Origin of the sequence: Gordonia sp. ALPHA1B1 (assembly GCF_005502615.1) — a bacterium.
In the GTDB taxonomy this organism is placed as follows: domain Bacteria; phylum Actinomycetota; class Actinomycetes; order Mycobacteriales; family Mycobacteriaceae; genus Gordonia; species Gordonia hongkongensis.
On the sequence record NZ_SCOC01000002.1, the window covers coordinates 171,406 to 228,489 of the forward strand.

Annotated in this window: 56 protein-coding genes, 1 tRNA gene and 3 pseudogenes (2 of these 60 cut by a window edge); 27 read left to right on the forward strand and 33 right to left on the reverse strand. The window is 68.5% G+C overall.

What is annotated here, in order from left to right:
* From FFS52_RS01975 to FFS52_RS02005, 7 genes and pseudogenes are all read right to left on the reverse strand, one after another.
* Positions 1-173, reverse strand: partial view of a flotillin family protein gene (locus FFS52_RS01975; RefSeq protein ID WP_058251087.1) — the beginning only. It extends 970 nt beyond the left edge of the window; only the first 173 of its 1,143 coding nucleotides appear in the window; the start codon lies at positions 171-173; the stop codon falls past the left edge of the window.
* A gap of 77 nt (positions 174-250) precedes the next feature.
* The gene (locus FFS52_RS01980; protein WP_058251086.1) at positions 251-487 is read right to left on the reverse strand and encodes a hypothetical protein; all 237 of its coding nucleotides are present in this window, start codon (positions 485-487) and stop codon (positions 251-253) included.
* A 40-nt stretch (positions 488-527) separates the two neighbouring features.
* Positions 528-1,762: pseudogene (locus FFS52_RS01985) on the reverse strand (MFS transporter).
* Complete coding sequence (locus FFS52_RS01990) at positions 1,759-3,258, reverse strand: MFS transporter (RefSeq protein WP_311199281.1); 1,500 nt, start codon at positions 3,256-3,258, stop codon at positions 1,759-1,761. The pseudogene FFS52_RS01985 and the gene FFS52_RS01990 overlap by 4 nt, the downstream one beginning before the upstream one ends.
* Positions 3,259-3,445: 187 nt before the next feature.
* Positions 3,446-4,207: a TSUP family transporter gene (locus FFS52_RS01995; protein ID WP_137808649.1), complete on the reverse strand. Its 762-nt coding sequence runs from the start codon at positions 4,205-4,207 to the stop codon at positions 3,446-3,448.
* A gap of 8 nt (positions 4,208-4,215) precedes the next feature.
* Positions 4,216-4,689: a RidA family protein gene (locus FFS52_RS02000; protein ID WP_058251083.1), complete on the reverse strand. Its 474-nt coding sequence runs from the start codon at positions 4,687-4,689 to the stop codon at positions 4,216-4,218.
* Between the two features lie 2 nt (positions 4,690-4,691).
* Positions 4,692-4,856 carry a DUF4177 domain-containing protein gene (locus FFS52_RS02005; protein WP_004022081.1) on the reverse strand — a complete coding sequence of 55 codons (165 nt, stop codon included), beginning with the start codon at positions 4,854-4,856 and terminating at the stop codon, positions 4,692-4,694.
* 43 nt (positions 4,857-4,899) lie between these two features.
* Between FFS52_RS02005 and FFS52_RS02010 the strand changes: the two genes are divergently transcribed.
* Together FFS52_RS02010 and FFS52_RS02015 are read left to right on the forward strand one after the other, a co-directional pair.
* The gene (locus FFS52_RS02010) at positions 4,900-5,970 is read left to right on the forward strand and encodes an ArsA-related P-loop ATPase (protein WP_137808650.1); all 1,071 of its coding nucleotides are present in this window, start codon (positions 4,900-4,902) and stop codon (positions 5,968-5,970) included.
* Complete coding sequence (locus tag FFS52_RS02015; RefSeq protein WP_058251081.1) at positions 5,970-7,064, forward strand: ArsA family ATPase; 1,095 nt, start codon at positions 5,970-5,972, stop codon at positions 7,062-7,064. Before FFS52_RS02010 ends, FFS52_RS02015 begins: the two co-directional genes overlap by 1 nt.
* 180 nt (positions 7,065-7,244) lie before the next feature.
* On the opposite strand, the gene FFS52_RS02020 is transcribed toward FFS52_RS02015, so the two are convergent.
* Complete coding sequence (locus FFS52_RS02020; protein ID WP_004022078.1) at positions 7,245-7,553, reverse strand: WhiB family transcriptional regulator; 309 nt, start codon at positions 7,551-7,553, stop codon at positions 7,245-7,247.
* A 322-nt stretch (positions 7,554-7,875) separates the two neighbouring features.
* On the opposite strand from FFS52_RS02020, the gene FFS52_RS02030 reads away from it, so the two are divergent.
* The 4 genes from FFS52_RS02030 (at position 7,876) to FFS52_RS02045 (ending at position 12,328) form a co-directional block, all read left to right on the forward strand.
* On the forward strand, positions 7,876-10,323 hold the full coding sequence (locus FFS52_RS02030) for a penicillin-binding protein (RefSeq protein WP_137808693.1): 2,448 nt from the start codon (positions 7,876-7,878) through the stop codon (positions 10,321-10,323).
* A gap of 84 nt (positions 10,324-10,407) precedes the next feature.
* The gene (locus FFS52_RS02035) at positions 10,408-11,415 is read left to right on the forward strand and encodes a metallophosphoesterase (RefSeq protein ID WP_058251079.1); all 1,008 of its coding nucleotides are present in this window, start codon (positions 10,408-10,410) and stop codon (positions 11,413-11,415) included.
* The gene (locus FFS52_RS02040; protein ID WP_065630671.1) at positions 11,412-12,137 is read left to right on the forward strand and encodes a haloacid dehalogenase type II; all 726 of its coding nucleotides are present in this window, start codon (positions 11,412-11,414) and stop codon (positions 12,135-12,137) included. The genes FFS52_RS02035 and FFS52_RS02040 overlap by 4 nt, the downstream gene beginning before the upstream one ends.
* Complete coding sequence (locus tag FFS52_RS02045; RefSeq protein WP_065630670.1) at positions 12,134-12,328, forward strand: hypothetical protein; 195 nt, start codon at positions 12,134-12,136, stop codon at positions 12,326-12,328. The genes FFS52_RS02040 and FFS52_RS02045 overlap by 4 nt, the downstream gene beginning before the upstream one ends.
* Positions 12,329-12,399: 71 nt before the next feature.
* Here the strand turns inward: FFS52_RS02045 and FFS52_RS02050 are convergent.
* Positions 12,400-12,473: transfer RNA gene (locus tag FFS52_RS02050), tRNA-Pro, on the reverse strand.
* A gap of 200 nt (positions 12,474-12,673) precedes the next feature.
* Between FFS52_RS02050 and FFS52_RS02055 the strand changes: the two genes are divergently transcribed.
* Together FFS52_RS02055 and FFS52_RS02060 are read left to right on the forward strand one after the other, a co-directional pair.
* On the forward strand, positions 12,674-13,099 hold the full coding sequence (locus FFS52_RS02055) for a hypothetical protein (protein WP_058251076.1): 426 nt from the start codon (positions 12,674-12,676) through the stop codon (positions 13,097-13,099).
* Between the two features lie 141 nt (positions 13,100-13,240).
* Complete coding sequence (locus tag FFS52_RS02060) at positions 13,241-13,855, forward strand: lipocalin family protein (protein WP_065630669.1); 615 nt, start codon at positions 13,241-13,243, stop codon at positions 13,853-13,855.
* Between the two features lie 65 nt (positions 13,856-13,920).
* Here the strand turns inward: FFS52_RS02060 and FFS52_RS02065 are convergent, their stop codons facing one another.
* Positions 13,921-14,364, reverse strand: a complete 444-nt coding sequence (locus tag FFS52_RS02065; RefSeq protein ID WP_065630695.1) for an AraC family transcriptional regulator — start codon at positions 14,362-14,364, stop codon at positions 13,921-13,923.
* A 212-nt stretch (positions 14,365-14,576) separates the two neighbouring features.
* Between FFS52_RS02065 and FFS52_RS02070 the strand changes: the two genes are divergently transcribed.
* Positions 14,577-15,644, forward strand: a complete 1,068-nt coding sequence (locus tag FFS52_RS02070) for an acyl-CoA dehydrogenase family protein (RefSeq protein WP_137808651.1) — start codon at positions 14,577-14,579, stop codon at positions 15,642-15,644.
* Here the strand turns inward: FFS52_RS02070 and FFS52_RS02075 are convergent.
* Both FFS52_RS02075 and FFS52_RS02080 read right to left on the reverse strand, forming a co-directional pair.
* Positions 15,631-16,939 (reverse strand): annotated as a pseudogene (locus FFS52_RS02075) (dipeptidase). The gene FFS52_RS02070 and the pseudogene FFS52_RS02075 sit on opposite strands and share 14 nt — an antisense overlap.
* Before the next feature lie 78 nt (positions 16,940-17,017).
* A complete protein-coding gene (locus FFS52_RS02080) occupies positions 17,018-18,394 on the reverse strand; it encodes a DUF2252 domain-containing protein (RefSeq protein ID WP_137808652.1) in 1,377 nt (458 codons plus the stop codon).
* Between the two features lie 265 nt (positions 18,395-18,659).
* Here FFS52_RS02080 and FFS52_RS02085 point away from each other — a divergent pair, with 265 nt between their 5' ends.
* The gene (locus FFS52_RS02085; protein WP_137808653.1) at positions 18,660-19,184 is read left to right on the forward strand and encodes a hypothetical protein; all 525 of its coding nucleotides are present in this window, start codon (positions 18,660-18,662) and stop codon (positions 19,182-19,184) included.
* 77 nt (positions 19,185-19,261) lie between these two features.
* Here the strand turns inward: FFS52_RS02085 and FFS52_RS02090 are convergent, their stop codons facing one another.
* Positions 19,262-19,735 carry a DNA starvation/stationary phase protection protein gene (locus FFS52_RS02090; protein WP_068969841.1) on the reverse strand — a complete coding sequence of 158 codons (474 nt, stop codon included), beginning with the start codon at positions 19,733-19,735 and terminating at the stop codon, positions 19,262-19,264.
* A 174-nt stretch (positions 19,736-19,909) separates the two neighbouring features.
* On the opposite strand from FFS52_RS02090, the gene FFS52_RS02095 reads away from it, so the two are divergent.
* Positions 19,910-20,995 carry an IS110 family transposase gene (locus tag FFS52_RS02095; RefSeq protein WP_137808695.1) on the forward strand — a complete coding sequence of 362 codons (1,086 nt, stop codon included), beginning with the start codon at positions 19,910-19,912 and terminating at the stop codon, positions 20,993-20,995.
* 361 nt (positions 20,996-21,356) lie between these two features.
* Here the strand turns inward: FFS52_RS02095 and FFS52_RS02100 are convergent, their stop codons facing one another.
* The 6 genes from FFS52_RS02100 to FFS52_RS02125 form a co-directional block, all read right to left on the reverse strand.
* Positions 21,357-21,788, reverse strand: coding sequence for an organic hydroperoxide resistance protein (locus tag FFS52_RS02100; RefSeq protein ID WP_058251071.1), 432 nt, complete (start codon positions 21,786-21,788; stop codon positions 21,357-21,359).
* A gap of 129 nt (positions 21,789-21,917) precedes the next feature.
* The gene (locus tag FFS52_RS02105; protein ID WP_058251070.1) at positions 21,918-22,607 is read right to left on the reverse strand and encodes a hypothetical protein; all 690 of its coding nucleotides are present in this window, start codon (positions 22,605-22,607) and stop codon (positions 21,918-21,920) included.
* Positions 22,608-22,670: 63 nt separating this feature from the next.
* Positions 22,671-23,933 (reverse strand): lipase family protein, encoded by a 1,263-nt coding sequence (locus FFS52_RS02110; protein WP_137808654.1) that lies wholly within the window; start codon positions 23,931-23,933, stop codon positions 22,671-22,673.
* 129 nt (positions 23,934-24,062) lie between these two features.
* Positions 24,063-25,484, reverse strand: coding sequence for a hypothetical protein (locus FFS52_RS02115; RefSeq protein WP_249356299.1), 1,422 nt, complete (start codon positions 25,482-25,484; stop codon positions 24,063-24,065).
* A gap of 31 nt (positions 25,485-25,515) precedes the next feature.
* Complete coding sequence (locus FFS52_RS02120; protein WP_068969847.1) at positions 25,516-26,910, reverse strand: gluconate:H+ symporter; 1,395 nt, start codon at positions 26,908-26,910, stop codon at positions 25,516-25,518.
* A complete protein-coding gene (locus tag FFS52_RS02125; protein ID WP_137808655.1) occupies positions 26,910-27,428 on the reverse strand; it encodes a gluconokinase in 519 nt (172 codons plus the stop codon). Before FFS52_RS02125 ends, FFS52_RS02120 begins: the two co-directional genes overlap by 1 nt.
* Positions 27,429-27,553: 125 nt before the next feature.
* Between FFS52_RS02125 and FFS52_RS02130 the strand changes: the two genes are divergently transcribed.
* Positions 27,554-28,273, forward strand: coding sequence for an FCD domain-containing protein (locus FFS52_RS02130; protein ID WP_137808656.1), 720 nt, complete (start codon positions 27,554-27,556; stop codon positions 28,271-28,273).
* Here FFS52_RS02130 and FFS52_RS02135 read toward each other — a convergent pair.
* Together FFS52_RS02135 and FFS52_RS02140 are read right to left on the reverse strand one after the other, a co-directional pair.
* Positions 28,270-29,292, reverse strand: coding sequence for an aspartate-semialdehyde dehydrogenase (locus FFS52_RS02135; RefSeq protein WP_137808657.1), 1,023 nt, complete (start codon positions 29,290-29,292; stop codon positions 28,270-28,272). The genes FFS52_RS02130 and FFS52_RS02135 overlap by 4 nt on opposite strands.
* Positions 29,293-29,326: 34 nt before the next feature.
* A complete protein-coding gene (locus FFS52_RS02140; RefSeq protein WP_065630659.1) occupies positions 29,327-30,592 on the reverse strand; it encodes an aspartate kinase in 1,266 nt (421 codons plus the stop codon).
* A gap of 226 nt (positions 30,593-30,818) precedes the next feature.
* Between FFS52_RS02140 and FFS52_RS02145 the strand changes: the two genes are divergently transcribed.
* Positions 30,819-32,042: a mannosyltransferase family protein gene (locus tag FFS52_RS02145; RefSeq protein ID WP_242697108.1), complete on the forward strand. Its 1,224-nt coding sequence runs from the start codon at positions 30,819-30,821 to the stop codon at positions 32,040-32,042.
* A 309-nt stretch (positions 32,043-32,351) separates the two neighbouring features.
* On the opposite strand, the gene FFS52_RS02150 is transcribed toward FFS52_RS02145, so the two are convergent.
* Entirely contained in the window at positions 32,352-33,014 is a 663-nt protein-coding gene (locus tag FFS52_RS02150; RefSeq protein ID WP_058251062.1) for a TetR/AcrR family transcriptional regulator, read from the reverse strand.
* Positions 33,015-33,135: 121 nt separating this feature from the next.
* On the opposite strand from FFS52_RS02150, the gene FFS52_RS02155 reads away from it, so the two are divergent.
* Genes FFS52_RS02155 through FFS52_RS02165 form a run of 3 tightly spaced genes read left to right on the forward strand, consistent with a single transcriptional unit; the run spans position 33,136 to position 36,336 of the window.
* Complete coding sequence (locus FFS52_RS02155) at positions 33,136-34,752, forward strand: MFS transporter (RefSeq protein ID WP_137808659.1); 1,617 nt, start codon at positions 33,136-33,138, stop codon at positions 34,750-34,752.
* Between the two features lie 40 nt (positions 34,753-34,792).
* Complete coding sequence (locus FFS52_RS02160; RefSeq protein WP_137808660.1) at positions 34,793-35,371, forward strand: nitroreductase family protein; 579 nt, start codon at positions 34,793-34,795, stop codon at positions 35,369-35,371.
* A gap of 59 nt (positions 35,372-35,430) precedes the next feature.
* Positions 35,431-36,336, forward strand: coding sequence for a glycoside hydrolase family 16 protein (locus tag FFS52_RS02165; RefSeq protein ID WP_137808661.1), 906 nt, complete (start codon positions 35,431-35,433; stop codon positions 36,334-36,336).
* Between the two features lie 98 nt (positions 36,337-36,434).
* Here the strand turns inward: FFS52_RS02165 and FFS52_RS02170 are convergent.
* A pseudogene (locus FFS52_RS02170) lies at positions 36,435-37,838 on the reverse strand (MFS transporter).
* A 357-nt stretch (positions 37,839-38,195) separates the two neighbouring features.
* Between FFS52_RS02170 and leuA the strand changes: the two are divergent.
* From leuA to FFS52_RS02200, 6 genes are all read left to right on the forward strand, one after another.
* Entirely contained in the window at positions 38,196-40,046 is a 1,851-nt protein-coding gene (gene leuA, locus FFS52_RS02175; RefSeq protein WP_137808662.1) for a 2-isopropylmalate synthase, read from the forward strand.
* Between the two features lie 104 nt (positions 40,047-40,150).
* Positions 40,151-41,170, forward strand: coding sequence for an LLM class flavin-dependent oxidoreductase (locus tag FFS52_RS02180; protein WP_058251059.1), 1,020 nt, complete (start codon positions 40,151-40,153; stop codon positions 41,168-41,170).
* A gap of 211 nt (positions 41,171-41,381) precedes the next feature.
* Positions 41,382-41,702 (forward strand): putative quinol monooxygenase, encoded by a 321-nt coding sequence (locus tag FFS52_RS02185; RefSeq protein WP_137808663.1) that lies wholly within the window; start codon positions 41,382-41,384, stop codon positions 41,700-41,702.
* A gap of 176 nt (positions 41,703-41,878) precedes the next feature.
* Positions 41,879-43,072, forward strand: coding sequence for an acetyl-CoA C-acyltransferase (locus tag FFS52_RS02190; RefSeq protein ID WP_068972280.1), 1,194 nt, complete (start codon positions 41,879-41,881; stop codon positions 43,070-43,072).
* Positions 43,065-43,736, forward strand: a complete 672-nt coding sequence (locus FFS52_RS02195) for a TetR/AcrR family transcriptional regulator (RefSeq protein ID WP_058251056.1) — start codon at positions 43,065-43,067, stop codon at positions 43,734-43,736. The genes FFS52_RS02190 and FFS52_RS02195 overlap by 8 nt, the downstream gene beginning before the upstream one ends.
* 51 nt (positions 43,737-43,787) lie before the next feature.
* Positions 43,788-44,939 (forward strand): acyl-CoA dehydrogenase family protein, encoded by a 1,152-nt coding sequence (locus tag FFS52_RS02200; RefSeq protein ID WP_058251055.1) that lies wholly within the window; start codon positions 43,788-43,790, stop codon positions 44,937-44,939.
* Positions 44,940-45,022: 83 nt separating this feature from the next.
* Here the strand turns inward: FFS52_RS02200 and FFS52_RS02205 are convergent, their stop codons facing one another.
* Positions 45,023-45,904, reverse strand: coding sequence for a LysR family transcriptional regulator (locus FFS52_RS02205; RefSeq protein WP_137808664.1), 882 nt, complete (start codon positions 45,902-45,904; stop codon positions 45,023-45,025).
* Positions 45,905-46,007: 103 nt separating this feature from the next.
* Between FFS52_RS02205 and trxA the strand changes: the two genes are divergently transcribed.
* Positions 46,008-46,370 carry a thioredoxin gene (gene trxA / locus FFS52_RS02210; protein WP_137808665.1) on the forward strand — a complete coding sequence of 121 codons (363 nt, stop codon included), beginning with the start codon at positions 46,008-46,010 and terminating at the stop codon, positions 46,368-46,370.
* A 75-nt stretch (positions 46,371-46,445) separates the two neighbouring features.
* Positions 46,446-47,438, forward strand: a complete 993-nt coding sequence (locus FFS52_RS02215; RefSeq protein WP_137808666.1) for an EamA family transporter — start codon at positions 46,446-46,448, stop codon at positions 47,436-47,438.
* On the opposite strand, the gene FFS52_RS02220 is transcribed toward FFS52_RS02215, so the two are convergent.
* Positions 47,427-48,509, reverse strand: coding sequence for an alpha/beta hydrolase (locus FFS52_RS02220; RefSeq protein ID WP_137808667.1), 1,083 nt, complete (start codon positions 48,507-48,509; stop codon positions 47,427-47,429). The two genes, FFS52_RS02215 and FFS52_RS02220, sit on opposite strands and share 12 nt — an antisense overlap.
* Before the next feature lie 75 nt (positions 48,510-48,584).
* On the opposite strand from FFS52_RS02220, the gene FFS52_RS02225 reads away from it, so the two are divergent.
* Positions 48,585-49,886, forward strand: coding sequence for a MurT ligase domain-containing protein (locus FFS52_RS02225; protein ID WP_137808668.1), 1,302 nt, complete (start codon positions 48,585-48,587; stop codon positions 49,884-49,886).
* A complete protein-coding gene (locus FFS52_RS02230; RefSeq protein ID WP_137808669.1) occupies positions 49,883-50,605 on the forward strand; it encodes a glutamine amidotransferase in 723 nt (240 codons plus the stop codon). The genes FFS52_RS02225 and FFS52_RS02230 overlap by 4 nt, the downstream gene beginning before the upstream one ends.
* An 80-nt stretch (positions 50,606-50,685) precedes the next feature.
* Here FFS52_RS02230 and FFS52_RS02235 read toward each other — a convergent pair whose 3' ends face one another.
* The 8 genes from FFS52_RS02235 to FFS52_RS02270 all read right to left on the reverse strand — a co-directional run bounded on the left by FFS52_RS02235 (position 50,686) and on the right by FFS52_RS02270 (position 56,598).
* Positions 50,686-51,408: a uracil-DNA glycosylase gene (locus FFS52_RS02235; protein ID WP_137808670.1), complete on the reverse strand. Its 723-nt coding sequence runs from the start codon at positions 51,406-51,408 to the stop codon at positions 50,686-50,688.
* 69 nt (positions 51,409-51,477) lie between these two features.
* The gene (locus tag FFS52_RS02240; protein WP_068972275.1) at positions 51,478-52,038 is read right to left on the reverse strand and encodes a (d)CMP kinase; all 561 of its coding nucleotides are present in this window, start codon (positions 52,036-52,038) and stop codon (positions 51,478-51,480) included.
* Positions 52,035-53,666: an alpha/beta hydrolase gene (locus FFS52_RS02245; protein WP_137808672.1), complete on the reverse strand. Its 1,632-nt coding sequence runs from the start codon at positions 53,664-53,666 to the stop codon at positions 52,035-52,037. Before FFS52_RS02245 ends, FFS52_RS02240 begins: the two co-directional genes overlap by 4 nt.
* Positions 53,667-53,710: 44 nt before the next feature.
* Positions 53,711-54,322, reverse strand: a complete 612-nt coding sequence (recR, locus tag FFS52_RS02250; RefSeq protein WP_058251045.1) for a recombination mediator RecR — start codon at positions 54,320-54,322, stop codon at positions 53,711-53,713.
* 68 nt (positions 54,323-54,390) lie between these two features.
* On the reverse strand, positions 54,391-54,762 hold the full coding sequence (locus FFS52_RS02255; RefSeq protein WP_033204544.1) for a YbaB/EbfC family nucleoid-associated protein: 372 nt from the start codon (positions 54,760-54,762) through the stop codon (positions 54,391-54,393).
* 22 nt (positions 54,763-54,784) lie between these two features.
* Positions 54,785-55,114, reverse strand: a complete 330-nt coding sequence (locus FFS52_RS02260; RefSeq protein WP_065631147.1) for a hypothetical protein — start codon at positions 55,112-55,114, stop codon at positions 54,785-54,787.
* A 22-nt stretch (positions 55,115-55,136) separates the two neighbouring features.
* Positions 55,137-56,042, reverse strand: coding sequence for a pseudouridine synthase (locus FFS52_RS02265; RefSeq protein WP_249356301.1), 906 nt, complete (start codon positions 56,040-56,042; stop codon positions 55,137-55,139).
* A 118-nt stretch (positions 56,043-56,160) separates the two neighbouring features.
* Positions 56,161-56,598 (reverse strand): SRPBCC family protein, encoded by a 438-nt coding sequence (locus FFS52_RS02270; protein ID WP_058251042.1) that lies wholly within the window; start codon positions 56,596-56,598, stop codon positions 56,161-56,163.
* 82 nt (positions 56,599-56,680) lie between these two features.
* Here FFS52_RS02270 and FFS52_RS02275 point away from each other — a divergent pair, with 82 nt between their 5' ends.
* A protein-coding gene (locus tag FFS52_RS02275) for an FAD-binding oxidoreductase (RefSeq protein WP_137808697.1) crosses the window boundary here: on the forward strand, positions 56,681-57,084 show its beginning. It continues 979 nt past the right edge of the window; only the first 404 of its 1,383 coding nucleotides appear in the window; it begins with the start codon at positions 56,681-56,683; its stop codon lies beyond the right edge, outside the window.

Genomic DNA, 57,084 nt, shown 5'->3' on the forward strand with positions numbered 1-57,084 from the left:
TCGCGGATCGTCGCCTCGTGCAACGCCATCGACAGGAAACGGACCTTCCGGAAAAAGGGCATGACCCACTTCCCGTGCCCGACGACGACCACGAACGGCGCATCGTCGAAGTCGGACTTGGCGCCGGAGATCAGCATCGCCTCATCGGGTTCGGGAACGTAGTAGCCGAGCATGGTCTCTCCTCGAGCGGCAGGCGATATGTGCCGACGTCAGATCCTGCCGCATCCGGGACCTTTCGACGATCGGTTGTTCACATGGTTCGGTTCGCCGTGCCCGGGACCGGTACCCATGGCTCGACGTCGACGACTCGGCCGGAACGTTCGGCGATGACCAGAACGGGCGCGTCGAGCCCGATCGGTGCGGCGGCGCGGGCGAGGAACCGCTCGGTTCCGCCGGCCAACGGCAGTTCGATCTCCCCGAGGAGTTCGCCGCCCGGTATCGACATCGTCACCGTCCCGGTACGCCCGACGAGTTGCGATGCTGCCATCCGACGGCCTCCCCAGTGTCCCCGATCCGTGTGTCGAACCCTAGGCCATGGCGGTCCGTCGTCGGTCGCGGACACCGTCGAGCACCACGTAGGCCGCCGTCAGCACCGCGATCACGGCGGCGCCGAGCACCAGCACCCCGTAGCCGAAGGCCCCGACGACGAGTCCGGAGAGCGCGCCCGCGCCGCGCCGGCCAGACTCATCGCGGTGTCCGAAACCCCCTGCGCCGGTGCGCGTCGCGCGGTGTCGACACTGTCGGTGAGGAGCGTGGAGGCCGCCACCGTCGACGCCGACCATCCCACGCCGAGCAGGACCAGCGCGACGACGAGACCCGTCTGCGATTCCGCGAAGACGAATCCGACGACGCAGCTGACGACGAGTGTCGCCTGACCGCCGAGGATCACCGGGATCCGGCCGGTCCGGTCGGCGAGCAGGCCCATCACCGGTGCGAGCGCGTACATCCCGGCGATGTGCGCGCTGATCGACAGGCCGACCAGCGTCACCGAGGCGCCCCCGTGATGCATGTGGACCGGCGTCAGCGCCATCACCCCGACCATGACCGCGTGCGCCGACACCACCGCGGCCATCGCGGCCCGCGCCGGCGGCGAGTGCGTGATCGCCGAGAGCCCTTCGGCCAGCGACACTTTGACACGACCCCCGTCCGTTTCGCCGGTCACCACGACCAGCGGGTCGGGGCGGAGGCCGACGAACAGCACGGCCGCCGCCCCGAAGCACCCGACCGCACCCACGAGGAACGGACCCGACAGATCGGCCATCGCGAACCACCCGGCGACGGTGGCGCCGATCGGGACCACCGCCGGCCCGATCACCGCGCCGACCATCGTCGTCCACACCACGAGCGAGAGGTCGCGGCCACGAGTGCCGGCCGACGACAGATCCGTTGCCGCGAAACGTGCCTGCAGGCTCACCGCGGTGCCCGACCCCACCCCGGCCATTCCGACGAGCATCAACGCGAACCAGCCGCGATCGACGGCGGCGGCCACGACCAGCGAACCGGCCCCGGCGATCACCAGGCCCGTGGTCAACGCGGGACGCCGCCCGCGTCCGGCGGCCAGTGACGCCAACGGGAGACCGGCGGCCGCGGCCCCCAGCGTGACCACGGTCGTCGGTATGCCGGCCAGGGACGCCGTTCCCGACAGTTCCTCACCGAGGATCGCCCCGAGCGCCAGCGCTCCGCCCATCGACAGGCCGGCCAGGATCTGGGCCGTGCACAGCAGGACGATGGTCCGCCGTTGCAGAGCGACGTTCTCACTCATGATCGCGGACGACCGGGTCTGCTCCGCATCCGCAGCGAATTGATCGTGCCGAGAACACCCGCAGCGAGTGGGACCACAAGCGCCACCTGTAGCGCGACCGGCCGGACTTCGGTGTTGATCCGGATGATCTCGTCGCTTACGTCCGTGGGCTGCCCGGCCAGCAACTCGGTCAGTTGTGTATTGCTCATGACCTGTGCGTCGTCGTCGAGCACCTGCGCCACCCGCTGCTGTTCCGCGGGCGCCAGGACCTCGCTGGACTCTGCCTCGCGCGCGAATCCGAAGGCGAGCGAGGCCAACAGGATCGCACCGGCACTCGCGAGTCCGAAGGACAGACCGAATGATCCGGCCGCAGAGTTGGTTCCGGCCGCCTCGCTCACACGCTCGTCGCTCATCGGCCCGAGCGTGTAGTCGTTCAGCTGCGAGACGAGCAGCCCCAGGCCGGCACCCGCCACGACGAGTGGCACGACGAGACCCCAGCCGAAGTCCGCCCGCGGCACGATCGGGAGCAGAACCGCGACCCCGAGCGTGAGCAAGCCGAAACCGATGAGCACCAACGTCGACGGGGGCCGGGTGTGTGTCCGCCGACCGGCGACCAGCGCGACCGCGAACATGCTGAGCGACAGGGGCGCCAGGGACAACCCGGCCTCCATGGCGTCGTACTCGAGGACCATCTGCAGATAGATCGGCAGCGAGATCATGATGCCGCCGAGAGCGATCTGCTGCAGCAACTGCTGGCTGACGCCCAGGCGGAACGGCTTGGAGCGAAACAGGTCCGGGTCCAATAGCGTGGGCCGCCCGGCGCGCCGCCGGCGGGTCAGCCACCAGGTCAGTCCGCCCAGACCCGCGGCACCCAGGACCAGCAGGATGCCGACGGCCTCACCGCCCTCCTGCCAGACGAGGATCCCCAGCACGATCCCACCCATTCCCAGCACCGAGAGCAGAGCACCGACGGGGTCGACTCCCCGTGGACCCGTGTACTCGACGTCGCGGACCAAACCGATGCCGCACAACACGATCGCGATGATGACGACCTCACCGACGAAGGCGATCCGCCAGGACAGGTATGTGGTGATGAAACCGCCCAGGAGCGGGCCGACGGCGGCCGCGATCGCGGCGGCGGCGCCCACGAGGGCGTAGACCCGCTTCTGGTCGCCGCCGTGAAAGTTGCCGTGTACCAGCGACTGCATCGCGGGCAGGAGCAGGGAAGCCCCTATCCCGCCGACGATCGCCCAGAAGACGATGATCGTCGTGAGACCTTGTGCGAGCGCCATGGCCGACGCGCCCACGGCATAGGCGAGCAAACCGATCACGTAGGCCCGCCGGCGACCGATCAGATCCCCGACTTTGCCCCCGATCAGGATGAACGCGGCGGACACCAACGCCTCGAGGGCAATCGCCGACTGCACACCGCTAACGGTCGTGTCCAGATCACGGACCACCGCCGAGATCGACACATTCATGAACGAGGTGTCCACGACGAGAACGAACATCGCCATCGCGAGGAGCAGCGCGAGGACCCGCTGCTTTCCCGACAGCGGCGTCGCGGCCTCGGAAGCCGTCGAATCGCTGATGATGCACCGCCTCTACGACGATCGGGTCGCGACCCGTCCGCTGCGGGGTCGACGAGGAGAGCATAGTTCGGCCGATGCCGTTCCACAGCGCTGTCCGCCGAGTCCGGCCACCTCAGCCGACGATCAGGTCGTACCCGAGCTTCCCCACCATCACGACGACGACGGCCAGCAGGACCCACCGCACGAACGAACTGCCGCGGCCGATCGCCATGTGCGAGCCGATCTGGGCGCCGACGACGTTGGCGATGGCCAGGCCGAGACCCAAGAGCCACAGCACATTTCCCTGCAGGCCGAAGACCGTGAGGGCGCCGAGGTTGGTACCGGTGTTGATGACCTTCGCCATCGCCGAGCTCTCCAGGAAACTCGTCCCGACCAGCGCGGTCAGGCTGATGATCAGAAAGGTACCGGTCCCAGGACCCATCACCCCGTCGTAGAAGGCCACGACGACACCGGCCAGCACCAGACCCGCGATCGTCGAGACGCGCGAGCGCGGTCCCGTCGACGCGTCAGTCCCGAAGCCGGGATTGAGCGCGACGAACAGTCCGACCCCGACCAGCATGACCAGCACGATCGGCGTGAAGATCTCGGTGGGCAGGACGACGGCCACCGTCGCGCCGAGGGCCGAGAAGACGAGCGCCGCAACGAACACCGGGATCAGGCGACGAAGATCGATCCGGACGTGCCGCACGTAACGCCACGTTGCCGACGCGGTCCCGAAGACCGCCGCCAGCTTGTTGGTCCCCAGGGCCGTCGCGATCGGCAACCCCGGCTGGGCGATCAGCATCGCCGGGATCAGCACGAGGCCACCGCCGCCGACCACGGCGTCGACCCACCCGGCCGCGGCGGCCGCCGCGATCAGCAGCGCGACGTCCAACGGAGACGTCAGGCCACTTCGACGATCAGTTCCACCTCGACCGGTGCACCGAGCGGGAGTTCGGCGACCCCGACAGCGGACCGGGCGTGCACGCCGGCGTCGCCGAAGATCTCACCGAGGACGTCCGACGCCCCGTTGATCACCGCCGGCTGCCCGGTGAAACCCGGTGCGGACGAGACGAACCCCACGACCTTGACCACCCGGACGACCGAGTCGATCCCGACCAGCGCGTGGATCGCGGCGAGGGCATTGAGCGCACAGACCCGAGCTGCCGCAGTCGCCTCATCCGGCCGAACGACGCCTTCGGCGCCCTCATGGACCTTGCCCCGCGCCGACAGTTCGCCGTCGACGATGGGCAGCTGTCCCGAGGTGTAGACGAGGTTGCCGGTGCGCACGGCCGGGGTGTAGCTCGCCACCGGTGGCACCACCGACGGGAGTTCGATGCCCAGTTCGGCCAGACGATCGGTCCACGTGGTCGCCATGGTCAGCCCTTCGGTCGCTTCAGGTAAGCGACGTGCTGCTCGCCGGTGGGACCGGGCAGAACCGAAACCAGTTCCCAACCGTCTGCGCCCCACTGATCGAGGATCTGCTTCGTGGCGTGCGTCAGCAGCGGCACGGTCACGTATTCCCACGCGGTCACTTCACTCATGGACTCACCCTATCTGGCGACGGTCAATGGATAAGGTGTTGCGGTGGCCAACGAACAGGGCTCACGATCCGGGTCGGGCGAGGCGCTCGATTCCGGCGTGACAGACAACTCCTCCGTCGCGCGCGAGAACGAGTGGCCGGCGGCCGCCGCGCGCGCTCGCCTGCACTTCGTGACGGGCAAGGGCGGCACCGGCAAGACCACGATCGCCGCGGCGCTCGCACTCGCGCTCGCCGCCGACGGCAAGAAGGTCCTCCTCGTCGAGACCGAGGGTCGCCAGGGCATCGCGCAGGTCTTCGACATCCCGCCGCTGCCACCCACCGACACCCGCATCGCGACCGCCGAGGGCGGCGGCGAGGTGTCCGCGCTGGCCATCGACATCGAGCACGCCCTTCTCGAGTACCTCGACATGTTCTACAACCTCGGCTTCGCCGGCCGCGCGATGAAGCGGATCGGCGCGATCGACTTCGTGACGACCGTCGCTCCCGGACTCCGCGACGTCCTGCTCACCGGCAAGATCAAAGAGCGCATCATCCACACCGACAAGCAGGGCAACCGCGTGTACGACGCGGTGGTCGTCGACGCGCCGCCGACCGGCCGGATCGGCAATTTCCTCGACGTCACCCAGGCCATGGCCGACCTCGCCAAGACCGGCCCGATCCGCAACCAGAGCGAAGGTGTCGTCCGCCTGCTCCACTCGGAGGAGACGATCATCCACCTGGTGACGCTCCTCGAGGCGATGCCGATCCAGGAGACGATCGAGGCGATCGACGAACTGCGGGGCAAGAACCTCAACCTCGGCAGTCTCGTCATCAACCGCGTCAGCGAACCCCACCTGCCGGCCGAGGTGATCGACGAGATCGCCGAAGGTCGGGTCGACGCAGGGCGTGTCGAGGACGGCCTCACCGCCGCCGGACTCAAGCTCGCCGACGGGGACCTGGCCGGCCTGCTCACCGAGACGATCGAGCACGCGACCCGCCTGCAGGCGCAGCAGATCGCAAAGGCGCAGCTCGACGAGGTGGAGATGCCGACACTCGAACTGCCGTCCCTCGGTGACGGCGTCGACCTGGGGTCGATCTATGAGCTGGCCAACCTCCTCCAGAAAGCGGGTGCGTGATGCCACTCGACCTCAAGATGGGCGCGGTGCTCACCGACCCCGCGACCCGCGTCGTGATCTGTTGCGGCGCAGGCGGAGTCGGCAAGACGACGACGGCTGCCGCGATGGCGATGTACGCCGCCGAACAGGGCCGGACCGTGGCCGTGCTGACGATCGACCCGGCCCGGCGCCTGGCGCAGTCGCTCGGGATGTCCGAACTCACCAACGACCCGCAGCCGGTCGCGATCGACGGCAAGGGCACGCTCGACGCGATGATGCTCGACATGCGGCGCACGTTCGACGAGATGGTGCTCGAGTACTCCACTCCCGAACGCGCCGAGGCGATCATGCAGAACGCCTTCTATCAGACGGTCGCCTCGTCGTTCTCCGGGACGCAGGAGTACATGGCGATGGAGAAGCTCGGCAAGCTTCTCGAGCAGGACCACTGGGACCTGATCGTCGTCGACACCCCGCCGTCGCGCAACGCACTGGACTTCCTCGACGCCCCGCAGCGGTTGGGGTCGTTCCTGTCCGGGCGTCTGATGAAGGTGCTGGTCGGCGGCGGTCGCGGCGTCGGCCGGATGGTGACCGGCGCGATGAGCCTGGCCATGCGGGGTGTCTCGACGATCATCGGCGGCGAGATGCTCCGCGACGTGGCGACCTTCGTGCAGTCACTGGACTCGATGTTCGGCGGCTTCCAGGACCGCGCCGCGAAGACCTATGCCCTGCTGAAACAGCCGGGCACCCAGTTCGCGGTGGTGGCTGCGGCCGAAGCCGATGCCCTGCGGGAGGCCGCGTTCTTCGTCGACCGCCTGTCCGAGGAGTCGATGCCGCTTGCCGGACTGATCCTCAACCGGACCCACCCGAACCTGACGTCGATCCACGAGGAGGCAGCGCTGGTCGCCCTCGAATCGGTCAACGACGAACTAGCTCGCGGTGTACTCCGGATTCACGCGGATCGGGCCGCCACCGGGAAGCGCGAACTCCATCTGCTGCAACGGTTCACGGCGTCGCACCCGCGGGTGCCGATCGTCGGGGTCCCGGCGCTGCCGTTCGAGGTGGCCGACGTGACCGCCCTGCGCGCGGTGGCCGAGCAGATCACCGGCCGCGGCTGATCACCGAGCGCGACCAGCAGTCACCCGCTGGTTGAGAAGGCGAGGAGCGTGCGACGAGCCTGTCCCCCGCTGGTTGAGCAGGCGAGGCGTGCGCCGAGACCGCACCCTGCTGGTTGAGCAGGCGAGGAGCGTGCGACGAGCCGTGTCGAAACCCCTCGACACGGCTCGGCGGAGAAGAGGTCAGACGGCGTCGCGATGACGCCGGCGCTGCGCGGCGAAGAACGCCGACCAGGACGTGACCTCGGGGTGCTGGCGGAGGAGTGCGCGACGCTGACGTTCGGTCAGTCCGCCCCAGACGCCGAACTCGACGCGGTTGTCGAGTGCATCGGCACCGCATTCGAGCTGCACCGGGCAGTGGCGGCAGATCGTGGCGGCTTTGCGCTGGGCCGCGCCCCGCACGAACAGATCATCAGGGTCTCCCCCTCGGCAACGCGCCTGAGCAACCCACGCCAAGCGATCCTCTTCGTTGGAAACTGCCGCTGTCGCCATCCGCCACCCCTACCTGTCGCATCTGCGTAGCTGCGAGAACGTCTCAACCTCGCTGCTCAAGCCACATTTGCAGCGAACTGTTAAGTGAGTCACATTCTGCACTCAATCTAGGGATCTGTGCTTGGGGGCGCAACCCCTGGAGCGAACAAAGTGGGACAACCGTGCAAACTCACCCGAACGGACGGCCCGCGGACGGCGGCCTCCGGCACCTCCGCCCGGCGACCCGCGGGCACCCCGACCGTCGGCTCGGGACCACGCTGCGCCGATGCCGCGGGCGAGGCAGGACGATGTTCGGAACCAACGCACGTATCCTGTCGGGGTGATGTCGAAGAAACTGTGGTCGCTGGCGTGGGCGATCCTGCTGGCCGGAGTTCTCGTCGCCGGCCTGCTCTACCCCGTGGCCAGCGGAATCGGCGTCGTCTCCAACCGGGCGGCGGCCGCTGTCGAGAACGTGTCCTCCGAACTGCTCAACGGCACGTTGCCGGAGGTCACCACGATGACCGACGTCGACGGGAAGCCGATCGCGGTGCTGTTCGACCAGTACCGGTATCAGGTCGGCTACAACGACATCTCGCCCGACATGATCCGGGCGATCATCTCCGTCGAGGACCGCCGGTTCCTGGAACACGACGGCGTCGACTGGAAGGGCACCATCCGTGCCGCGCTGAAGAACTCGTCGTCGGGCGAGGTCCAGCAGGGTGCGTCGACGCTCGACCAGCAGTACATCAAGAACTATCAGCTCCTGGTGCTCGCACGGACCGAGGCGGACCGCCAGGCCGCGATCGAGACCACGCCCGCGCGCAAGCTCCGCGAGGTGCGCATGGCGCTCACCCTCGAGCAGACCCTGATCGACCAGGCCAAACGCGACAAGGGACTCGACGACGCCGCCGCCAAGCAGGAGGCGAAGAAGCAGATCGTCACGCGGTACCTGAACGTCGTCCCGTTCGGCAACAACGCCTACGGCATCGAGGCCGCCGCGCAGACCTACTTCGGCATCCCCGCCAAGGACCTGCGGGTCGAGCAGGCCGCGTTGCTGGCCGGCATGGTGCAGTCCAGCTCCGCGCTGAATCCGTACTCGAACCCCGAAGCCTCCCTCGCGCGCCGGAACATCGTGCTGGACACGATGATCGACAACTTCCCGGAACGACGCGCCGAGCTCGTCGCGGCCAAGGAGGCACCCCTGGGCGTGCTCCCGAGTCCGCGGACCCCGACCCAGGGCTGCATCGCGGCCGACAACAACGGCTTCTTCTGCGACTACGCCCTGCAGTTCCTGGCCGAGAACGGCATGTCCCGCAATTCGGTCCTGCGCGGCGGCTACATCATCCAGACCACGCTCGACCCCGAGGTCCAGCGCTCCACGGTCCGCGCGGTGAAGAGTCAGGCCAGCCCGACCGCCGACGGCGTCGCCGACGTGATGAGCACCCTGCGTCCGGGCAAGAAATCGCACGACGTGCTCTCGATGGCGTCGAGCCGCGACTATGGTCTCAATCTCAACCGCGGCGAGACGATGCAGCCGCAACCCTTCTCGATGGTCGGCGACGGTGCCGGGTCGGTATTCAAGATCTTCACAGTCGCCGCCGCGATGGAGAAGGGTCTCGGCGCCGGCTCCAACATCCCCGTCCCCGGGTCCATCGCCGTCGAGGGCATGGGCAACAGCGGCGGGGCGAACGGGTGTCCCGCCAATGCGTACTGCGTCAAGAACGACGGCCGCTACCCGGCGTCGATGTCGGTGACGAACGCCCTGGCACAGTCGCCGAACACCGCTTTCGTGAAGCTGCTGCAGCAGGTCGGCGTCAAGCCGGCGGTCGACATGGCCGTTCGCCTGGGCCTGCGTTCGTACACCATCCCCGGGTCGTCGGGTTACGGCGAGAAGAGCATGGCCCAGTACGTCAAGGACGGGAACTTCGGCTCCTTCACCCTCGGCCCGCTACCGCTCAACGGCCTCGAGCTCGCCAACGTCGCCGCCACCATCGCGTCGGGCGGCACCTGGTGCCCGCCCAACCCGATCAAGTCGATCAGCCAGATCAAGCGGGACCAGTACGGCAACCCCGTCATCGGACCGGACGGCCGGCGCGCCCTGACCGCGGTGCCGTTCACGCCACCTCCGTGCGAGCAGGTCGTGGACGAAGGCCTGGCACACTCGCTGGCCAACGCCATGAGCAAGGACGACGTGGGCGCCGGCACCGCGGCCGGTGCCGCGGGCTCCGCGGGCTGGACGCTGCCGATGTCGGGTAAGACCGGCACGACGGAAGCGCACCGCTCCTCGGCATTCGTCGGGTTCACCAACCAGATCGCCGGCGCCGCGTACGTCTACAGCGACGGCCCGAACCCGCAGGGCGTCTGCAGCAGTCCGCTGCGCTCCTGCTACGACGGCGACCTCTACGGCGGCATGGAACCGGCGCGCACCTGGTTCCAGGCCGTCAAACCGGTGGCGACGAAGTTCGGCCCCGTCAACCTGCCCCCGATCGACCGCGAGTACTGGAACGGCAGCGACCGGGGCCGTATCCCGCAGGTCAGCGGCCTGCCCGCCAGCGAGGCCACATCGCGCCTGCAGGGTGCCGGGTTCAAGGTCAGCGAGCTCGACGTGGACAGCGGACGCCCGCAGGGCACCGTGGTCTTCACCGCACCGTCCGACTCGGCCATGCCCGGCAGCACCGTGACGATCTACGTCAGCAACGGCCGCCGCGCCGGCGGGGACGAGGGCGGCCCCACCGAGACCACCGTCGTGGTACCCGGTGTCGGCCCGGTGGTGATCCAGCTACCCGGCTGACCCGCGATCAGACAATCGACGCCCCGCCCGCGCTGCTCACGAAACCGGGGCGGGATCGTCGTGGGGGATGCGTATTCTGGGGTGATGCAGCACTCCGAACTCGACATCGCACGCCTCGGCATCTCTCGCCTCGGTCCGTCCGGTTCCGGGGTACCCGCGCGCGCTCTGGCCGGCGCGGCGGGGCTCGCCGCCGCCGGACTGCTCTACTCGACGGTGATCGAGCGCAACGCCTTTGCGTTGCGACACACGACGCTGTCCGTTCTCGAACCGGGCGCCTCGCCGTTACGTGTCCTGCACATCAGCGACCTGCACATGATGCCCAACCAACGCCTCAAGCAGGCGTGGATCGCCGAGCTCGAGGCGCTCGAACCCGACCTTGTCGTCAACACCGGGGACAACCTCGCGCACCCGCAGGCCGTGCCGTCGGTCATCCAGTCGCTCGGTGGGTTGTTGTCGCGGCCCGGCCTGTTCGTCTTCGGGTCCAACGACTATTTCGGCCCCAAGCCGAAGAATCCGTTCAAGTACTTCAAGAAGGACCATCAGCGCACGCACGGCGAGCCCCTGCCGTGGCAGGATCTGCGTGCGGCGTTCACCGAGCGTGGATGGCTCGACGCGACGCACACGGTCCGCGAGCTGGAGGTCAGCGGCGTGCGGGTCGTCGCGGCCGGCGTCGACGATCCCCACATCGAGCGAGACCGCTACGAGACGATCGCGGGCCGCCCGAACCCGCTGGCACACTTGCGGCTCGGACTCACCCACTCCCCCGAACCGCGGGTCCTCGACCGGTTCGCCGCGGACGGCTACGACCTCGTGATGGCCGGACACACGCACGGCGGCCAGCTCTGCCTGCCGTTCTTCGGCGCGTTGGTGACGAACTGCCAGTTGGATCGCTCCCGGGTCAAGGGTCCGTCGAGCTGGGGGTCGTCGATGAAGCTCCACGTGAGTGCGGGTCTGGGCACGTCCCCGTACGCCCCGGCACGCTTCTGCTGCCGCCCCGAGGCCAGCCTGCTCACCCTCACACCTGTGTCGCACGGTGATGCCGACTACGACGCCGACCAGTCGCTCCCGCAGCTGGCCCGGGAGACCATGTGAGCGTTGACCTTCATCCCCGTGTGAAGGTCCTGGCATTCGACACCTTCGGGACGGTCACCGACTGGTTCACCGGGATCTCCGGTGCCGTCGACGCGGTCGCGCCGGGGGTCGACGCCGCGGCGTTCGCCAAGGAGTGGCGACGCCGGTACTCGCCGATCCTGGCTCGCGTCGAATCCGGCGAACTGCCGTGGCGCCGCCTCGACGACCTGCAGACCGAGACGCTGCACGACGTCGCCTCGCTGTTTGCGCTGACACTCGACGACGAGCAGACCCGCACCCTCGTCCGAGCCTGGCGGACGATTCCCGCCTGGCCGGACGCGGTCGAGGGTCTGCAACTCCTCAGGCGCGATCACATCGTCTGCGCACTGAGCAACGGCACCGTCGCGCTGCTCACCGACATGGCCCGGCACAACGCGTTCCCCTGGGACGTGATCGGCGGGTCCGACCTCTGGCGGCACTACAAACCTGCGCGCGAGACCTACTGCGGGCTGGCGGATCTGCTCGAGGTCGAGCCCGCCGAGGTGATGATGGTGGCCACCCACCAGAGCGATCTCGACGCCGCGCGCTCCTTCGGCCTGCGGACGGCCTTCGTCGAGCGGCCAGACGAGTGGGGCGGGGACGAGAAGGACGATTCCGGCTCGCCGGACAACGACTTCCACGCGACGGATCTCCTCGACCTCGCGCAGCAGCTGAGCCCGTCGGTGACCGGCCCGTCCCGATGACCCTCGACGACCTGCTGCGCTGGGAGGATTCGGGGGCGTCGTGGCGGGTGGTCCATCACGGACCGGATGGAATCACCCTGGGTCTGCTGCGCTGCGACGGTGGCGAGGAGGTGGACCGCGTCGTCACCGACGATCCGATCATCCTGGCCCACATCGGGGGCCGGTCGTCGTCGGACGAGGACCCGGAGTGACCCCGCAGAGACGAGGAGACCCCGACCGGATTTCTCCAGGTCAGGGTCTCTTCTGCAATCTCAACCTTGCGTCGGGGTGGCGGGATTCGAACCCACGACCTCTTCGTCCCGAACGAAGCGCGCTACCAAGCTGCGCCACACCCCGTGTGTAGCCTGCGATAGCTTATACCCCGCCCCGGCCGACTACTAAATCGCCTGGTCAAAGATGCGTCCGGTCTGGCTGAAACCCGTGCGGAGGAGAGTCGCACACCCCATCCTTGATGTGGTCCATCCGTACCACTGCCGCCGCGCCGTCGGTCGGGACCAGGGAGTCGGCGTACAACCACTGAAAGGACACGCCAAACAATGAGCGCTTCCCCCGATCAGCAGGCCAACTCGTCGGCCAAACAGGGTTTCGCCTTCGGCATCGCGATCGTGGCCGCCGCGCTGCTCTTCGTGGCCGGCTTGGTCTCGATCTTCCAGGGCATCTCGGCCATCGCGAACGACGACCTGTTCGTCGCCGGCCAGAACTACATCTTCGAGTTCGACCTCACCACCTGGGGCTGGATCCACCTGATCCTCGGCATCGTCGGAGTCCTCGTCGCCGGCGGTCTCGCGGTGGGCGCCGACTGGGCGCGGATCTCTGCGATCATCATCGCCTCGCTGTCGATCATCGCCCAGTTCCTGTGGCTGCCCTACTACCCGGCCTGGGCCATCCTGATCATCGTGCTGGACCTGATCGTCATCTGGGCTGTCTCCACCTGGAACCCCAACAACGAATACAACCTGTGACCGACCGCTCTGACGCAGTGACGACAGTTCGCTGAGACGAGGGCTGCGGGGAACCAATCCACGACGCGCATCCGGTCCGAATCGTCTGGTGACGCTGCTCCACCTGGGCGGCGCGACGACGAACCGCCCGAAAGGAACACCATGCGCATCACCCGGTCCCTCGCAGCCCTTGTCGCCGGCGTCCTCCTCAGCGTCGGCTTCGCCGCCGGGACGGGTCCGGCGCAAGCCGCACCGCTGGCCCCCGTGGCGAAGGTCGAGGTGGATCGCTACCTCGGCAAGTGGTGGCAGCTCGCCACCGTGCCGTCTTTCTTCGGGGTCACCTGCGCCCGGGATACCAGCGCGACCTACACCTACATCGACGCCAAGACGATCGGCGTCGATAACCGGTGCACCGGCCCCACCGGCATGCGTGGTGGCGTCGTCGGCCGTGCGACAGTCGTCGACCCGCAGACCAATGCCCAACTGAGCGTCCGGTTCCCACAGACACCGGGCAGCATCAACCCGGGCGGCGCACCGAACTACATCGTCGCCTACCTCGAAGACGGGCCGGATCCCGCCGGGCCGTACCGGTACGCGATCGTCGGGGACCCCTCGCGCGGATCGGGATTCCTGCTGTCGCGCGACAAGGTGGTCCCCAACTCGGAGTTGCGTCGCCTGACCAAGGAGATCGAGAAGGTCGGGTACAACCCGTGCACGTTCCTCGTCTCGCCGACCACCGGTGGTCGCAGCGACTATTCACCGCTCTGCACGGTGTGACGGTCAACGCCAGACGGTGACGACGACTCCGGCGCAGACTTGAAAAGGTCTGCGCCGGAGGTGTTTCAGCCGGCTTCGGCGTCCGGTCCCGACGCCGGCGCCATCCGGCGGAACTCGTCGGGGGTGCAGCCGAACTTCGACCGGAAGCGGTTGCGCATCGTCGCTGTCGAGGCGAATCCCGACGCGTGGGCGATGGCCTCGAGTTTCAGGTTGCCCGGACCCAAGAGCAGCCCCTCCGCCCACTCCAGACGTCGATCGGCGATCATCTCGGCGAGCGACGTGGTGCCACCGGCGAGCACCCGGTACAGGTGCCGGCGGCTCACGTGCAGGTGCCGGGCGACGACCTCCACACTGAAGTCGGGATCACGAAAATTCTGTTCGATGAGGTCGGCGACCGCGGCACGCAGGTACCGCTCACTCGTCCGGACGTCCGACCGTACTACACTCGAAACCGATTCCGGCACAACACGTATCGACTGAACGTCACGACCATTGAGGACTGCGGTCACCTGGGTTCCTTCCACGCGAGAGAATGCTCCCACCCGATACACGAGTTTATCGACGGTCACACCTGCGGTCTTGGGCCTTTGGTCCCACTTTCAAGGATCCCGGTCCCGCGATTGTGCTGCGCGACGCGAACTTCCGTGAGCGGCCGCGATGGCGGAGTCGGTCAGTCGTCCAACTTCCTGCCGGCCCGGACACTCGTCGTACTGTGAGAGTCGTGACCACCCAGGACGCCGGAGCCGAGCGACGAGCGGAGTTGCGAACAGCAGCGCTCAGGGTGGCCGACGAGGTCCTGTTCCCGGCGGCCGGCGAGGTGGACCGCACCGGAGCGGTCCCCGAATCCCACTGGCGAGCGCTGGCCGACGCCGGCCTGTACGGCATCGCGGCGCCGGTCGAGGCCGGCGGGCCGGGACTCGAATTCGGTGAGGTCACCGAGATCCTCGAGGTGCTCACCAGTGGGTGCCTCGCCACCGCTTTCACCTGGATCCAGCACCACGGCGTCGTCCTGTCCCTCTCCCGGACCACCAACGACGAGCTACGTGGTGAACTCCTCGACGCGACCGTGAGCGGACGTCTACACGCGGGCGTCGCCTACGCCGGAGTCGTCCCCACGCCACCACGGATGGTCGCGACGCGCACCGACGACGGTTGGCTCCTGAACGGGCACGCACCGTTCGTCAGCGGCTGGGGTGTCGTCGACCTGCTCCAGATCTCGGCGCGCGACGCCGCGACCGATGACGTCATCTCCGCGATCCTGCGCATGCCCGACCTGGTCGGCGGCAGGTCGTCCGCAGCGGTCCGGGCAACGCCCGTGGATCTGTCCGCCGCCGCCGCGACGACCACGGTGTCCCTACGGGTCGACGGTCTGATGGTCCCGTTCGATCGCGAGGTCACGCGCGTGGGCCTCGCGGAATTCTTCGCGACCCAGAACGTCGGCGTCCGATTGAACGGCACCCTGCCCTTTGGTCTGGTGCGGCGCTGTGCGGGACTGCTCGATGTCGGCGGCCATCACCGGGAGGGGCGGGCGCTGCGCGAGCGCGCCGACGTCGTCCGAACCGCGCTCGACGCCGGGATGGCGGATGCCACCGCACTGCTGGCGGCCCGGGCCGACGCCGCGGCTCTGGCGCTCGATGCCGCGGCCGCGTTGGTGTCCGCGGACGGCGGCCGCGGCGTCGTGCGCGGGAGCGATTCCGAACGGTTGTTCCGCGAAGCCGCGTTCGTCCTGGTGGCCGCGAGCCGCCCGGAACTCAAAACAGCTCTGCTACACCGCTTCAGCGGTACCTGAAGTCGCGCAGGAAGAGTGCCTCGGCCAGGGCGATCCGCTCGATCTCGGAGGGGTCGACGCTCTCGTTGGGGTGCGTGGATCAGGCACCGCGGTTCCTCGACGCCGAACAGCATGATCTCGGCGTCGGGGTACAGCGATTGGAGAACGTTGCACAACGGGATCGATCCACCCTGCCCCTGGATCAGCACCTCGCTGTCGTAGGCGGTCGACAGGGCGCCGGTGAGCGTGTCGTACGCCGGACCGCTGGTGGATCCGACGAAGGGCGCGCCCACCGCCTCGCGCTCGAAGGAGACCCGTGAGTTCCAGGGCGCGACGCGACGGAGGTGCTCGACGAGCGCGTCCTGCGCAACCATCGGGTCCATCCCCGGTGGCACGCGGAGGTTGATGCGCGCCCGCGCCCGCGGCTGCACCGCCGCCGACGATCCGACCACCGGCGGGCAGTCGATGCCGAGCACTGTCGCGGCCGGGCGCGCCCACACCATGTCGGACACCGATCCCGATCCGACCAGGTCGACTCCGTCGAGAACCGTTGCATCGCTGCGGAATCGGTCGGGCGGGTAGGACACACCCGGCCACCGGGCGTCGGCGTCGAGTCCGGCGACGGTGGTGTTGCCGTGCTCGTCACGCAGGGTCGCGAGCATCGAGATGAGCGCCGCGAGTGCATCCGGGGCGGCCCCGCCGAACATTCCGGAGTGCATCGCCGACCCCAGCGTCTCCACGGACACGACGACGTTCGCGATGCCGCGCAGCGTCGTCGTCAGACTCGGTTTCCCGACCGCGAAGTTGCCGGAGTCCGCGATCAGGATCGCGTCGGCGGCAAGCAAGTCCGGATTGCGGACCGCGAAGTCCTCGAGGCCTCCCGTCCCCTGCTCCTCCGACCCCTCGCCGATGATCTTCACCGTCACCCCGGCCCGGCCGGCGAGTGCGCGCAGCGCGGTGAGGTGCACGGCGATGTTGCCCTTGCAGTCGGCAGCTCCGCGGCCGTACCACCGCCCGTCCCGCTCGGTCAGTTCCCAGACGGGAGAGTCCCATTCGTCGTCACCGAGCGGCGGTTGCACGTCGTGGTGGAAGTAGAGCAGGACGGTCGGAGCACCCTCCGGGCCGGGAATGGACCCGGTGATCGCCTTGCTGCCGTCGCTGGTGACATGCGCGGCGGCGTCGTCGACGCCGACGGCACCGAAGGCCGCCAGCAGCCAGTCGACCATCCCGTCGCACTCCTCGACGGGAAACTGCTGCGGGTCGTGCACCGACCGGAACCGGACCATCTCCGCGAGATCCGATCTCGCCTGCGGCATCAGCGCGGCGACCTGCTCCCGCAACGACGTCTCATCCTCGCGCGCAGTCGGTTCCACCGGCGACCTTCCCTGTCGGACTCAACTCTTACCCTCGGCCGCCAGGTCGTACACCTCGAGCTCGCCTCGGCCGATGGCCTCCATCATCCGGGTGTGGTCGGAGTCGTTGAGATCCGCGTACGCGAGCGAGAACTCGGCGATGGCGTCACTGAAACCCTTGGTGGTCCCGAGGTACTCGGCGATCCGGAACCGGCTCGCGGTCCGGGCGTGCGCCTGACCGAGAACCAGCCCGCACAGCTGTGCGTACAACTTCATCCCCTCCGCGCTCAGGGCCTCGACGACGACCGAGCCCTTTCCGTCGCGGAGCTGCCGCACATAGAAGTCGCGTCGCTCACCGTTCTCGTCGATCCCGGTCGACCAGCCGAGGAAGAGGTCGCTCGTCGCCTGGAGCAGGCGTTGACCCTCGACCACCCGCTGCCCTTGGTTGTCGAAGCCCGATGCCGGCACATGGTCGGCGAGCACCGATCGCTGCGCTTCTTTGACCTGCAAGAACAACGGATCACCCAGCTCCTTTCCGGTGAGCAGGATGATCCACGCCCGCGTGCCGACACTGCCGACGCCGACCACCTTGAACGCGATGTCGACGATCGCGAACTGGTCGAGGAGCGCCTGCACGTGCAAGGGCACGGTGTCGCGGTAGGCGCTGACCCGCTCGCGGACCCGTTCGGCCACGATCTCGGCGGTCTCGGCCGGGAACCGCTCGTGCAGCGGCACCAGCAGCGGCGGGTCGCTGCGGATGTGCGCGGAGCCGTCGGCGCCGATCACACAGAGCTTCGCGAGGGCCTGCGCACTGTCGCGGTGCCGCGCCTTCTTCAGCGCCTTCTGCGTCCGCTCGCTCATCGACGTGTCCAGCTTGGGCCCGAACTCCGCCAGGAAATGGTCGACGTCGATCCCGGCGTACCAGTTCTCCAGAGTCGTCTTCGACGCGCTGCGCACGACCGCCCGCCGGTACGCCTTGGCAACGGTCTTGGCGACCCTACGATTGGTCGCGTCGTCGAGTCCGTTGTTACGTCCCGCGATCGCGAAGCTCGCGGCGAGACGCTTGACGTCCCACTCGAACGGTCCGATGTGCGTCTCGTCGAAGTCGTTCAGGTCGAACACCATTCGACGCTCCGGGCTGAAGAAGAGGCCCAGATTGCTCAGGTGCGCATCGCCGCACAGCTGGGTGATGATCCCGGTGTCCGGCGTTCTCGACAGGTCGTCGGACATCACCGCGGCCGCACCACGATAGAAGGTGAACGGCGTCGCCGACATCCGCGCGTGCCGGACCGGGACGAGATCGGCGACCCGGGTCTGCGCCTGCGCTTCCAGGATGCGCAGCGGGTCGGCCCGCTCCGTCGGCGTCGGGCACGCGGCGAGTTCGACAGCGGTGGGCGGAGTGGACAGAAGTGTCGACACGGAGTGCTCCTTCACGTCGATGCGGCCCCGCCACAGGCAGAGGTCCGTGTGTCCGGGCCCGGTCGGAACCCGCGGGTGAACGCCGCCGAAAACGAAGTCCTCCGAGGGAGAATTCTTCCAGCCCGTCGGCAGTTCCGCCGATGGATCGGTGATCAATCTGCGCCACGTTCCCCCGGTTGCGTCCTCGTCGGGTCCACCGGGATCTGCCGACCGCCGCCCAGGGCGTGTGACCCGCTTCACGACTGCAACAGGTTCTAGTTGTAGCGTGAACGTCGTGGATTACTGGGGTGTGATGGTCGGGTTGGGGCTCGTGGCGACGGCGCTCGGCGTCATCGGGTTCGTGCGGTACCGCGAGCGGGAATCGACGAGTCTGCAGCGTCAGACCCAGCTGGCGCGCGAACTGCGTGACCTCGCCGGCGGCGACGAGGTCCGGCTGGCCGCGGTCGACGAGTTCTCGCTGACCATCTATCAACGGCTCTTCTACGTCTCGGTGGTGGCCCCGTGGATACGGAGTGCCGCGTGGGCTCTGCTCGGCGCGGCGCTGGCCGGTGCGGGAGCGCTCGCGACCGGACCGCTCGACGGGGTGTTCGCGACCGTCGCACACATCGCGGCGATCCTCGTGTCCGCGGTGTTCGCGGTGGCCGCCCTGGTGTACGTCGGCATCGCGCTGTACCACTCGGCGACCACGCCTCGGGTCTCCTTCAGCGACTCCTATGCCGACGATGACGCCGATCCCGCCGTCGACGCCCCCGATCCCGGCATCCCCGGATCTGCTCGGTCCGTCGACTGAACAGGCCCCCGGACACAACGAACCCCCGTCGCGAGTCGACGGGGGTTCGTTGCTGTGAGAGGGTCAGGCGTACTCGCTCACGCGATCTGCGCCTGCCACATCCAGTGCAGCTGCTCGAGTTTCGACGCGAACGAGATCAGCAGGTCCTGAGTGACCGGATCGGCCTCCTCGGTGACCCCGATTCGCTCGCGGAGACCCGCGACCACTGCCTTGAGATTGTCGACGATCGACTCGACGACGTCGCTGTCCTTGGTCCAACCCTCACCGAATCCCTTGGTGTGGGCGGTCTTGGCGACGGTCTCGGCACGGCCGTCCGGGCTCACGCCGATCGCGGTGGCCCGCTCGGCGGCCGCGTCGGTGAATTCCCTGGACACCGTGACCAGTTCATCGAGGTCGAGATGCACCGACCGGAACTGCTTGCCGACGACGTTCCAGTGCGCCTGCTTCGCGATGAGCGACAGGTCGATGAGGTCGACGAGGGTGTCCTGCAACGCCTTTCCGGCGACGGACTGCTGCTCGTCGGTGAGCGTGCTGGTGATCGGGTTGGTCATGATCAAGAACTCCCTTCTTGTCCTATGGATTACCTCTGCTTCCTGAGGTGCGAGGAGCGATAGACGGTATGAGGGCCTTGGGGCCGAAGGCCTCAAGCTGCAAACACATCGTGGGTTGCTGCTGCTGAGTTCACACTCGGCGGTAGCACCACATTGCAGATCAGGAGGCCTCCGGTGATTGTTCAGGGTACAAGTGTCGGATTGGATGTTCACGCACGCTCGGTGGTCGCTCACGCCATCGATGAAGACACCGGGCAGGTGATTCGGGAGACCTTGGTCCCTGATGCGGCGACCATCGTCAGCTGGCTACAAGGCCTGGCCCCGCCGGTGCGGGTGGCCTATGAGGCCGGTCCGACCGGCTTTGGATTGGCGCGGGCGATCACGGCGGCCGGGATGGAGTGTGTGGTTGCCGCGCCCTCGAAGCTGCAGCGGCCAGCCGGGGACCGCGTCAAGACCGATGCCCGAGACGCTGCACACTTGGCGAAGTTGCTGCGCCTGGGCGAAGTGGTGGCGGTCAGTGTTCCTGAGGTGGGCACCGAAGCCGCACGGGATCTGGTCCGCGCCCGCGAGGACGCCCGCAGCGACTTGATGCGCGCTCGGCATCGATTGTCCAAACTGCTTCTGCGACAGGGGATCGTCTACTCCGGCGGGAAACCCTGGACCGGTGTTCATCAGCGGTGGCTGCAGCGTCAACGTTTCGAGCTGCCGCTGCTGCAAGCCGCCTTCGACAACGACCTGGACGCGGTGTTGAGCGTGACCGCCCGCCGTGACCGCCTCGATGAGCTGATCGAACAGACCGCGGCCACCGATCCGTGGCGGGCGGTGGTCACCCGGCTGTCGTGTCTGCGGGGCGTGTCGACGCTGACCGCGTTCGCTTTGGCGGTCGAGATCGGCGACTGGTCACGGTTTAGTGGCGCCACGATCGGCTCCTACGCCGGGTTGGTGCCCTCGGAATACTCGACCGGCGGGACCCGCAGTCAGGGATCGATCACCAAGGCCGGTAACGCCCACGTGCGGCGGCTATTGGTCGAGGCGGCCTGGCAACACCGACGCCCCTACGCCACACCCGGACAGACCATGCGCCGCCGGTGGGAGGCTGCTACACCGGCTGCCCGCGCCCGTGGCCATGCCGGCAATCGTCGGCTACACAAGCGCTGGCAACAATTCGACCGCCGCAGCAAACATCCCTGCGTGGCCAACACCGCGATCGCTCGTGAGCTCGCCGGCTGGTGCTGGTCGCTGGCGGTGCTCGACGACTAACCAGCACTGACACACAATCTTGGCCACCCGTCGCGGGACTCCCGCTGTGGTGAACAGGGAACGAATCCACGGCGTCGCTATGTGCGCCAGCACTTTTGGGTGCACGGTACGCACGTTTACATAGACCCGTCGGCCAGCGTTTTCATCTCCTGTCGAACACCGTTGAGCGGTAACCAACCCGCGTATATCAGTCCGACAACACCGTCGCGAGTAACGACCACCACACACCGCGGCGGGTGGCCAACCCCACAACAGCCCCTGAGAAGGAGGCAATTTCGCCATGGGACTTGACAGAGCAGCACTACATATCAGCGACGAGCCACGAAGGGCGCCGACACCGACACCCCGCACGGCTCAACGATCAGACGCGTACGGTGACCGACGAGTCGATGTTGCCCTTGGTCGCCTTCGAGTACGGACAGAATGTGTAGGCGAGGTCGGCGAGTTCCTTGGCCTTGACCTCGTCGAGGCCGGGCAGCGAGACCTCGATGGCGACGGTCAGACCGAATCCGTTGTCCGCGGGGTCTTTTCCGATCCCGACGGCCACGTCCACGGTCGCCCCGTCGGGCACCGGGGTGTCGGCCTGCTTGGCGGTGGCGCGCAGCGCGCTCAGGAAGCAGGCCGCATAACCCGCCGAGAACAATTCCTCGGGATTGGTCCCCTCACCGCTGCCACCCAGTTCCTTCGGCGGCCGGAGGTCCAGATCGATCTGGCCGCTCGCCGAGACGACTTCGCCGTCGCGTCCGCCGCCGGACGCCTTCGACGAGATGGTGTACACCGGTTCGATTGCCATTCGAAATCCTCCTGGATGCTCAGTGCGGGTTCGGGCCAACGGTCGGTTCAACCCGACCCGCTCGCGGAACATTCCGACGACACCGGCCACGGCGACGTGATGGTCACGACACCGGTGTCGGAGTCCGGTTCACCGTCCCCGCATCATCCGCGTGGGCTTCATCCGGGTCGACTCCGGCAGCCACTGGTTGACCGGTCGCCGGAGGGTGCAGAGGGCGGCGACCACCAGGAGACCGAACTGGAGGTAGCTCAGGACGACCATGACGGACGACACGTCCGGGTATCGGAACAGCAGGTCGACGCCGACGGGGATACACAGCAGATGCACGACGACGGCGGCCAGGAAGAAGTTGCGGAGATGGCGGCTGTGTTGCGACGCAGCGGTCACCAGGCACGCGTACTCGATGGCGAGCACGACGACGATCATCACCAGCATGAACGGCGGGAAGAAGCCGGCGAGGGTCTCGACCTCACTCTCGGGTGCAGAGTTCGCCGGGTCCGAGACCACGCCTTCGAGCAGTCGGTTGCGCAGATCGTCGGTGATGGTGCCGAGGTTGAAGAAGCCGTAGATCGTCAGCACGAGACCGATCACGGCCGCGCCCCACCACACGATGCGTGCGTGCACCGCCAGCGCCTCCGGCGGCGGTCCCGCATCGCCCGGCCGCGTCGGATAGAGCGCGGACTGGTCCCGATCGCGCGAGGACCGCTCGATGGCCGCCAGATCCTCGGCGTCCAGCTCGGCCTGGCTCGGGACGCGATCGGGGTCATCCGCGGCAGAATCGCCGGACGCGCCCCCGGCCGGGTCCTTCGGATCCGTCATGTCCCGATCCTGCCACTCACCCCGGCGGGCCTCCAGCGTCGAGGAGGTTCGGCCGCGAGCGGCTCACTTCCGGAACTCGGCGAGGACGAACTCCATCCCGGGGACGAATGTGCCGAGCATGGGGACGACATGGTTCACGATCGACTTCGTCAAGATGGGCGGGGTGGGGTCGGTGACGAAGGTGACGTCGGCGCCCTGGGCGCGCCAGTCCGCCACGAGTTGCGCGACCTGGCCGTACGGGATCACGTCGTCGTGCAGTCCGCCTTCGACGAAGACGGGCGCGTTCGGCTTCAGGCGACCGATCCGCTGCTGGCGGACAGCCTCTTGCAGTCCGGGGGATCGTGCGATGAGGGACGACAGTGTCTCGCCGGTTCGGGTCCATGTCTCGACGCGGCGGAAACCGAAGGCCGGGATGATGTCCCCGATGCAGCTGGTCGAGAGCTGTTTCAGCGCGGCTTTGCCGGTGGGGTTGGTCTCTCGTCGCACCACTTCGGCGACGTTCGGATACCGCTCGGTCAGCCCGTTGACAGCGAAGCCGATCGCCCCCGCGATGGTGGTGCCGTCGATCGCGGGGATGACCTTCTCGAGGTCGGCCGGGGGCGCGCCGGCGTAGGTCGCGCGCACGTCCAGTTCCGGTGCGTAGGTCTCGGCGAGTTCGGCGGCCGACGCGGCTGCGCCGCCGCCCTGCGAGTAACCGGCGAAACCTACGGGGGCGTCCTTCGGGGCGCCCGAGATCGCGAGTGCGGCCCGGGCGCCGTCGAGCATCGCCTGACCGGTCTCCGCGCGGTTGACGTAGGTGTGGACACCGGGCGTGCCCATCCCGATGTAATCGGTGAGGAACACCCGCACGCCGTTGACCAGCATGTAGTACATCTCCGGGGCGGTGTAGTTCACCGAGATGCCCGGCTTCATCAGATCCACCGCGAACGGAATGGTCATCAGCTTCGACGGCGCACACTGGTCGCCCTGACCGATGGTCCCGGAGCCGACGACGACGGTCGGTCGCGGTCCCTTGCCGCGCCATGGCGCGGTGGGTTCGATGACGGTTCCGGTGACCGCGGCGGGTCTTCCGTCCTGGTAACGCGAGGTGTACATGACCTTGCGGGCGGTCCCCGGCCACTGACCCGCCATGCCGGGGATCTGGAGCAGCAGCGGACTCGGCTGACTGCGGATCACCGATCCCGGCTCGGACGCGAACCGGGCCGGCGGGGTGTAGAAATCCGCCGCCGCTGCAGTACCGACCGCTGCGGGGGCCAGCGACGCGACGCACGCTGCCACCAGCGCGGCGATCCCGAGCGTCCGTCTCGATGTCCTGCGATGGGTCATGGTTCTCCCCGACTTCCAGTTCATGGCTGTGTAACCTACCGCACAGTAACTTGAGTCAGGTGACTGGTGTCGCTTCCGGGGGCGAATCTTCCGTCGAACGACCGCCGAAAGGTACCGCTGAGACGTGTGTCAGCGGCCCGGCGTCACCTTGAGCATGCGGCCGAGAGTTGCCTGCCACAGCGTTCCGTCGGCCGCGATCGTCCCGGTCAGTTCGAGCGGCTCGTCGAACGGCGCCGTCCCGACCGGCACCGTCGCCACCCGCCGGCCGGTCGCGAAGTCGGTTGCCACGTAGGCGACTTCGCCGAACTGCTGTGGGAGGTTCGGCTGGATCGGGCCATACCCGATCGCGTGGATCAGACCGTCTGCGCGAGACAACTTGGGGAGCGTCGCGATCCGGTCGCCGTTCTCCCATACGCGGCGGCAACCGCTTTCGCCGACATCGATGCGGGTGGCGCCGCCGACGAACGGGGCGTCGGCCGGGACCGACGGACCCCGCAGCGCCATCGGCGGGTACTGGTAGCCGTAGGTGCTCGGGATGACCAGCGAATTGCCCCAGGCCATCGGCGAGTTCTCGGTGCCCGGCCCGGACGTCGAAAAGGCCCGCATGCGGCAGACCTCGGAGCCGTCATCGCTGCGCAGCACGCGGAGATCCGGCGGTTCCGCGTTGTCGACGATGGCGACCCAGCCATCGCCACCGGGACCGAAGTACGTCGGCTCCGTCCCCGAACCCCAGGTGAGCTGTCCGGGTTTGCGTGCCGGCCCCCGGTCATACGCGCGACGCCAGACGACCTCCGGTGCCGCACGCGGGTCCGCACGCATCTCGTACAGCGCGTGCGTCGTCAGGATCGACGCCCCCGATCGCCGGATGGACAGTCCGTTGCCCAGTTCCTCCCCCGCCGGCAGCCGGGTGGCCCGCACGGTGTCATGCCGGTCGACTGTCCCGACCACCCCGCGCGTCGTCGCGAACCACACGCGGCCGTCGAAGTCGGGCGCCAGGCCGGTGATCGCGTCACCCGCCGGTATCGCGTGGTCGACGTCGACCCGATCCTCGACGAACACCCGCCAACCGCTGGCCGTCTTCGCATGCGCGACACGGAGAATCGACCCGGACCCGTCGGCGACGACCACCCGGTCGCGATCGTCGAGATAGCCGTACACGCCGCCGAGCAGTCCGCCCTTCGTCAGCTGCGTCGACGCCAGTGGTTGCGCGGTCCGGGGATCGAAGAGGACGACCGACGGCACCGCGAATGCCGGTGGCGACGATCCGACGAATTGCGTACACAACGCGACGGGCATCCCGTCGCGTCCCACGAACGTTGCCGCGCAGGCGCCGCCCGGGATCGAGGAGCCGGCCAGTCGAGCCCCGCGGCCGGGGCCTCGATGCGCCGTGGAGTCCGTGGAGGCGAGGTCACCGTGCATGAGCGAGGTGTCGCTCGGCCCGAGTCCGGTGCTCGGCGAATCGGGTTGTGCCGCTGCGGGGTACGCGAGCGTCGCCGCCAACGTCAGAACCCCGGTGACCACCGCCGCCCGGACCCGCATCTTCCGTGTCATGAGTGGTCAAGCTACCGCACAGAGGGCCGGCTCAGATGACCAAGCCGAGTGCGAGTACCACGATCAATCCGGTCACCGAGAGGACCGTCTCCATCATCGACCAGGTCTTGAAGGTCTGGCCGACGGTCATCCCGAAGTACTCCTTGACCAGCCAGAAACCGGCGTCGTTGACGTGGGACAGGAACACCGACCCGGCACCGATCGCCAGGACGACCAGCGACAGTTCTCCCGAACCCATCCCGTCGACCAGGCCCAAGATCAGCGACGACGCGGTGATCGTGGCAACGGTCGCCGATCCGGTCGCCAGGCGGATCAGTGCCGCGAGCGTCCAGGCCAGCAGGAGCACCGAGACGTTCGCGCCGGTCGCCCAGTCGGCGAGCAGGGTGCCGATGCCGGTGTCGACGAGAACTTCCTTGAATCCGCCACCCGCGGAGACGATCAGCAGGATGCCCGCGATCGCGGGCAGGGCCGCGCCCGTGCATTTGGAGATCGTCTCGCGGTCCATCCCGGAACCACGGCCGAGGGTGAACATCGCGACGATCACCGCGATGAGCAGCGCGATGAGGGGCGTGCCGAGGATGTCGAGGACCTTGCGCACAGGCTGGTCCTCGTCGGCGATGAAGATCTCGGCGAGTGCCTTGCCCAGCATCAGCACGACGGGCAGCAGGACGCTGAACATGGTGATCGCGAAGGACGGTCGCTTGGTGGTCGGGCCGTCGGACGGATCGACGTCGAAGGTCGTCGGGGCCTCGACCGTCACCCATCGCCCGGCGAGCACGCCGAAGAGCGGCCCCGACACGATGATGGTCGGGATGGCAACCAGCACACCGAGTCCGAGTGTCATGCCGAGATCCGCGCCGAGGGCGTCGATCGCCACGAGCGGGCCGGGATGCGGCGGGACGAACCCGTGCATCGCCGACAACCCGGCCAGTGCGGGAATGCCGATCGGTATCAGGCCGAGACCCGAGCGTCGGGCCACAAGGTAGATCACCGGCATCAAGAGAACGAGACCGATCTCGAAGAACATCGGCAGACCGATGATGGCGCCGACGAGCGCCATCGCCCACGGCAGCATCCGCGGTGAGGCGTGACCGACGATCGTGTCCACGATCTCGTCGGCACCACCGGAGTCGGCCAGCAGCTTGGCGAACATGGCGCCGAGTGCGATCAGGATGCCGACTCCCGCTGCGGTGGTGCCGAATCCGGCGGTGAACGACTCGAGGACCGTCGGGATCGACTCACCCGCGACGATGCCGACGGTCGCGCCGCCGCCCACCAACGCGAGGAAGGGATGGACCTTGGCGATCGTGATCGCCACGACGATGACGGCGATACCCGCCAGCGCCGCGACGATGAGTTGCCAGCCGGGCGCGACCGGCTGCGGCAGATCTGTGCTCGCGGCGAGAATCGTGGTGGTCGGCGACATCAGTTCTCCTCGGCGTCGAGATCGGAACTGTTCGAGAGGGCCTCGACCAGTTCGTCGATGATGGCGTCCACGCTCTGGTCCACGTCGACGGTCAGGCCGCGTTCGTCGGGGGTCAGCTGTTCAAGGGTCTCGAACTGCGAGGCGAGCAGGGCCGGTGGCATGAAATGCCCCGGGCGTGATGCCTGCCGTCGCGAGATGACCTCGACCGACCCGGCCAGATGCGCGAACAGCGTCGTCGGTGCGTGATCACGAAGAAGGTCGCGGTAATGCCGTTTGAGCGCGGAGCAGCTCATGACACCGCCGTCGGCGTGTTCGGCGAGCCAGACGCCGATCGACTCGAGCCAGGGTCGGCGGTCGTCGTCGTCGAGCGGTTCTCCCGCCGACATCTTGGCGATGTTCTCGGCGGGGTGGAAGTCGTCGGCGTCGGCGAACGGCACCCGCAGGCGCTGTGCCAACGCCGCCCCGACGGTCGACTTCCCGGACCCCGACACCCCCATGACGACGATCGGCGATCGCATGTTCACTCCTCACCACGCTGTGCTGCTGATCACGTAGGCTGCCTCAATAGTAATACTTTTGCAAGCCCTCGCGACCATTAAGTACGCACATTTGTCCGTACCTCGATGAATGAGAAGATGAAACGGTGAGTCAGGGCACACGGAGCACAGGCGAGCGGCACGACGAGATCCTCGCGGCCATCGGCCGACGCATCGTCTCGGGAGCGCAGCCGGCCGGCAGCGTGCTGACCCTCGACGCCATCAGCGCCGACCACGGGGTGTCGCGGACGGTATCCCGCGAGGTGATCCGGGTTCTCGAGTCGATGGGCCTCGTCGAATCCCGGCGCCGCGTCGGCATCACGATCCAGCCGCGGACCCGATGGAGCGTGTTCGACGCCCGGCTGATCCGCTGGCGCCTCGACGGCGCCGACCGCGCCGAGTTCCTCGCCACCCTCTCGGAGCTACGACGCGGCTTCGAGCCGGTGGCGGCGGCCCTCGCCGCCGAGCGCGCGAACGAGCACCAGTGCCGCATCCTGGCGGCAGCCGTGTCGGACATGTCGGTACACGGGCGCAACGGCGACCTCGAGTCGTACCTGCTGGCCGACAAGGTCTTTCATCGAACGCTCTTGGAGGCCAGCGGCAACGAGATGTTCCGGTCGCTCACCGGGGTGGTGAACGAGGTCCTCGCCGGCCGCACCCACCACGGAATGATGCCCGCGACACCGAATCCGGTGGCCATCGCACTGCACGACGACGTCGCCAGAGCAATACGCCTCCGCGACCCGGAGGTCGCGGAGGCGTCGATGCGCGCGATCATCACCGAAGCGGCGGCTGCTGTATCGCCCCCGCCACCTGAGGTGCTCTAGACGAGCAGCTCGGCGATCTGAATCGTGTTGAGGGCAGCGCCCTTCCGGAGGTTGTCCCCTGAGACGAACAGCGCGAGACCGCGGCCGTCCGGAACACCCGGGTCCTGCCGGATCCGGCCGACCAGCGAGGCATCCTTGCCGGCGGCGGCCAGTGGCGTCGGCACGTCCGCGAGCTCCACACCCGCTGCGCCACCGAGGATCTCCTGTGCACGTGCCGCCGACAGCGGGTTCGCGAACTCCGCGTTGATCGACAGCGAGTGGCCGGTGAACACCGGCACGCGTACGCAGGTTCCGCTCACGAGCAATCCGGGCAGCCCGAGGATCTTGCGCGACTCGTTGCGCAGCTTCTGGTCCTCGTCGGTCTCACCCGAACCGTCGTCGACGAGCGAACCGGCGAGCGCCACGACGTTGAACGCGATCGGCGCGACGTATTTGTTCGGGGCGGGGAAGTCCACGGCGGAACCGTCGTGCACGAGCTTCTCCGCGTCGCCGGCGACCGCACGCACCTGGGTGGCCAATTCGTCGACACCGGCCAGACCGCTACCCGAGACCGCCTGGTAGCTCGAGATGATCAGGCGCTGCAGACCGGCCTCATCGTGGAGCGGCTTGAGGACCGGCATGGCCGCCATCGTGGTGCAGTTCGGGTTGGCGATGATGCCCTTGGGCGGGTTCTTCGCCAGCTCACCGTTGACCTCCGAGACCACCAGCGGCACATCGGGATCCTTGCGCCAGGCCGACGAGTTGTCGATGACGGTCACGCCGGCCTCGGCGAACCGCGGCGCCTGTTCGCGCGACATGGTGGCACCCGCCGAGAACAGCGCGATGTCGAGTCCGGACGGATCGGCGGTGGCCGTGTCCTCGACGACGATCTCGCCGTCGCCCCACGGCAGCTTCTTGCCCGCCGAGCGCGAGGACGCGAAGAAGCGCACCTCGTCGGCCGGGAAGTTGCGCTCCGCCAACAGGGTTCGCATGACGGCGCCGACCTGACCGGTCGCGCCCACGACTCCGATACGTACCATTACATCTCCCGTCGCTTCGCTCGCCCCGTCACTGCTACCGCCCCGTTCCGGCGTAGACGACGGCTTCTTCTTCGCCGCCGAGATCGAAGGCGGCGTGCAGAGCGCGCACCGCGTCGTCGAGTTCGGTGTCCCGGCACAGCACCGAGATCCGGATCTCCGAGGTGGAGATCAGCTCGATGTTCACGCCGGCCTCGCTGAGGGCCTCACAGAAGGTGGCCGTGACACCGGGGTGCGACTTCATGCCCGCGCCCACGAGCGACACCTTGCCGATGTGATCGTCGTAGAGCAGATCGGTGAACCCGATCTCGGTCTGCAGCTTGGTGAGCTTCTCGACGCCGAGCGGCCCGAGCTCGCGCGGCAGGGTGAAGGTGATGTCGGTCTTGCCGGTGTCGACCTTCGAGACGTTCTGCAACACCATGTCGATGTTGATCTCGGCGTCGGCCACGGCGCGGAACACCCGCGCGGCGTAACCGGGCTTGTCGTCGAGGCCGACGACGGTGATCTTGGCCTCGCTGCGGTCATGTGCGACGCCGGTGAGAATGGCTTCTTCCACGGGGATGTCCTCCATCGATCCGGTCACAATGGTGCCGGGTTTGGTCGAGTACGACGAGCGCACGTGAACGGGAACGTTGTATCGGCGCGCGTATTCGACGCACCGCAGCATCAGCACCTTGGCGCCACAGGCAGCCAGCTCGAGCATCTCCTCGAAGCAGACGGTGTCGAGACGGCGGGCGTCGGGCACGATCCGCGGATCGGCCGAGTAGACGCCGTCGACGTCGGTGTAGATCTCGCAGACGTCGGCCTCGAGCGCGGCCGCCAGCGCGACCGCGGTGGTGTCGGAGCCGCCGCGTCCCAGCGTGGTCACGTCCTTGGTGTCCTGCGAGACGCCCTGGAAGCCGGCGACCAGCACGATCTTGCCCTCGTCGAGTGCGCTGCGAACGCGCCCGGGCGTGACGTCGATGATCTTGGCCTTGCCGTGGCTGCTCGTCGTGATGACACCGGCCTGCGATCCGGTGAACGACTGCGCCTGCGCGCCCATCGAGCTGATCGCCATCGCGACGAGCGAGTTGGAGATCCGCTCACCCGAGGTCAGCAGCATGTCCATCTCACGGGCCGGCGGCGCCGGGTTGACCTGCTGGGCGAGGTCGAGGAGCTCATCGGTGGTGTCGCCCATCGCCGACACGACCACGACGACGTCGTTGCCCTGCTTCTTGGTCTCGACGATCCGCTCGGCGACGCGACGGATGCGTTCGGCCGTTGCGACCGAGGATCCGCCGTACTTCTGCACCACGAGGGCCACGTCGAGTTACCTCCCGCCGGCCAGTGTGCCGGTCGATAGACGTCAACTTGCCGGGACAACCTTACCGGGACCGCCGCGACCGCTCTGACCTGGTCTCCGCCCCACCCGACGGGACCGGACCGAGGTGATCCGCCCTAGGATCGCTCGCGTGGCCTCCCCAACCGACGTCGGTGACACCGGAACCGGTCCCGTCGGTACGAACAGCTACGGCCGTCGACTGGCGTCGATGACCCGCGGCTATTTCGGTCCGCTCGGTTCGTCGCCCGCCGCGGTCCGTGGTCATCGCTGGTGGCTCGACGCTCTCCTCGTCTTCCTCGTCATCCGGGCCGTCGGCATCCTCGTCCTGGCCCGCTTCGCCGATCTCCGCGGCACCACGCTGGGCGACTCCCTGGCGGTCTGGGACGGGCAGTGGATGATCGCGATCGCGACCCACGGCTACGACGGCGTGCCCTACACGCTCACCGACGCCCGGGGTCTGCACACCGTCGACACCGCGTACGCCTTCTTTCCCGGTTACCCGTACCTGGTGGGCTTGATCGCGAAGCTGCCGGGCCTGAGTCCCTTCGGTGCGGCGATCACGGTGAACCTGATCCTGGGATGCGTGGCGGCGATCGGTGCAGCACGTCTCGGAATGGTGTGCGCCCGACTCATGGCACGACGGTCCCCGATCGGCCCGGCACCCGAACGCGGAACCGGACTGTTCCTGGTGGTGCTCTTCGCGGCGACGCCGATGTCGATCGTGCTGAACATGGCCTACACCGAGGCGCTGTTCTGCGCGCTCGCGGTGTGGGCGCTGGTGGGGGTCCTCGAGAAGCGCTGGCTCCTCGCCGGCGTCGTCGCGGGGCTCTGCGGGCTGTGCCGGCCGACGGCGGCGGTCCTGATCGGGGTCGTGATGCTCGCCGCCCTCGTGTTCCTGTGGCAGGCGCGCGGCACCGACGTCCCGAGAGCGGCACGCGTTCGCGCGGTCGTCGCCATCGTCATCAGCCCGCTCGGCTACCTCGCCTATCTCTGCGTGGTGTGGGCGCACACCGGGTCGCCGACCGGGTGGTTCCGCATCCAGACCGAGGGCTGGGACACCCAGTTCGACTGGGGCGTGGCCGCTTTCGAGTTCATCAACGAAATGCTCGTCCATTCGGCCGAGATCGCCCCCGTGGCCACGTCGTGGATCGTGCTGAGCACGCTGGTGATGCTGGGCGTCGCCGTCTGGTCACGGGTGCCGTGGCCGGTCCTGCTCTACGGTTCGCTGCTGGTCGCGCAGATCGTGCTGTCGAGCGGACTGATGATGAGCCGGCCCCGGTTGCTGCTGCCCGCCTTCGTCCTGCTGATCCCGCTGGCGATGGCGCTCGCCCGGATGCGGCCGGTGGTCGCGGGACTGATCGTCGTGCCGATCGTGGTCGGCAGCTCGTGGTTCGGCGCGCACATGCTCACCGTGTTCCCCCACGCCATGTGACAACCGCTTGCCCTGCTCCCCGAGGAGCGCGACCCCTCTACCCCCAAGCGCGACGAGCGGACCCCCTCTGCCCCCAAGCGCGACGAGCGGACCCTCTGCTCCCGAGGTGCGAGGAGCGATAGCGACGAGCCTCGAAGGGCCTGGTGAGATGCCGTGCGAGACCCTTCGAGGCTCGCTACGCTCGCACCTCAGGGAGCAGGAGACGACCCGCTACGCTCGCACCTCAGGGAGCAGGAGACGACCCGCTACGCTCGCACCTCAGGGAGCAGAAAAACCCTTTTCGCTCGCCTCTCAGGGAGCCGAAGGTTGTCACACCGCCGACGCCGCGAATCCCAGGCAGAGGTAGTCGATTCCGGCGTCGAGGCGCGCCCGGGGATCGAGCAGCCGGCCGGCATCGCGACGGCCGGCGAGGCGGGCGAGATGCGACGGGACTTCGACCTCGGACTCCCCCGAGATCACCTCGGCCAGTCCCGCGGACGGCAGCAGGGCGTCGTCGTGAAGCAACTGATCGCTCACCGCGACAAGGGCGACGCCGTGGACGAAGCTCCAGACCGACAGCGCCATGTCGGTGGCGCGTTCGATGCCGACGCCGAGCTCGAGGAATCCGGCCGCCAGCCAGTCGAGGCACGCCAGCGAATCCTCGCCGTAACTGTGCCGGGGCGACGAGTAGGCCAGGACCACCCACGGATGCCGGGTGTAGAGGTCCCAGTCGACGTCGACGGCGATCCCGACCCGTGTCCGCCACTCGGGCGCGGTGTCGACGGGGTACGGGAACCGCCGTCCGACCTCGGTCGACATCGCCTGCAGCAGCGCGTCCTTGTCCTCGACGTGGCGATACAGCGACATGGCCCCGACCCCGAGCTTCTCGGCGACCCGCCGCATCGACAGCGAGCCGATCCCGGCATCGTCGGCCACGGCGATGGCGGCATCGACGATCGTCGCCGTCGACAGTTTCGAGGTGTCGGCCGTCACGTTCTCGTTCCTCCTGCTCAGGGCGGGAATAATCCGATTGCGTACAGCGTACTCATCCCCGTACGCTGACCCGCGTACACCGTACGCGCAGGTAGCTGCCGTCTGCCGCGAAGGAGGAATGATGTCCGCCCAGCTCGACCCGTCGAACCGGCTCCGCCCGACCACCTCGGGTACCGCCGACCGGCGAACGTGGCTGGGACTGGCCGTGCTGACCCTGCCGGTGTTCCTGGTCTCGATGGACGTCTCGGTGCTGTACCTCGCCATCCCGTCGATCACCGATGCCCTCGCGCCGTCCGCAGCCCAGCAGCTGTGGATTCTCGACATCTACGGCTTCCTCATCGCCGGGCTGCTCATCACGATGGGCAATGTCGGGGACCGCGTCGGCCGTCGACGCATCCTCCTCGCCGGCGCCGCCCTGTTCGGCATCGCGTCGGTCATCGCCGCCTTCGCACCCTCGCCCGAGATCCTGATCGCGGCGCGCGCCCTCATGGGCATCGGCGGTGCCACCCTGCTGCCCTCGAGCCTGTCGCTCATCGCCAACATGTTCCCCGACGCCCGCGAGCGCGGGCGCGCGATCGGTGTGTGGACCGCGGCGTTCGCCGGCGGCAGTGCGGTCGGCCCGGTCATCGGAGGCGTTCTGCTGCACCACTTCTGGTGGGGCGTGGTCTTCCTCATCAACGTCCCGGTGCTCGCCGCACTGTTCGTCTTCGGGCCGCGCCTGATCCCCGAGTACCGGGCCGCGACGAACGACCCGTTCGACGTCGTCGGCGTCGTGCTCTCGATGGCCGGAATCCTCCCGCTCGTCTATGCCGTCAAGACGGTCGCGAGCGAAGGCGCCACGACCGGCGTGGTCGTCGCCGGAGTGGTGGGTGCCGCGCTGCTCGTCACATTCCTGCTGCACCAGCGCCGGGTCACGTCACCGCTCCTGGACCTCAAGCTGTTCGGCAATGCGCAGTTCAGCGGAGCGGTCGCCGTTGCGCTGATCGGCATGATGGCCCTCGGCGGCATGTCGTACCTGACCGGCGTCTACCTCCAGTCGGTCATGGGCCACGATGTCCTGGCCGCGGCCATCGCCGGCCTCCCGATGGCCGTCGCGGTGGCGGTGTTCTCCATCGGCGCGACCCGGGTCGCCGCGTTCCTGGGCACCCGGCTGGCCTTCGTCGGTTCTGTCGGCCTGGCCGCCGCAGGCAATCTCGGCATGCTGACCCTCGGCACCTCGACCCCGGTCTGGGTGTACGTGCTGTGCACGACGATCGCGGGCGTCGGCTACGGCATCCAGTTCAGCCTGGTGTCGGTCGTGGTCGTCGGCTCGGTGCCGCCGGAGCGGTCGGGCGCCGCGTCGGGCATCTCGGAGACGAGCTTCGAGCTCGGGACCGCGATGGGCCTGGCCCTTCTCGGATCGCTGGCCACCCTCGTGTTCCGAGACGGCGACCGGGGTTGGTCGTTCGGCGACACCCTGGGCGAGACCCTGCACCGGGCGACCGACATGGGTTCGGCCGGAGAGGGGTTGGCCACCGCCGCGAAGCAGGCCTTCGTCGACGGCATGCACGCGGCGTCGCTGGCGAGCGGTCTCGCGCTCCTTGCACTCGGCACGGTCCTGCTGTTCGTGATGCGCGACGAGCCCACCGATCCGCAGGCCGAGGTCGCCGCGGTGCAACTTCCCGACGGTGCTGATTCGGTCCCGCTCGCTTCGCTCCCGGCGACCGGTCCCGTGGGCGTCGCACGCACCGACTCCTGACAGCGAGCCCGGCGATCGCCGCGCCACTACCCTCGGGCGGATGCACGAACTCATCTCGGGCCGCCGCAGCGCCCGCGGCTACGATCCGTCCTCGACCATCTCGCTCGACGACGTCACCACGATCGTCGACGCCGGGCGCTGGGCTCCCACCTGGGGCCGGGTGCAGCCGGTGCGCTTCATCGCGGGACTGCGCGGCGACCCGACGTTCGACGCCCTCGCCGGCGTCCTGACCCGGGGGAACTCGGGGTGGGCGCCGCGCTCGGCAGCCCTGATCCTGGTCTGTACCACCGATGACCCCGACGACTCGAAGGCCCACACGTACGGAGCCGTCGACTGTGGACTGGCGGTGGCGCAGATGATCCTGCAGTCCGAGGCCCTCGGCTTCAATGCCCATCCGATGGCCGGTTTCGACGCCGAGGCAGCCCGCGACATCTTCGGGATCCCCGCCGACAAACGACCGCTGGTGCTGCTCGGAGTCGGCGCGCTCGCCGACCCGGCGTCCCTTCCCGAGGAGATCCGCGCCCGCGACGAGAAACCCCGCACCCGGCTCCCGCTGTCCGAGGTCGCGTTCGCGGGTCGCTGGGGACATCCCGCGTTCCCGGGCTCCGCAGGCGCCTGACCGGCCGATGTGACGAACGAGGCATATGAGACAGAAGTGACGTGTGGTACTTGTTCTCCATGACTGTCACACCTCAACCTCGAGGACTCCTCCGCCGACTGGCAGCGCACCTCGCGCCCGTCGCCGCCGTCACCGCACTGACAGCCGCGGCAGCACTGTCCGTGCCGGCGGCCGCCCACGCCGACGAGCCGTTCAGCCTCGAATTCGATGGCGCCGCCGGCACTCTCCCGTCGGCGCTGCAGCACGAGACCGGCGCCGGCGGTTGGGGCAACAACGAGGTGCAGAACTACACCGCCGATCGGCTGAACTCGCGACTCGACGGCAACGGCAACCTGCTCATCGAGGCGCGCCGCGCGGCGACCGGCGGCTGGACGTCGGCCCGGCTCACCACCGAGGACAGCTTCGAGTTCACCTACGGGACGATCTCCGCGCGCATCTCCCTGCCGCAGGGTCGCGGGTTGCACCCGGCGTTCTGGCTGCTGGGAAGCGACATCGACTCCGTCGGGTACCCGGCGGCCGGCGAGGTCGACATCGCCGAGACGATCAACTCCTCCGACTGGGTCCACGTGGGCGTGCACGGCCCGACGGCGCTGGGCACCGCGATGGGATCACTCGATCTCTCGCTCGCCGATCTCCTCCCCGGACTGCCGCTGCCGGGGCCGCTCGCCGGCCGCTGGGAGCGGGGCCACGACCTCACCGGCATCGATCCGGGCGACTTCCACGTCTACGCGGTGACCAAGTCGTCGTCGCAGATACGTTTCACCATCGACGGGAACGCGGTCTACACGATCAACCGCTCCTCGCTCACCGGCGACGAACGGTGGGTCTTCGACAAGCCGATGTACGCACTGCTCAACGTCGCGGTCGGCGGCATCTGGCCCGGGCCCCCGTCGTCGACGACTCCGAGCCCGGCAACCATGAAGGTCGACTGGTTGCGCTACACGCCGTCCACTCCCGCTCCCTGAGCTGAGGAGCGCCCGTAGCTTGCGGACGGTGGCAACGACTCCGCCCCGAGCCGACAGGCCCGGGGCGGATTTCTTGTATTTGATTGCGGTACAGTCGTTTACGCGACCGGCACCTGCTCGTCGTCGGTGACCGACGCCCGCATCGTCTTGTCCTTGGTCTCGACGATCTTGATCGTGCACACGACGCTGAGTGCCGACAGACCGGCGAGCAGGACACCCACCCAGATCGCACCGGGACCCGCGATCAGCGGGGCGGCGATCAGCGGCGGGATCGCCCCACCGAGGATGCCGGCCAGGTTGTAACCCATCCCCGCACCGGTGTAGCGGTACCGCGCCTCGAACAGTTCGGGCAGAAGCGCACCGGCCGGACCGTAGGCGATGCCGAAGATCAGCAGCGTCCCGAAGAGTCCGACCACGAACGCGAAGCCGCCGCCGATCTCAAGGATCGGGAACAGCACCAGCGCCCAGGGGATCGCGACGCTGCACGAGGTGAGGATGACCCGGCGACGACCCACGCGGTCCGACCACACCGCCGACGCCGCGGTGGACAGTCCGAACACCACGGCCGCGCCCATCCCCGCGGTCAGCACGAAGGTCCGGGACAGCTCCAGTGACTTGGTGCCGTAGTTCGTGAGGAACGCCGTGCCCATGTAGAACAGCGAGAACAGGCTCGCCAGCGCGCCGCCGGCGATGAGGATCTCGCGCCACTGGTGGCGGAAGGCGTCGAGGAACGGCAGTGCCGGACCGTCGACCACGGGACCGTCGATTGCCCTGCGCTGCTGGGCTTCTCGGAACACCGGCGTCTCCGCGACCGCGAGCCGCACCCACAGCCCGACGGCGACGAGCGCGAAGGACAGGATGAACGGGATGCGCCAGCCGTAGTCGAGGAAGGCCGAACTGGTCTCGCCGAGCGTCAGGCTCGCGATGAGGAACGTCAGGCTCGACAGGAAGAACGCGAAGGCCGGGCCGAGTTGCGGGAACATCGCGTACAGCCCCCGCTTGCCCGGTGGGGCGTACTAGGCGGTGAGAAGCGTTGCGCCCGCCCATTCGCCGCCGACGGCGAAGCCCTGCAGGAACCGCAGGAAGACGAGGAGGATGGGCGCCGCGATGCCGATCCCGGATTCGGCGAAGCCGAACACGCCGGTCTCGTAACCGGGGAGAAGACCGATCGCGACCGTCGCCAATCCCATGATGAGCAGGGTCCACACCAGGGTGCGTTTACGGCCGATCCGGTCGCCGAAGTGACCGAAGAGCATCGCGCCGACCGGCCGCGCGAAGAAGGCCACGGCGAAGGTGGCAAAGGACGCGATGGTCCCGGTGACCTCGTCGGCGGCCGGGAAGAACACGGTCGGGAACACCAGGGCGGCGGCGGTGCCGTAGATGAAGAAGTCGTAGAACTCGATCGTCGTGCCGATGGAACTCGCGGCGGCCACGCGTCGAAGGCTCGTGCGTTTACCCTCCGGCGGTTCGGTCACCGGCGGTTCGGCGGGGATGGTCGTCACTGGCGTTAGCCCTTTCTGCAGACGGCCGCGTCGGGGTGGCGGCTCGAGATCCCGGGCATCATCGGTCCGGGTGCCCCTGTCCGCCGCTCGGATGATTTGGGTCACTCCGGCTGCGCGGTGAGAGGCATGTCATAGTCTGGAGCCCGTGTCGGTGAGGCGGCACCCCCCGAAGAGGGGGACGTCATGACCCGGCCTCACCTGCAGCTTTGGCCACCTCGTCGCCGGGGAGTACAGTCGAGCGCATGCAGCGCGCACTCCTCCTCGGTTGCCGCGGCGGGGTCTGAACCGACCGGCCCTCCGTCGCGGGGCCTCATGACGCGCCGGTCACTTTCCTTCCACACACGGAGAATGACCACCATGGCACCAGCAGACAGCTTCACTTCCGGCGCCAGCCGAATCGTCGAGCCCGCGGGCCCGATTCCCGCCGGACAACCCTCATGGAACCCGCAGCGCAGCTCCGCGATGCCGGTTCATCGTTATCGACAGTTCGCCGACGAGGTCGAGAAAGTGGCGGTTCCCGACCGCACTTGGCCCGACAAGGTCATCACCACCGCCCCGATGTGGTGCGCGGTCGACCTCCGCGACGGCAACCAGGCACTCATCGACCCCATGAGCCCGGCACGCAAGCGCCGCATGTTCGACCTCCTCGTACGGATGGGTTACAAGGAGATCGAGGTCGGCTTCCCGTCGGCCAGCCAGACCGATTACGACTTCGTCCGCGAGATCATCGAAGACGGCGCCATCCCCGACGACGTGACGATCCAGGTGCTGACCCAGTGTCGTGACGAACTGATCGAGCGCACCTTCGACGCCTGCCGCGGCGCGGCCAACGTGATCGTCCACTTCTACAACTCGACGTCGGTCCTGCAGCGTCGAGTCGTGTTCCGCGCGGACAAGGCGGCGATCACCAAGATCGCGACCGACGCCGCACACAAGGTCCTCGAGGTACAGCAGAACTACCCGGACACCAACTGGCGGTACGAGTACTCGCCGGAGTCCTACACGGGCACCGAGCTGAGCTTCGCCAAGGAGGTGTGCGACGCGGTCACCGAGATCATTGCCCCCACCCCGGAGCGCCCGATGATCATCAATCTGCCGGCGACCGTCGAGATGGCCACTCCCAACGTCTACGCCGACTCGATCGAGTGGATGCACCGCAATCTCGCCCGGCGCGACTCGGTCATCCTGAGCCTGCACCCCCACAACGACCGCGGAACCGCCGTCGCCGCAGCCGAACTCGGCTACCAGGCGGGCGCCGACCGTATCGAGGGCTGCCTGTTCGGCAACGGCGAGCGCACCGGCAACGTCTGTCTGGTCACCCTCGGCATGAACATGTTCAGCCGCGGCGTCGACCCGCAGATCAGCTTCTCCGACATCGACGAGATCCGCCGGACGGTCGAGTACTGCAACCAGCTCAACGTCCCCGAGCGTCATCCCTACGGCGGCGACCTGGTCTACACCGCGTTCTCGGGCAGCCACCAGGACGCGATCAACAAGGGCCTCGACCAGATGAAGGTCGACGCCGACAACGCCGACTCCGACGTCGACGACATCACCTGGGCCGTACCGTATCTGCCGATCGACCCCAAGGACGTCGGCCGCAACTACGAAGCGGTCATCCGCGTCAACAGCCAGTCCGGCAAGGGCGGCGTCGCCTACATCATGAAGGCCGACCACGGCATGAACCTGCCGCGGCGCCTGCAGATCGAGTTCAGTCGCGAGATCCAGAAGATCACCGACGGCGAGGGCGGTGAGGTCAATCCCAAGGAGATGTGGGATGTCTTCGCGGAGAACTACCTTCACCCGGTGTGGCCGCTGGAGCGGATGCGCCAGAAGGTCGACGCCGCCGAGGTCGACGGTGGCGACGACCACATCACCGCGGTGGTCAAGGTCGAGGGGAACGAGCGCGAGATCTCCGGTTCGGGCAACGGTCCGCTGGCTGCCTTCGTCGACGCGCTGGGCGCCGTGGGCTACGACGTCCGCGTCCTCGACTACAGCGAGCACGCTCTGACCGCGGGCGGCGACGCCAGCGCCGCGGCGTACGTGGAGACCGAGGTCAACGGCGAGACGGTCTGGGGTGTCGGCATCGCGTCGTCGATCACCACCGCCAGCCTGCGCGCGGTCGTCTCGGCGGTGAACCGCGCTTACCGGGTCACCTCGGTTCCGGTCGCCGACGGCGAGGCCGCCCCGGGCACCTGGGCGCCCTGACCCTCCCCCTTCGAAGACCCGATTCCGTCCCGTCGATCGCGCCGATCGGCGGGACGGAATCGTTCTGACGGGAACAAAACGGACCAGAGTTTCATTTAGAGGGCATGAAGAACATCGGTTTCCTGTCGTTCGGTCACTGGTCGGACGCCCACGGGTCCCAGGTGCGGTCCGGCGCGGACACGCTGCTGCAGTCCATCGACCTCGCGGTGGCCGCCGAGGAGCTCGGCGCCGACGGTGCGTACTTCCGCGTCCATCACTTCGCACGGCAACTCGCATCGCCGTTCCCGTTGCTCGCCGCGATCGGCGCGAAGACCAGTCGCATCGAGATCGGCACCGGGGTCATCGACATGCGCTACGAGAACCCGCTGTACATGGCCGAGGACGCCGGCGCCGCGGATCTCATCTCCGGCGGCCGGCTGCAGCTCGGGATCAGTCGTGGGTCCCCCGAGCAGGTCATCGACGGCTACAAGTACTTCGGCTACGTACCGCCCGAGGGGTCGACCGATGCGGACATGGCGCGACAGCACACCGAGGTGTTCCTGAAGGTCATCGAAGGCGGCGGCTTCGCCACGCCGAATCCCCGTCCGATGTTCCCCAACCCGCCGGGACTCCTGCCCATCGAGCCGCAGTCCCCCGGCCTGCGGGACCGCATCTGGTGGGGCGCCGGGACCCGGGCGACCGCGGAATGGACCGCCCAGCAGGGCATGAACCTGATGAGCTCGACGCTGTTGACCGAGGACACCGGGGTGCCGTTCCACCAGTTACAAGCCGAACAGATCCAGCGGTTCCGCAAGGCCTGGGCCGATGCCGGACACCCGCGTGAGCCACGAGTATCGGTGAGCCGCAGCATCTTCGCCATCGTCGACGACCGTGATCGCGCCTACTTCGGCCGCGGCGGCGCCGAATCCGATCAGGTCGGCGTCATCGACAACAGCGTCGCCCGCTTCGGACGCAGTTACGCGGACGAGCCGGACAAGCTGATCGAGCAGTTGCGCGAGGACGAGGCGATCGCCGCGGCCGACACTCTCCTGCTGACCGTGCCGAACCAACTCGGTGTCGAGTACAACGCGCACGTCCTCGAATCGATCCTCACGCACGTCGCGCCGGCCCTCGGCTGGCGCTGACATCGCGTGACGCCCACCTCGCCGGCCCCGTCGGCCGCGCCGGTCCTCCCGCGCGCAGCCGCTCGGGGCCGGCGTTCTTGCGCCGGGTGCCGAAATCGCCACATCGAGACGCCTCGCTGACCTAACGTCACCGGGGTGTCCGGTGTCCGAGGGACATCACCGACGAATTGTCGCGATACACGCCGAGCCCCACCGCGAACGGAGAGCCCCCATGTCCGAAGTGATCGTCATCGCCACCATCTCCCCCAAGCCCGGAGAAGAACAGGCGGTGCGGGAGGCCGTGCTGGCTGCGATCCCCGAGGTGCACGGCGAGCCGGGATGCGGGAAATACGCGTTGCACGAGGCCACCGGCGACTCGACCGACCTGGTGATGATCGAGCGCTGGGAATCGATGGAGGCCCTCGCGACCCACGGCGCCGCCCCGGCGCTCACCGCGCTCGGCAAGGCGATCGGGGGCCTGCTTTCCGGACCGCTGGACGTCCGGACCTTCACCGCCGTTCCTGCAGGTCAGCCGGACAAAGGCACCATCTGACCCACCGCGACATCTGCCCCCATCCGACCTGTCGGGTGGGGGCTTCGCGCATTTCCGCGGCCAGTGTTGTTGATTCCCCTGCCGGGCGCGTGCTAGACCGGTATAACGATCGTTAGATAAAGTACGCCGCGCGAAGCGGTGCGCTGCGCCGTGACCCGCTCCCGAGAGGAACCCTCATGCCCGAAGCCGTCATCGTCGACGTCGTCCGCCTCGCGTCCGGAAAGGGCAAGCCCGGTGGCTCGCTGTCGGAGACCAAGCCCGTCGAGCTCCTCGCGCATGTGCTGCGCTCCCTGGTCGAGCGCAACGACCTCGATCCGGCACTCGTCGACGACGTGATCGGCGGCTGCGTCGGTCAGGCCGGCGAGCAGGCCCTGAACATCTCGCGGACCGCGCTGCTGTCCGCCGGCTTCCCCGAATCCGTACCCGCCACCACCGTCGACCGGCAGTGCGGATCGAGCCAGCAGGCCGCCCACTTCGCCGCGCAGGGCATCATCGCCGGCGCCTACGACGTGGTGATCGCCGCCGGCGTGGAATCGATGAGTCGCGTCCCGATGGGCTTCACCACCGCCGGGCGCAGCCCCTACGGCCCGAGCATCGAAGCACGGTACCCGGATGGACTTGTCGGACAGGGCATCTCCGCTGAACTGGTCGCCGCCAAGTGGAAGTTCGACCGCGACACGCTCGACGCCTTCGCCGCGCAGTCCCACCAGCGTGCCGCCGCGGCGGCCGGCGAGGGCTTCTTCGATCGCGAGATCCTGCCCATCGACGTCGCTGACGCCGACGGCACGACGTTCACGCACAAGACCGACGAGACGGTGCGCGCGACCACCACTCCCGAGGGCTTGTCGGGCCTGAAGCCGTCGTTCTACAGCGAGGACTTCGCGGCTCGCTTCCCGGAGATCAACTGGCACATCACCCCCGGTAACTCGTCGCCGCTGACCGACGGCGCGTCGGGCGCACTGATCATGAGCGACGTCATGGCCTCGAAGCTGGGCCTGACCCCCCGCGCACGGTTCCACTCGTTCTCGGTCGCCGGCGACGATCCGATCTTCATGCTGACCGCTCCCATCCCGGCCACGCACAAGATCCTCGCGCGCTCGGGACTGTCCATCGACGACATCGACGCCTACGAGGTCAACGAAGCCTTCGCCTCCGTGCCCCTGGCCTGGGCCCACGAGTTCGGCGCCGACCCGGCCAAGCTGAACCCGCGGGGCGGCGCGATCGCGCTGGGCCACGCGCTCGGATCGTCGGGCACCCGCCTGCTGGGCACGCTCGTCAACCATCTCGAGGCGACCGGTGGCCGGTACGGCCTGCAGACCATGTGCGAGGGCGCGGGCATGGCCAACGCCACCATCATCGAACGTGTCTGAGCCGGCCCGGGCGGTTCCCGCCCGGAAATTCACGATCGAGACCGACGGTCTGGACTGGCGGCTGCGCGAACAGGTTCCGCTGCCGGCCACTCTCGTCGCGGCGAAACACGCGTTCTATGAACGCGGTTACCACGGCACCTCGATCCGCGACATCGCCTCGCGAGCGGGGGTGTCGCTGCCGACGCTGTACTACCACCACGACAACAAGCTGGGGATCCTGGTCGAACTGCTCGAGGCGGCGATGACCGCTGTGCTCGCGTGGGTGGGTGCGGCCATCGAGTCCGGACGGACGCCGAGCGAGCAGCTGTCCAACGCGATCGAGTCGATCGTCCTGCACATGACCAACGACGTCGAACTCGCCAGCGTGGCAAGCGAGTTCCGCCACCTCGACGTCGAGGATCCGCGACGGGAGACCTACGTCGCGATGCGGACCGAGACCGAGGAGCTGCTCGCCAGTGTCATCGAGCGTGGCGTCGAATCCGGTGAGTTCCACTTCGACGACGACGTGAAAGACGTGCTGCGCTACCTGTTCGGCGCATGCCAGGCGATCACCACCTGGTACCGCCCCTCGGGTGCCCGGACACCGGCCGAGGTCGCGGCGTCGTATGCGCTGCTCTCACTGCGCGTCGTCGGCGCGCGCGACGCCGACCAGAACGACAACTGACCGACCGACAACTCCTGAACGACGATCGAGTAGAGCAGAAAGGCAGAAGCCATGAAACGCACCATCTTCGAAGACGAGCACGAGGCCCTGCGGGAAACCGCGCGGCAGTTCCTGCAGCGCGAATGCGCCCCGTACACCGAGGAGTGGACGCGAGCCGGTCAGGTCGATCGCATCGCATTCAAGAAGGCCGGTGACGCAGGTCTTCTCGGATTCAACATCCCCGAGGAGTACGGCGGCGGCGGTGCCATGGACGACTTCCGGTTCAACGCCGTGGTGGTCGAGGAGTTCGCGAAGTTCGACGGCGCGGCACCCGGCCTCAGCCTGCAGAACGACGTCGTCGCACCGTACTTCGTGCACCTCGCCAACGACGAGCAGAAGAAGCGCTGGATGCCCGGGATCGCCACCGGCGAGACGATCCTCGCCGTCGCGATGACCGAGCCGGGCGCTGGCTCCGACCTGGCGGGCATCAAGACCTCGGCCAAGCTCGAGGGCGATCACTATGTCCTGAACGGCAACAAGACGTTCATCTCGTCGGGCATCAACTCCGACCTCGTCGTCGTGGTCTGCCGGACCAACCCCGATCCCGAGGCGGGCCACAAGGCGTTCTCGCTGCTCGTCGTCGAGCGCGGCATGGAGGGCTTCGAGCGCGGTCGCAAGCTCGACAAGATGGGCCTCAAGGCCCAGGACACCGCCGAGCTGCACTTCAACGACGTGCGCGTGCCGGTCGAGAACCTGCTCGGCCAGGAGGGCATGGGCTTCTACCACCTCATGCAGAACCTGCCGTCGGAGCGGCTGTCGATCGGCATCGGCGCCATCGCCGGTGCACGTGCGATCTTCGACGAGACCCTGCAGTACACCAAGGACCGCAAGGCCTTCGGTCGTCCGATCGGCACCTTCCAGGCGAACCGCTTCAGTCTCGCCGAGATGGCAACCGAGCTCGACATCGCCGAGGTCTACATCGACCGCTGCCTGCAGGGCGTCCTCGATGGTGAACTGAACGCCGTCGACGCCTCGAAGAACAAGTGGTGGTGTACCGAGCTCGCCAAGCGGGTCATCGACAGCTGCCTCCAGCTGCACGGCGGCTACGGCTACATGAACGAGTACCGGGTTGCCCGCGCCTACACCGACGCTCGTATCCAGACGATCTTCGGTGGCACCACCGAGATCATGAAGGACATCGTCGGCAAGAGCCTCGGCGTCTGAGTCCAGCGATCGATCACCGACAACCCGGGGCACACGCCCCGGGCTGTCGGCGTATCCGGGCCCGCTCAGGTGGCGTCGGGCCGTCAGCCCTGTTCGGCACCCACCGCACGCAGGTGATCGACGACCTGCTGCACGGCCGCCCGCGAACGCGGCCGGGCCAGCGCCTCGTAGACCCGTGCGGCGCGAACTCCTTTGAGCACCAGTCGTTTCACCTCCGGGTGCCGGACCGCGAAACGCGGCATCAGCGCGATGCCGTGGCCGTGGGCCACGAGCGCCTCGATGGTGGTGAAGTCCAGCATCCGCTGTGTCACCCGGGGCGCCACCCCGGTCGCCGCCGAGATCGATTGCAGCACATCGTCGACCGGGAAGCCGCCCTCGACGCTGATCCAGTCGTGGTCGGCGAGTTCGGCGACCGCGACCTGGTCGCGCACGGCGAGTTCGCTGCCGGCGGCGACGATCACGTCGACGGGTTCACGCATCAACTCGGTGACGCGGACCCGCGGGATGTTGATCGCCGGGGTCCGTTCGTCGCGGTGGGTGACCACGACGTCGTGATCGGCGAGAGCCGGTGCCGCGTCGTGGTATCCGACGTCGAGGTGGACCGCGTGTACGTCGATGCCCGATGCGGTGGCCCGCTCCAGGACCGCCGGCAGCAGCAGGGTCGCACCGGACGGGAACATCGCCAGGCGGACCCGGGTCTTGCCCGACCGATACGACGACATCTCCTCCTGCGCCCGATCCACCGCCGCGATCACGTCATCGGCGCGCAGTACGAGCGCACGCCCCGCCTCGGTCAATCGGATTCGGCGGCCATCGGGTTCGAACAACGCGACACCGGCCTCCTCTGCCAGGACCTTCAGCTGTTGCGACACCGCCGACGGGGTCATGTGCATCGCCTCGGCGACCGCGCCGATCGACTCCCGGTCGGCGAATTCCCGCAGCAGCCGCAGACGCCGGACTTCCATGCGACAACGGTACTCAGGCCCACGTCGTCGTCAGGCGGTGCCGTGGGTCACGGCATGACCCTCGGGGTGGAATGTCCGAGCGGTCCGATCCGTTGGTGGGGGCATGGCATCACAAGACATCACCCTGGAAACCGTCGAGGACACCATCGCCTCGGACGGCATCGTCCTCCTCGACTTCTGGGCCGGCTGGTGCGGCCCGTGCCGGCAGTTCGCGCCCGTCTTCGAGAAGGCCTCCGAAGCACACTCCGACATCGTGTTCGGCAAGATCGACACCGAGGCCGAGCAGCAGCTCGCCGGCAGTCTCGGAATCCGTTCCATCCCGACGCTCATGGCATTCCGGGACGGGATCCTGGTCTTCAACCAGCCCGGTGCACTACCTGCGGCTCAGCTCGAGGAACTGATCGGCGCCGTCGAGGGGCTCGACATGGATGACGTGCGGGCGAAGGTCGCCGCGGCACAGGAGTAACCGTTCAGAGAAACTGAATGGTTATTCCGGTTAAATTCGATTGTCCTTCACATCGTCCACGCCGACGATGGGGCCATGTCCACTCGTGATCGCCTCCTCGCGTTGTTCGTCGTCCTGCTCTGGGGACTGAACTTCATCGCGATCCGAGTCGGGCTCGACCACTTCCCGCCGTTCTTCCTCGCCGCGATGCGATTCGCGGTGATGGCGATACCGGTCATGTTGTTCGTGCGGTTCCCGAAGGTGCGCCTGAAGTGGTTCCTGCTGTACGTCGCCGGCTTCGGCAGCGTGCAGTTCATCATGCTGTTCCTCGCCATGGATCTGGGCATGCCGACCGGGCTCGCCTCGCTGGTCCTCCAGACCTCGGCGCCCTTCACGGTCATGCTCAGCGTGCTGTTCCTCCGGGAACGGATGACCGCCGGGCAGATCCTCGGCCTGGCGGTCGCGGTTCTCGGCATGGCGGTCATCGCGATCGACCGGATGCGCGGCAGCGACCTCGGCGTGGCCGCTCTGCTCCCGATCGGTCTCACCGTGCTCGGTGGTCTGAGCTGGGCAGCGGGCAACATCGGGGGCAGACTCGCCCGTCCCGACGACTCCTTGCGGATGACGTTGTGGATGGCCGTCGTCGCCACTCCGCCGCTGTATGCGGTGAGCCTGATCGTCGAGGGACCATCCGCCGGCTTCGACGCGCTCGCCACACTCGGTACCGAGAGCGGACTGCGTGCGCTCGGCGGACTCGCCTATCTCGCGATCTTCGGCACCGTCATCGGTGCGGGTCTGTGGACCACCCTGCTCGGACGCAACGACGCGAGCCGGGTCTCGCCGATGTCGCTGCTCGTACCTGTCGTGGGGATCTCGGCCGCGTTCTTCGTGCTCGGCGAGGTCCCCAGCGTCGGGGAGATCGTCGGTGCGGTCATCGTCGTCGCGGGGTGCGCTGCCGGGGTGATGGCCCGGCCGAGAGCCCGTAGGCGCTCGATCGTTCCAAGTGCCACCCCGGCGCCGGCCGATTCCGTGTCGGCGGTGACGGGCGCTCGGGCGGGCGCCGGAACACCGGTGCGCTCAGGCGGCTGAGCTGGACCCGGCCGACGGAAGGGCCTCGCGCACCACCGCGCACAGACGGTCGACCGCGGCCCGGGCCCCCGGACTGATCAAGGTCATGTTGACGAACCCGTGGATCATCGCGCCCTCTCGCCGGACCGTGACCGGCACGCCGGCCTCCTCGAGCCTGCGCGCGTACGCGAGGCCCTCGTCACGCAGCGGGTCGAAGCCGGCGACCATGACATGCGCGGGCGGGAGACCGCTGAGATCGTCGGCAAGCAGTGGCGAGCAGCGCGGGTCGCTCCGCTGCGCGGCGTCGGGCAGGTAGCGATCGGTGAACCAGTCGATGCCGTCGGCGGTGAGGAAGTACCCCGACGCGAACTCCCGGCGCGAGGGTGTGTCGGCGGCCTGGTCGGTCACCGGGTAGATGAGCAGCTGGAAAGCCGGGGTGACCGCTTCGCCACGGACCTCCCGGGCGACGACGGTCGCGAGATTTCCGCCCGCGCTGTCACCGGCGACGACGATCCGCGCCGGATCGAGACCCCACCGCGGCGCCACCTCGACAGCGAAGCGCCACGCCGCCACCGCGTCCTCGACGGCCGCGGGGAACGGGGCGTCGGGGGCCAACCGGTAGTCGACGGAGAGCACGTCGAGGCCGGTGCCATGTGCCAGACGCCGGACGAAGGTGTCGTGGCTGATCCGGCTGCCGGTGACGAAGCCGCCGCCGTGGAAGTAGACGAGCAGCCCGGCCGAGTCGGTGGTGGAGCGATACCGGGTGGCCGGGATCGGGCCGGCGGGTCCGTCGATGACGAGGTCCTCTTCCACCGCCATGGGCGGCAGCGCCTCGGCCATGGCGGCGCCGACCTCGTCGGTCTGCGCACGCGACTGCGCCACCTCGCCCTGGAAGGGGTTCAGCCCGGGCACGTTGTCGTTGGCCCAGCCGATCGCGGCAAGCTCGGGGGCGACCCGCTCACCGTCGGAGTTGACCGGTGCCCGTCGCCCCAGAACGGTCAACGCTCCGGCCGGGATTCGTGCGACGGCGAGCAACAGTCCGCGTTGCACTCGGGCGGGCAGGGACAGGCGCAGATGGGTGTCGCGACTCACAGCCGCCGAGCCTACGCGGCGTCGGCGCACGGCACGACCACTCCCGTCGGATCGGCCTGTGACACACTCGTGCGCATGCCCGACCGACTCTCTTCCGCCGGTTCCGCAACCCGCACGAACACCCGTGTTGCCGCCCGTACCGCCGTCGCCCTGGGCGCTGCGGCCGCGGCCCGGTGGGCGTCGCGCACCGCGGGACGAGGCAAGGGGTCGATGATCGGCGGTCTGGTCGCCGCGAAGATCGACCCCCAGATCATGGGTCGGCTCGCCGCGGGCAAACGCACCGCGATCGTCACCGGCACCAACGGAAAGTCGACGACCACACGGATGACCGCGGCCGCGATGGCCGAACTCGGCGAGGTCGCCACCCAGGCCGACGGCGCCAACATGGACGCCGGCATCATCGCGACGCTGACCCTGAGCCGCACGGCGCCGTTCTGCGCGCTCGAGGTCGACGAACTGCACGTCCCGCACGTCAGCGACGCCGTCGACCCCGAGGTCCTCGTGATGCTCAACCTCTCCCGGGATCAGCTCGACCGAGTTGGGGAGATCAACATGATCGAGCGTCGGCTGCGTGAAGGCATCGCACGTCATCCCGAGACCACGGTGATCGCCAACTGCGACGACGTCCTGGTGACGTCGGCCGCCTTCGACGCCCCGGACGTGGTCTGGGTCGCGGCCGGCGCGAGCTGGGTCGGCGATTCCGTCAGCTGCCCCCGTACCGGCGAGCCGATCGTCCGTTCCGAGGAGGGGTGGCGGTCGACCGGCGACGACAACTTCCGCCGCCCCACCCCCGACTGGTGGTTCGACGACGAGAACATCTACGGCCCGGACGGTTTCAGCGCTCCCCTGGAGCTCGCGGTGCCGGGCAGAGCCAACCGCGGCAACGCGACGCAGGCGGTGGCCGCGGCCGTCGCGATGGGCGCCGACCCGCGCAACGCGGTGGCCGCCGTCGGCACCGTCGGCGAGGTCGCCGGCCGGTACGGCATCCACCAGGTCGGAAACCACTCGGTCCGAACACTTCTCGCGAAGAACCCGGCCGGGTGGCAAGAAGCGATGTCGATGATCGACCAGGACGCCGACGGGCTGGTGATCGCGGTCAACGGCCAGGTGCCCGACGGCGAGGACCTGTCCTGGTTGTGGGACGTGCGCTTCGAGGCGTTCGAGACCATGCAGGTCGTCGCGGCCGGCGAGCGCGCCGCCGACCTGTCGGTCCGGCTGCTCTACGCGGGCGCCGAACACACCACCATCCCGGATCCCATGGCCGCCATCGCATCCTGTCCGCCGGGACGCGTCGAGGTCCTGGCGAACTACACGGCGTTCCGCGATCTCGGCACCGCCCTGGAACGCGCAGCACGATCACGGAAGGCGGAGCAGTGAGCGAATCGACCCTGCGGATCGGCCTCGTCCTGCCCGACGTCATGGGTACCTACGGGGACGGCGGGAACGCCCTCGTCCTGAAGCGCCGTGCGCTGATGCGCGGCATCGACGCCGAGGTCATCCACATCACCCTCGACGACCCGGTTCCCGACTCGCTCGACGTCTACACCCTCGGTGGCGCCGAGGATTACGCGCAGCGGCTCGCCACCCGGCACCTCACGCGCTACCCGGGTCTGCAGCAGGCGGCGGCGGCCGGACGGCCGGTGCTGGCCATCTGCGCCGCCATCCAGGTACTCGGCCACTGGTACGAGACATCGGCGGGCGAACGCGTCGACGGCATCTCCCTGTTCGATCTCACGACGGCGCCCCAGGCGGAGCGGAGTATCGGCGAGTTGTTGGTCGACCCCGCCCTCCCAGGACTGTCACAACCCCTCACCGGTTTCGAGAACCACCGCGGCGGAACGACTCTCGGGTCCGACGCGGCCCCACTGGGTCGCGTACGGCATGGCGTCGGCAACGGCGTCGGCGACGGCACCGAGGGCGTCGTCCAGGGCAGCGTCATCGGCACCTACATGCACGGTCCGGCGCTGGCCCGCAACCCCGAACTCGCCGACCATCTCCTGGCCACCGCGCTCGGCGTCGAATCCCTTGCCCCGCTTGACCTCCCCGAGGTCGATCGGCTCCGCCGGGAGCGGCTCACCGCCGGCCGGCGTCGGTAGGGACTTGGACCGCACTGATGGCGACGCACCCCTCCGCTCCCTGAGGTGCGAGGAGCGATAGCGACGAGCCTCGAAGGGCCTCACCCGCTCTCGATCCCCGCCGACCGCGCCGCCGCCGTGAGTACGTCGACGACCATCTCCACGGTGAGCCGTCCGGTGAAGGTGTTCTGCTGGCTCACGTGGTAGCAGCCGAAGACCTCGAGTTCGGCACCGTCGCGGACGAGGGTGGTGGAGACACCGTGACCGAACTTCGGCATCGGCTTCGGGACCGTCCAGCCGAGCCTCGCGAAGGTACGAAGCGTTGACTGCCAACCGAATCCACCGAGTGTCATCACGGAACGGACCGTCGGCGCGAGCAACTCGAGTTCGGCGTGCAGCCAGTACGAACAGGTGTCGCGCTCTTCGACCGTCGGCTTGTTCTGCGGTGGTGCACAGTGGACCGGTGCGGTGATCCGCGTGTCGAACAGCTCCAATCCGTCGCCGATCGCGACCGAGAGCGGCTGGCTCGCAAGGCCGGCGCGATACAGCGCCGAGAACAGGACATCGCCGCTGCGGTCACCCGTGAACATGCGCCCGGTCCGATTCCCGCCGTGCGCCGCGGGGGCGAGGCCGACGATCAGCAGTCGCGCATCCGCCGGACCGATACCGGCCACCGGCCTCCCCCAGTACTTTTCGTCGGCGTACGCGCGTCGCTTCTCCTGCGCGACCAACTCCCGCCATTCGACGAGGCGCGGGCATGCACGGCACTCGATCAGCTGCGCGTCGAGCTCCGCCAGATCACGGAAGCGTCGTCGGGTGGCCATCCCTCGACACTAACCGCGGCGTCCGCTCGGCATCCCGGCCGGCCGACGGGACCGTCAGTCCGAGACCGCTCAGTCCAGTACGACGCACCGTTCTCGCGTGCGATCCACGCCGAACCAGCCGCGCTCGAACTCCTGCCACGCCTGAAGATGACCTCGCGCGTCCTCGCCGTCGCGGGCGACCGTCCGCTCGAGCCGTTCGCCCGGGGTCCCGCCGTCGAGCCACAGCGCGTGGGACAGGCGGTCGGCGATCCGGCGCCGCGCCGAGGACACCCCTTCGATGATCAGCAGCGGCTGCCACTCGATCCACACGCGGGGCCCGGGGGCCGGGACGCCGTTCTGCCACACGCGGGGCCGGTACCGGTAGTCGCGTCGTCGGGTGAACGGGTGCAGCACATCGGTTTCCAGCTCCGGCCACCACGCGACGGGATCGTCCCACGTCGCGAAGTCGTCGGTGCGGACCAGAGTCACCCCGACTCCCCGAGCGCGCAGGTCCGCGACCAGGAGATCGGCGATCGTCGACTTGCCCGCTCCGGACGGTCCGTCGATCGCGACGATCCCGGCGTCGAGGCGAGCGGCCAGTTCGGTCACACGGGCGCGGGTCTGCAGGTTCACCAGATCAGGATGGGTCACCGACCGGCCGCCCCGGACGCGAACGCCGAGGGCAACCGGGTGAGCGGAGCCGTGATCGGTGCTTCGGGGACACGCTGCACCGAGGTCCGGCCGTCGCGGAGGTACTCGACGATGGCGTCGTCGAGCGGCTTGTTGGCGCGACCGAGCTGCGCGTGGTCGCCACCACCGACCGTGATGAGGTGGCTGCGCATGAGTTCACGCATCTTCAGCGACCCGCGATACGGGGTCTGCGGGTCGCCGACGCTCTGGATCTGCAGGGGCGCCACCGCCAGCCCGCGGTTGCGGATCTCGACCGGCCGCGCGAGCGCCGGTGCTCCGGCACACGCGAGGCCGGACTCGTAGGCGAGACCAGGCGCCTCGAACGGATCCCCGGTCACGTAGTTCGCGAGGAACGCCTGGAAGCCGAGCGACGGCTGCGCGGGGACCTGGTTCTCGTTGCATAGGACCGCGGCCTGCATGTCCTGCGAGACCTGGGCGGCCTCGAGCGCGGCGGGGCCCGGGGTGGGCAGCTTCCGGCCGGGGGTCGCGGTCATCAGCGCCACCGTCGGCCAGGAGTTGCGATCAGGAGCGAGCGCGCGGGTGAGCACCAGTAGCTGCGACGTCAGCTGCAGCGACCCGGGCCGGAGCAAGGTCAACACCAGGTTCTCGAACCTGGCACGTGCATCGGCGGTCAGGTCGGTTCCCGCGATGTACTGCTGTGCGACCGCCCGCAAGCCCGGCGGTACGTCCCCGACCTGCGCGGGAGGCGCCAGTAGCGATGGCGGCACACCGGCCTCGGCACTGACCCGGTCGCTCCACTTTCGGTACACGGCGAGTGGCGTCGTGCCGAGATGATAGATCCGGTCGTGGCGCGCGATCCACGCCATCATCTCGTGCACCCGCGCCTTGTAGCCGGGTGTCTGCACGGAGAGAAGACTGTTCCACACCACGCCCGGGTCGAAACCGGAGTCGAGGACCATCCGGTCGACGCGCTGCGGGAACAGTGTCGCGTACGTCGACATCAGCAGGGTGCCGTACGAGATGCCGTAGAGACTGACCTTCGGTTCCCCGAGCAGCCGCCGGACGACCTCCATGTCACGGGCGGTGTTCTCGGTGGTGAGGGTCGCCCCGAGGCCGGGCGTACGCGCCTCGCAGCGATCGCGATTCAGCTTGCCCAGCGCCGTCATCAGTTCGGGTTCCTCGCCGGTGATCGGATCACAGCGCAGCGGCGTGCCCGACACCAGACCGCGCGGCTGAACGGCCACCAGATCCCATTCGTCGAGCATGGCCGCCGGCGGGCGCAGCTGACTGAACATCGCGATGCCGTCGCCGCCCGGGCCTCCCGGGTTGCCCATCACGACACCGCGACGCCGGGATTGGTCGTGCGCCTGCATACGGCTCACGCCGATCTCGATGGTCTCGCCGTTCGGCTCGGAGTGGTCGAGCGGAACTTCGACCGTCGCACACCGGACCGTCGCCGGTACGCCGTGCACCGCGGGGCATGCCTGCCAGTCGAGCGAGGGCGCAGCGGATGCTTCGGGCGGCTGCACACCTTGTACGGCACCCACCAGGCCGGCCGCGACCACCACCGTCAGGCCTGCTGCAACACCCCGGACACGACGACGCCACCCACTACGCGAGATCACCACATGACCCTAGCCGTCCGGTTTGCCGGGTACGACGGCCACCGACCTCACGCCAGGATGCGACGACCCGACAGTGCACGACCCAGCGTGAGTTCGTCGGCGAACTCGAGGTCGCCGCCCATCGGCAGCCCCGACGCGAGCCGGGTGACCGACAGGCCGGGAAAGTCCTTCAGCATGCGCTGGAGGTAGGTCGCGGTCGCCTCGCCCTCGGTGTTCGGGTCGGTCGCGACAATCACCTCGGAGACGTCGACGCCGTCTTCCTGATTGGCCAGCCGACGCAGCAGTTCACGGATACGCAACTGGTCCGGGCCTATCCCGGACAACGGGTCGAGAGCACCACCGAGTACGTGGTAGCGCCCGGTGAACTCCTTGGTCCGTTCGATCGCGTGCACGTCTTTCGGCTCCTCGACGACACAGATCTTGCTGGCGTCGCGGCGGGCGTCCGAACAGATCCGGCACAGCCGATTGGCCGAGACGTTCCCGCACTCCGCGCAGAAGACGACGTCGTCGCGGACCCGTCCCAGCGCGGCGACGAGGCGATCGATGTCGGACTTCTCCCCGGCCAGCAGGTGGAACGCGATGCGCTGGGCGCCCTTCGGACCGAGGCCCGGCTGTTTGGCCAGCTCGTCGATCAGGTCCTGGATCGGTCCCTCATACATGCTGATCTGCGTCCACGGTGTCCGGGATTCCTACTCGTCGTTCGGCGTCGTACGCGGGGTGGGCGTACTCAGCCGCCCAATCCGGGGAGGCCGCCGCCGAGACCACCGGCGAGCGGGCCCATCTTCTCGCTGGCGAGCTGTTCGCGCTTCTCCGACAGGTCGGCCAACGCACCGAGCAACAGGTCCTGCAGGGTCTCCACGTCGTCAGGATCGACGACCTTAGGGTCGATCGACACGGCGGTCACCTCACCGGTGCCGTTGCCGGTCACGGTGACGAGCCCGTTGCCCGCACTGCCGACCACCTCCGCCGCCGCGATCTCGTTCTGCGCCGACAGGAGCTTCTCCTGCATCTGCTGCGCCTGGGCCAGCAGTCCGGCCATCGGGTTCTCCCCGCCCTGACCGCCGCCGAACAACGCGCTGGGATCGAATGGTTGCGTCACCCGGCCCAGGGTAGTCGCAGCGTCAGCGCAGCAACCGATCGACATGCGCGGCGATGTCGTCGACGGTCGACTCCTCGATGGCGGCCACCTCGAAGGACAGGACCTCGTCGCCGAACAGCCGACCCGCGCGCGCCGTGAGCGCGAACTCGAACCGGTCGTCGACGCGACGCCACTGCGTGATCCCGCCGTAGACGGGCGCACTGGCTCCCGTGGTGACGCAGTATTCGTCGGCGCGCGGCCCGCCGACCAGATCGCGCTGGATCTGGAAACAGGCCAGTGACTCGTCGTCGATGAAGACCACGGCCTCGCAGCCCAGGTCGGGATGCCGTTCGTAGGACGCGCGGATGGTCATGGCGCCAGGGTAGATCGTGGCCCTACCCCGACCCCGACACCGGCCGTCGGCTCTCGAACCGGCGCTCCACTCCGGTCAGCGGATCGGTGAACTCCAGCACTCGGGCGACCAGGCGTAGCGGCCGGGTGAAGTCCCCGTGATCCGGAAGAGCGGCGAGTCCCGGCCGCACGTCGGGGTAGAGCGGGTCGTCGACGATGGGCACCCCGAGCGACGCCATGTGCAACCGGAGCTGATGGGTGCGGCCGGTGTGTGGCACCAGCCGATAGACGCCGAGGCCGCCGACGACCTCGGTCAGCGTGATGTCGCTGATGGCGTTGACCGGCCCGTCCACCACGAGGGCGCGTAGGTCGCCCGCGGTCTTCTCGATCCGGTCCCGCACGGTCACGGTCGACGCCAGCGCCTCGTCGGCCGGCGCGAGCGCGAGGTACTCCTTGCGGGCGGTCCGGGACGCGAACAGGTCCTGATAGGCCGCGCGCACCTCGGGCCGCAGCGTGAACAGCAGCACCCCGGCGGTGAGGCGGTCCAGGCGGTGCGCCGGTGAGACGGTGTCGGAGCCCAGTTCTCGACGCAGCCGCACCAGCGCGGTCTCGGTCACGTGACGACCCCGCGGCATCGTGGCGAGGAAATGCGGTTTGTCCACCACGACGATGTTCTCGTCACGGTGGATCACCGGCAGGTCGAACGGGACCGCGATCTCGTCGTCGAGGTCGCGGTAGAGGTACAGCGAGACATTGCGGCTCGACGGCGCGGCCAGATCCGCGGGTCGGCCGTCGGCATCGACGATCTCGCCCGCGGCGGCGCGTCGACCCAGATCGTCGGCGGTCAGCCCCGCCAGCGCGGGCGCGGCCAGCAGCGCCTGACCGACGGTCAGCTCCGGCCCTGAACGCAACACCACGCGCGTGGCGTCGACGCCGTCGCGGATGGGCAAGGGCGACGGCCTTGCCCGGCCACGGCGGCGCCGGACGGGATCGGTCGATCCCGCGCCGGTCATCGCATGCTGTCGGGTGAGCAGGTCATCGAGCGCCGCGGTCGGAGATGCCGAGCCGTCAGCTCTCGAGGCGCTTCTTCAGGTTGCCGAGGACCTCGGCCTGAATCCGGTTGAGACCCTTCGGCGCAAATGTCTTCTCGAAGAACCCACCGATGCCGCCGGCCCCTTGCCACGTGGTGGTGGTCGTGACGCGCGAACCGCTGCCCGATGCCGCGACGGAGTAGGTGGTCACCATCGTCGAGTTGGCGTCGCGCTCGGTGACGGTGTCCGGGGTGACGCTGACGGTCGCCTGCACGTCGCGCTGCCGCTTCGACGTCGCCTGCAGAATCCAGTGCACGACGGTGCCGTCGCCCTTGCCGCCGCTGATCACCTTGTAGTCGCGGTACTGCTCCGGGAGGATGGCCGGCCGCACGACCTCATAGTCGGCGAGAGCTCCGACCACGGCGTCCGGGGCGGCGGCGATGTCGAGCGACTGCGATGCGGAAACCTGACCCACGATTGGACACTCCTCAGTTACGAAACGATTGGCGGGCGAACTGATCAAGTCCTAGGCTAACCGGGTGATCAACGGGCTCGAGATGGGGGGAGCGGCATTCGACCAGGGGGTTGCCGACCTTCTGGCCAGCTATCGTGCCATCCCGCCGCAGGCAACCGTGCGTCTTGCGAAGAAGACGTCCAACCTCTTTCGTAAGCGCGCCGCCAATCCGCATCCGGGACTGGACGTCTCCGGACTCGATCGGGTCATCTCGGTGAATCCCGAGGCGCGCACCGCCGACGTCGCCGGCATGTGCACCTACGAGAACCTCGTCGCGGCCACTCTGCCGTACGGCCTCGCACCGCTGGTCGTCCCACAGCTCAAGACGATCACCCTCGGCGGCGCGGTCACCGGACTCGGCATCGAGAGCACGTCCTTCCGCTCCGGACTGCCCCATGAGTCGGTTCTCGAGATCGACATCCTCACCGGCGACGGCGAGATCCTGAC

Coding starts and splice junctions, on each gene's coding strand:
- FFS52_RS01980 (WP_058251086.1), bottom strand. CDS start 487: ATGGCAGCATCGCAACTCGTCGGGCGTACCGGGACGGTGACGATGTCG.
- FFS52_RS01990 (WP_311199281.1), bottom strand. CDS start 3,258: ATGGCGATGTTCGTTCTCGTCGTGGACACCTCGTTCATGAATGTGTCG.
- FFS52_RS02000 (WP_058251083.1), bottom strand. CDS start 4,689: ATGGCGACCACGTGGACCGATCGTCTGGCCGAACTGGGCATCGAACTC.
- FFS52_RS02005 (WP_004022081.1), bottom strand. CDS start 4,856: ATGAGTGAAGTGACCGCGTGGGAATACGTGACCGTGCCGCTGCTGACG.
- FFS52_RS02015 (WP_058251081.1), top strand. CDS start 5,970: ATGCCACTCGACCTCAAGATGGGCGCGGTGCTCACCGACCCCGCGACC.
- FFS52_RS02020 (WP_004022078.1), bottom strand. CDS start 7,553: ATGGCGACAGCGGCAGTTTCCAACGAAGAGGATCGCTTGGCGTGGGTT.
- FFS52_RS02030 (WP_137808693.1), top strand. CDS start 7,876: ATGTCGAAGAAACTGTGGTCGCTGGCGTGGGCGATCCTGCTGGCCGGA.
- FFS52_RS02035 (WP_058251079.1), top strand. CDS start 10,408: ATGCAGCACTCCGAACTCGACATCGCACGCCTCGGCATCTCTCGCCTC.
- FFS52_RS02045 (WP_065630670.1), top strand. CDS start 12,134: ATGACCCTCGACGACCTGCTGCGCTGGGAGGATTCGGGGGCGTCGTGG.
- FFS52_RS02055 (WP_058251076.1), top strand. CDS start 12,674: ATGAGCGCTTCCCCCGATCAGCAGGCCAACTCGTCGGCCAAACAGGGT.
- FFS52_RS02060 (WP_065630669.1), top strand. CDS start 13,241: ATGCGCATCACCCGGTCCCTCGCAGCCCTTGTCGCCGGCGTCCTCCTC.
- FFS52_RS02090 (WP_068969841.1), bottom strand. CDS start 19,735: ATGACCAACCCGATCACCAGCACGCTCACCGACGAGCAGCAGTCCGTC.
- FFS52_RS02100 (WP_058251071.1), bottom strand. CDS start 21,788: ATGGCAATCGAACCGGTGTACACCATCTCGTCGAAGGCGTCCGGCGGC.
- FFS52_RS02105 (WP_058251070.1), bottom strand. CDS start 22,607: ATGACGGATCCGAAGGACCCGGCCGGGGGCGCGTCCGGCGATTCTGCC.
- FFS52_RS02110 (WP_137808654.1), bottom strand. CDS start 23,933: ATGACCCATCGCAGGACATCGAGACGGACGCTCGGGATCGCCGCGCTG.
- FFS52_RS02115 (WP_249356299.1), bottom strand. CDS start 25,484: ATGACACGGAAGATGCGGGTCCGGGCGGCGGTGGTCACCGGGGTTCTG.
- FFS52_RS02120 (WP_068969847.1), bottom strand. CDS start 26,910: ATGTCGCCGACCACCACGATTCTCGCCGCGAGCACAGATCTGCCGCAG.
- FFS52_RS02125 (WP_137808655.1), bottom strand. CDS start 27,428: ATGCGATCGCCGATCGTCGTCATGGGGGTGTCGGGGTCCGGGAAGTCG.
- FFS52_RS02135 (WP_137808657.1), bottom strand. CDS start 29,292: ATGGTACGTATCGGAGTCGTGGGCGCGACCGGTCAGGTCGGCGCCGTC.
- FFS52_RS02145 (WP_242697108.1), top strand. CDS start 30,819: ATGACCCGCGGCTATTTCGGTCCGCTCGGTTCGTCGCCCGCCGCGGTC.
- FFS52_RS02155 (WP_137808659.1), top strand. CDS start 33,136: ATGTCCGCCCAGCTCGACCCGTCGAACCGGCTCCGCCCGACCACCTCG.
- FFS52_RS02160 (WP_137808660.1), top strand. CDS start 34,793: ATGCACGAACTCATCTCGGGCCGCCGCAGCGCCCGCGGCTACGATCCG.
- FFS52_RS02165 (WP_137808661.1), top strand. CDS start 35,431: ATGACTGTCACACCTCAACCTCGAGGACTCCTCCGCCGACTGGCAGCG.
- leuA (WP_137808662.1), top strand. CDS start 38,196: ATGGCACCAGCAGACAGCTTCACTTCCGGCGCCAGCCGAATCGTCGAG.
- FFS52_RS02180 (WP_058251059.1), top strand. CDS start 40,151: ATGAAGAACATCGGTTTCCTGTCGTTCGGTCACTGGTCGGACGCCCAC.
- FFS52_RS02185 (WP_137808663.1), top strand. CDS start 41,382: ATGTCCGAAGTGATCGTCATCGCCACCATCTCCCCCAAGCCCGGAGAA.
- FFS52_RS02190 (WP_068972280.1), top strand. CDS start 41,879: ATGCCCGAAGCCGTCATCGTCGACGTCGTCCGCCTCGCGTCCGGAAAG.
- FFS52_RS02200 (WP_058251055.1), top strand. CDS start 43,788: ATGAAACGCACCATCTTCGAAGACGAGCACGAGGCCCTGCGGGAAACC.
- FFS52_RS02205 (WP_137808664.1), bottom strand. CDS start 45,904: ATGGAAGTCCGGCGTCTGCGGCTGCTGCGGGAATTCGCCGACCGGGAG.
- trxA (WP_137808665.1), top strand. CDS start 46,008: ATGGCATCACAAGACATCACCCTGGAAACCGTCGAGGACACCATCGCC.
- FFS52_RS02215 (WP_137808666.1), top strand. CDS start 46,446: ATGTCCACTCGTGATCGCCTCCTCGCGTTGTTCGTCGTCCTGCTCTGG.
- FFS52_RS02225 (WP_137808668.1), top strand. CDS start 48,585: ATGCCCGACCGACTCTCTTCCGCCGGTTCCGCAACCCGCACGAACACC.
- FFS52_RS02235 (WP_137808670.1), bottom strand. CDS start 51,408: ATGGCCACCCGACGACGCTTCCGTGATCTGGCGGAGCTCGACGCGCAG.
- recR (WP_058251045.1), bottom strand. CDS start 54,322: ATGTATGAGGGACCGATCCAGGACCTGATCGACGAGCTGGCCAAACAG.
- FFS52_RS02260 (WP_065631147.1), bottom strand. CDS start 55,114: ATGACCATCCGCGCGTCCTACGAACGGCATCCCGACCTGGGCTGCGAG.